This is a genomic window from Pseudomonas sp. IT-P253 (genome assembly GCF_949768125.1).
Classification (GTDB): Bacteria; Pseudomonadota; Gammaproteobacteria; order Pseudomonadales; family Pseudomonadaceae; genus Aquipseudomonas.
Genome location: NZ_CATKPT010000077.1, coordinates 1 through 55,557, shown reverse-complemented (window position 1 = coordinate 55,557; position 55,557 = coordinate 1). Strand labels below are relative to the sequence as shown.

Below are 55,557 nucleotides of genomic sequence, written 5' to 3'. Positions count from 1 at the left end.
CCGCACTGACGGCCAGTTCAAGTACAAAGACAACGATTGGGGTTTTGGCGCGAATGTGGGGGTGATCTACGCCCCGCAACCGGGCACCCGCATTGGCCTGGAATACACCAGCAAGGTCGATCTGAATTTCGAAGACAGGCTGAAGGTCACCGGCGACGGCCCGCTGTTACAACGCCTCAATGGCCTGAACACCCAGCTCGACATGACGGTGCCGCAAACCGCGACCCTGAGCCTGTTCCAGCAACTTGATCCCAAGTGGGCCTTGCTTGCTTCGGTGAACTGGCAGGACTGGTCAGAGTTCGGCGACGTCGCGGTGCAAGTCGACACCACGGCGGTCGGCGCCCAATCGACCACGATCCAGGCCCACTACAAAGACACCTGGCAACTGGCGCTGGGCGCGCAGTACCAAGCCACCCAGCAACTGTTGTGGAACTTCGGTGTGGCCTACGACAGCAGCGCCGTCTCGGACGCCAACCGTACTTTCACCATACCTATGAGCGATTCCTGGCGCCTTGCGACAGGAGCCACCTATGCTCTGAACAAGGACACCGACGTCAACGTCAGTTGGGTGCTGGTCTGGCTGGGTGATATGCCGGTCGACCAGACCAAATCCACGTCAGGCATTCGAACTTCCGGACAGTTCGACAATGCCTGGATTCAAGCCCTTACCGCAAACATGACTTGGCGTTTCTGATGCCCTGCTACCGAAAAAATGACTTTATCCATGGAGCACACACCACTATGAACCTGTCCCGCAAATTGTTCATTGGCGCCGCGATGGCCAGTCTGTTGCTAGGCGGTTGTACCTCGAAAGTGACTGAGCAAAATCAATACTCCGGCTACCTGTCCAGCTATAACAACCTGCAGGAAGTGACCACCCCCAGCGGCGGAACGGCGATGCGCTGGGTGAGCCCGTCGTGGAACCCGAATGCCTATGACACGGTGGCGTTCAATAAGCTGGAACTCTATCCTGCGCCCAAGCCCAATGAGCGGGTGAACCAGCAGACGTTGAGTGACATTCAGTCCTACATGACCAGCAAGGCCAAAAATATACTGGGTCAGAAATACCGGGTGGTGACGAACGCCAGCGCGGCCCCCGCGGGTTCAAAAACCTTGATCATGCGCGCAGCAATCACCGGTGTGAGTGCCTCCAACGAAGGCATGAAGTGGTATGAAGTGGTACCGATCGCGGCAGTGGTCGGGGCGACACAGGCAGCGACCGGTCACCGGGACCAGGACACTAACCTGTTCATCGAAGCCGAGTTCATCGACGTGAGAACCAATCAGACGGTGGCCAAAGTGGTGCGCAAGGTGTTCGGCACCCAGCTTTCGAACGAGAGCCAGAAGGTTACCGCCAAGGACTTTAAAGCGGCGATCGATAAACTGGGTACCGATATGCAGGCGTTCATCAAGTAACCCCCTGTAGGAGCGAGCCTGCTCGCGAAGGACGTTAACGATAACGCGTTCGTCTTGAATGATCGCGTTATCGTTAACGTCCTTCGCGAGCAGGCTCGCTCCTACATTCTGCCGATCCGCCGTCGCATGTCGGCGGTGATCGCCTGCCGGGTTTTCTTCAGGTCCGCCCACGGCCCACCACCGACTTCGGCCAGGCGCTCATGCACCGTGTGCACGTTCCACTGATTGCCGCCCTTGAGCTCTGCAACCTCTTCACGAAAGATCGGCACCGACACCGGCAGCCCCTCGCGGGTGCGCACAGCGTATGCGCAGATGGTGGTGGCGCCGAGACCGTTGCGCAGGTAATCGATGAAGATGCGCCCCACCCGGTTCTTCGGGCCCGACACCGCCGAAAAACGCTCCGGCAGCAACGTGGCCATGTGGCTGACGATGGCGTGGCTGAAGTCCTTCACCTCATCCCAACCGAGTTTGCGGGTCAGTGGCACCACCAGGTGAATGCCTTTGCCGCCGCTGGTTTTGAGAAATGCCTTGAGCCCCAGTTCATCGAGCACCGACAGCGTCAGTTGCGTCGCCTCGACCATGCTTTTCCAGGGCAGCGCCGGGTCCGGGTCGAGGTCCAGGACAAAGCGGTCGGGTTTGTCGAGGTTGTCCGAGGTGGCATTCCAGGTATGCAGCTCCACAGTGCTCATCTGCACCGCGCCGATCAAGGCTTCGGCGCTGTTGATGACCATCATCGGTTGACCGGTGAGTTTCTTGTCCAGGACGGTGATGCCGGGAATGGCCAGGTGCTCGGCATTCTTCTGGAAAAACAGTTCGCCGGCAATGCCGTCCGGCGCGCGAACCAGCGCCACCGGCCGGTCCTTGAGTTCGGGCAGGATCCATTGGGCGACACGGGCGTAATACTCGGCCAACTGCATTTTGGTGGTGCCACTGCTGGCGTCGATGACCCGGTCCGGATGGGTGATGCGCACCTTGCCCTTGGCCAGGCCCAGTTGGGAGGGTGCGGATTTTTCAACGGTTTTCTCTTTGGGCTTCACCACGCTCGGACGCTCCTCGGTGATGTCTTTAGCGGGTTTGTCATTGCGCAGGCCATGGAACACCGCATGGCGCACCGCCCCTTCCTTGGTCATTTCAGCGAATGCGATTTCCGCCAGCAATGCAGGTTTTAGCCAATGCACACCCTTGGCGTCAACGCCGCTCGGCGGGTTGACCACCGACGGTTTTTTCGCTTTCAAGGGTATCAATTGTTCATAGAGGCTTTTGAGGGTCGACTCGTTGAACCCGGTGCCGACCTTACCGGCGTAACGCAACTTGCCGCTGTCACGGTCATGCAGCCCGAGCAGTAAGGCCCCGAAGGCGCTACGCGAGCCTTTCGGATCGGTGTAGCCGACAATGACGAATTCCTGCCGATGCTTGCACTTGAGCTTGATCCAGTCGCTGCTGCGCCGCGACACATACGGCGAACCCAAGCGCTTGCCGATCAGCCCTTCCATCTGCATTTGGCAGGCGCTGTTGAGCAAGGCGTCAGGGTTTTCAGCGAACGCGTCGGAGAAGCGCAACAGCGGGTTTTTATTGGGTTTAAGCACCGTCGCCAGTGCCGCTCTTCGCTCCTCGACAGGCACTTCGCGCAAGTCCACGCCATTGAGGTAAGGCATGTCGAACAGGTAATACACAATGTTGGCGCTGCGGCCCGCGTCGAAAGCGTTTTGCAGGGCTTGAAAATCCGGTACGCCCTGCTCGTTGGCGACCACCATTTCGCCGTCGAGCCAGGCGGACTCCAGGTTCAGCGCTGCCAACGCCTCGGCTTGACCGGGCAACTTGTGGGTCCAGTCATGACCGTTGCGAGTGAAGAGTTTGACCTCGCCGTGATCGATCCGCGCCATGATCCGATAGCCGTCGAATTTGATCTCGTAACTCCATTCTCCCTGTGGAGCCCGTTCGACCAGTGTCGCCAGTTCCGGCTTGAGCTGATCAGGCAGTTTGGCCTTGTGCGCGCCGGTTAGTGGTGCCGATTGCGTCTTAGGCGCCACCTTGCGCGCCGGCTTCTTGATCGGTTTTGGTTTATCGGCTGCCTTTGGCTTTTGGGTCACGAGGGTCCGTTCACTGAGCACGCTGTCCGGCTCGGCGGTCACCACGTCGTAATCGCTTTCAGGTTTGGCCGCGCCGTCCTGATGTTTGATCAGAAACCATTGCTCCTGCTTCCCCGGCATGTGCGTGCGCACCAGGTTCCACAGCCCCCCGAGCTTCTCCCCTTGCAACTCGAATTTGAGTTTGCCCTTGGCGTAGGCCTGGGCCGGATCGCCCTGGGGAATCCACACGCCACGGTCCCAGACAATCACATCACCGGCGCCGTAATGCCCTTCGGGAATGCTGCCCTCGAACGTTGCGTAATCCAGCGGATGGTCTTCGACATGCACCGCCAGGCGCTTGACCTTGGGGTCCAGCGACGGCCCCTTGGGCACCGCCCAACTCTTCAGCGCGCCATCGAGTTCGAGGCGAAAATCGTAATGCAGGTGCGAGGCGTCATGCTTCTGGATGCAAAACTGCAAGGCGTGGTCTTTCGCGGTTTTCTTGCCCGAACGTTTGGCGGCTGGTTCAGAGGTCGCCGAGAAGTCGCGCATGCGGTTGTAATCATCCAGATTCTTGCTCATCGCTCACCCACCTGATGCCGATACAACGCGTCTCTACATCAGCAGAGCGATTCGCCCGGAAGAAAATTCAATCGGCGTTGAAATTGCCCGGACAGACGGGCTAGTACGCGGCATGTGGTGAGTGTTTGAGTGAATATACTCAACGTGTGAACGTATCCCCGGAGAGCAGTCATGCGAGCGGTTCATGTCATCGAGTCCGAAAAAAAGCCAGGGCCGGTCAATGTCGTTGGCGAGAGGATCACCATTCTCGCGGGCGGCGATCTGACCAAACCCTTTGAAGTGCATATACAGGAAGGCGTCCAGGGTGGTGGGCCACCGCCGCACTTTCATCCCTGGGACGAGGCTTTTTACGTTATCGACGGGCAAGTCGAAATCACGGTTGAGGGCAAATCAACCACGATCTCGAGTGGGGGTTACGTGCATATTCCCGGTGGCGCCATTCATGCCTACAAGAACATCAGCGCGACCGCGAAAATGATCGGTGTGGTGTCTGATCCGCGGGGTGGTCGGTTCTTTACGGCGATGGATCAGCTTAGGGTCCCAGAGGATATGCCACGAATACTTGAGATCGCTGAAGCCCACGGTGTCAGGTTCCTTGTACCAAAACCGCTGTAGGAGCGAGCAAGCTCGCGAAGGACGTTAACGATAACGCGCTCTTCCTGAATAAACACGTTGCTCTCAGTTCTTCACGAGCAAGCTCGCTCCTACAGATTTGTCAGCTCAGGTTCCCGCAGAAAATATTCTGGTTACCATCAGCCGGGCTTTCACGCACAACCAAGGCATAGCCACCGGTACGAAGCGTATCCATGGCTACAGGCGCACTTTTCCAGAAATACTGGAGCGATGCCGACGAATAGAACCGTGCATTCGGGCCGTCGTTCATGTCAAAGACTGGTTTCAGACCCAGATTCGTACAGCTTCCCTGATAGATATAGGCAGACAAACGGCCCGGTAATGCGCTGCCCATGGGTTCGCCATTGACGGCAAACCAGAAGACTGTCGCATTACCATCGGCGATCATGACGGGTCTGGCAATTTTACCGGTGTTGATGGGGGTAGCATGGAGGGGAACGTTGGTGACCTGGCTGTCAGGAACTGATGAACACCCAGAAATACACCCGACTGCCACCACCAACGCCAGCGAAGATACGATTTTCATCGTGAGACTCCCGCTTTTTAAGGACGCGTTGAAGTGATCCCCCTTGTCAATTCTAGCTGTCAGGGGAAAGCAGGCATTTCTCCGGATGGTCGGCCACTTTTTGGCCCGTCTTCGCCCTCCCGCGTGAGAACGACCTGTCAGGCAGCGCCACCCTTGGCCTGTTGCTCCAGATGCACTTGCAGCTCGGGATCGATTTTCAGCGCCGCCGCCAATTCATCCAGGTAACTGCGCTCGGCGTCCTGCTGATCGTCCACCAGCATTACGCTGGCCAGGTACATTTCCGCCGCTATCGCCGGATCCGTCGCCGACCGCGCCACATCGGCAGCGTCGGGTGGCCGGGCCACTTCTTCGTCCAGCCATTGCTGCAGTTGCGGGTCATCGGTGTGCCGGCCGATTTCGGTGCTGATCATCTGTTTTTCGGCATCATCGATTCGAATGCGCCACCACCGTTTGGCTGGCTTCTGGCGGGTGAATATTCTGCTTTTGACTTGAGAAATCTTTGGATTTGGATTGGATTGAGTACATATCCGTTGCTGCGGTAATGGCGGCTTAGGGTTCCGCCCTTACGGCGGGTCACTTTGAAAAGCGCAAAGTAACCAAACGCTCTTGCCCCTCCATTCGGTGCCTCGCTAAGGCTCGGCATGCCATAACGAAGGCATTGCTCCGGGGGCCCGCCGCCATCGACCATCCATGGTCGGGGGCGGCTACCGCGGCATCCTTGCCGCGGTGCCCCCTGCGCAACGCCTGCGTTCGGCCTCTGGGAAAGGGGCGGCAGATCTGAAGCAAAAGCAAAAGCAAGGCAACAGCTTCGCGAGCAAGCTCGCTCCCACATTGGATCGGCGTACCGCAGTTGTTTTTCACCCCCCCCACAATGGCGCGGCGTACCGCTTTTGCTCCTCACCACTCATCAGGCCGAGCGTTAGCTCGCCTTCAGCTTTTGATCTCGATGCACCGCCCCCTCACGCCGAGTGGAGGTTCTGCGTAGTGGGCAACCCGGCATGGATGGCCGATGGCGGCGGGCCCACGGAGCAGGACCGGAGCGAGGGCATGCCGAGCCTAGGCGAGGCACCGAACGAAAGGGGCAAAAGCATTTGGTTACTTTGCGCTTTTCAAAGTGACCCGCCGTAAGGGCGGAACCAATAGTCGCCATAACCCAAAAAACGGATATACACCCAATCAAAGCCCCATTACCCCCCATCCCTAAGTGAACAAAACCACAGACAAATCCGCGGTATTTTCTGGCCGCCCAGCTAAGATCGACAAACGGTGAACCTTATTCCCGGATTTCCGGTCGATACCTGCAACCCGACCCGGTTGGCCGCCGCCCTCGATCATAAGGGTGATAATTGGCTTGCTTCACTTTCTGGAGAACGCCCCCGTGATATCCACCCTACACATCGCCCGGCTCAAAGCCTGGGGCGCCCATGGCTTCACCGCCACTGGCGTGGTCACCGCCTTCCTCGCGACCCTCGCCTTGCTGGAAAACCAACCCACCAACTGCCTGCTGTGGCTGGGTGTCGCCCTGATCGTCGATGGGCTGGACGGCGCGCTGGCACGCAAAGTCAACGTGCAGTCGGTGCTACCGAGTTTCGACGGCTCGATACTCGACCTGGTCATCGATTACCTGACATATGTGTTTATCCCGGCGCTGTTCATCTATCGCTACGTTCCATTGCCGGATTACACGCTGCTGCTGACCGTCTCGCTGATTCTGGTCTCGTCACTGTTTTGCTTCTGCAACGTCAACATGAAAAGCAGGGACAACTACTTCCAGGGCTTCCCCGCCGCGTGGAACGTGGTCGCGCTGTGCCTGTACATCATTGCACCGTCGCCATGGGTCACCTTGCTCACTGTCATCGGCCTCGCGCTGCTGACCGTAACGCAGATGAAATTCCTTCACCCGTTTCGCGTGCGCAAGTTCATGCCGATCAACATCGCCGTCACGGCCATCTGGCTGTTGTGCAGTTTATCGCTGGTGATCAACCATCCCGTCATCAACCCGATGGTAATGGGGCTTTGGCTGCTGATGTCAGCGTACTTTCTGGGCATCTGCATCTGGCGTACGGCGATGGAGTGGTTTGAAAAGTCCCGGGGCTGATTTCAGCCATGCTGATGGGGCGGTTGCTATTGACCGCCCGCGCTCATCGCTAGTACCCGCCATAAGTCACCTTGGTGCCAAAAAACGCCCCTTGCAGCAACAAGGCGCAAGCCAGGACGTCGGTCACCAGGCAGCCCAGGATCAACACCGCAGAGGTGTCCGCCAGGCTGGCGACTGCCAACTTCACCGTCATCGCACACCAGACGAGGGTCGTGCGCACTCCATGACGGGCGGCCAGCCGCACATCGTTGCTGCCGGTTTCGGACAGGTGGATGTATTCCATCAGGCCCGTCATCAGGGCAAGCACGCCGGTCAGGACGCCGGCAAGACTGGCGCCCAGGGCAAGTCCCCACCAGGGGCCCGCAACGGACCATAGTGCCAGCCCGTCGAACAGTGGCACGCTGAGCCAGAACACCAGCGGAAAGTGCACCAGCATAGGGTGCAGCGGCAGGCCTAAAAAATGCCGGGGCCAACGCATGGTGCCACCCTCTTTCATTGCATGCCTCTTGGCAGGCTAGTCGAGCCCGACCCGGACAGCAAAGGCATAGTGGAACTGCCAGATTCAGGCACGCGTCTACACTGGTATGACGTATGAGCGGCAGAACCGCGATGGACTCGCATCCAGCCACCTCTGAAGCGTTCACCGGCCAGCGTATGCAGAACAAATCGCCCCCCCTGACATTCGACTACCGCGAGTTGTTCGAGCGTGCACCTTTTGGCTATGTGCTGCTCGACGCTTCGGGGCGCATTTGCAAGATCAACAGCACCGGTGCGGCAATGTTGGGCTGGAAGCCGGCGTGGCTCACGGGTGAATCACTGGCCCGCTGGGTGGTCGGCGCCGACAAACAATTGTTTCAGGCACACCTGAGCAAACTCGGTAGCGCGGGCGGCTGTATAAACCAGAAATTACGGGTCAAGAACCGGCAGGGCCGGATTGCCACACTGTGGCTGAAAAGTGACCGCGAGCCCAATATCTACGGACATATCGAGCACTTTCGAAGCGTCATGATCGACGTCTCTGGCGAACAGGCGTCGGCACTTAAACTGCGCAGCCTGCAATCGCAACTGACCCGGCTCGCACGCCAGAACACGGCTGGCGAATTGGTCTCCAGCCTGGCCCACGAACTGAACCAACCCCTGGGTACGGTCGTACTCTGCTGTGAAGCGGCGTCGCGGCTGTTAAACGCGGGAGCGACGCAGAGCCCGGACTTTGTCAAAGCCGTGACACAGGCCCAGGACGCGGCGAGGTTTGCCAGCGAGATCGTTCGCCACCTGCGGGGCTTTTTGCAGAACGATAGCGATGAGATGTTCTGCGATTGCGAATTTTCCACCCTGCTCCAGGACGTGACGATGCTGATAGAAGTCGCCGCCCGAGACAGCGATATCGAACTGCAGCTGGACATCGAACAGGGCCTGCCTTGCGTGCGGGTCGACGCCGTACAGATCGGCCAGGTACTGGTGAATCTGGCACACAACAGTATCGAAGCCATGCGCGAAATGAGCGGCTTGAACCATCGCTTGTGTATCAAGGCGCGGCAACTGCCTGCGGGGTCCGTTCAGGTCAGCGTAATCGACACCGGCCCAGGCCTGGACCGTCAGCAGGTTGACAGCATTTTCAAGCCCTTCTACACCACAAAAAACAAAGGCATGGGCCTGGGCTTGTCGATCAGCCGCACGATTATCGAAGCACACGGCGGAAAGCTCTGGGCCGAACCCACTCACATTACCGGTGCAATGGTGCATTTCACCCTGCCCACCGTCCAGGGTGATGACCATGACGACTGAGCAAGTCATCCATGTGGTCGATGATGACCTACCGTTCCTCACCGCCCTCGAACTGACATTGGGAACCACCGGCCTGGAAGTTCGAACGTACAGCAGCGCCGAAGCCTTCCTCGACGTCTTCGACTCACAACAGCCTGGCTGCCTGATCACCGACCTGCGAATGCCCGGCACGGACGGACTGGCCCTGCAAAAAATATTGAAAGAGTTACACGTGCGCCTGCCGATCATTTTCATCAGCGGTCATGGCAATGCCCGCACGGCGGTGACGGCGCTCAAAGGCGGCGCCGTGGATTTCCTGGAAAAGCCCTTCAGCGAAAAGGACCTGCTGGCGAGTGTCCAACTGGCGCTGGACAAGGACACAGACGACCGTCGCCTGACGCAAGAAAGAAACCTGGTGTTGCAACGATTCATGCACCTGTCACCCCGTGAGCAACAGGTCTTTGCGCTGGTGGTGTCGGATTTGCCCAACAAGAAAATCGCCCGGCAATTGATGATCAGCCCGCGCACCGTCGAACATCACCGCGAACACCTGATGCTTAAGATGCAGGCGCACTCGACTGCCGAACTGATCACCATGGCGGTGTTGTGCGGTATCCACGAACTGCATTTGTGAACGACGTTGCCTCGCTCAGGCATGCAGATGGTCGTGCTGCATGATCTCCACGCGATCCAGGGAGACTTCATGAAAACCATAGTCAAGACCGTGCAAGGAGACGAGAGCGGCCGGCTGAAAGCCAGGATTTCAGGCATCTGCGCCCTGCTGATCGTCTTTAACATCGCCGCATGGGTCTGGGCGTTCATCGCCTTGCGTGACTATCCGCTGCTCATGGGCACCAGCCTGCTTGCTTACACCCTGGGGCTTCGACATGCGGTCGATGCTGACCACATTGCGGCGATCGACAACGTGACACGCAAACTGATGCAGGTCGGCAAACAGCCGGTCACCGTCGGCCTGATGTTCTCCCTCGGCCATTCCACGATTGTCGTGCTCGCATCGATCGGCATTGCCGTGACCGCGATGGCAATGCAGGGACAAATGGCCGGTTTCAAAGCGTTCGGCGCGACGATCGGCACGCTGGTGTCGACGTTTTTCCTGTTTGCCATTGCGCTGATGAACCTGGTGATCCTGCATTCGGTCATTCGCGCTTTTCGCCGGGTTCGCCAGGGCGAGCCCTATGTCGAGGAAAACTTCGATCTGTTACTGGCCAACCGCGGCTTCTTCGCACGGATTTTTCGACCGGTGTTTCGCCTGATCACCGAGAGCTGGCACATGTACCCGCTCGGCTTGCTATTCGGCCTCGGTTTCGACACCGCGACAGAAATCGGATTGCTGGGAATTTCCGCCACCGGTGCGGCCCAGGGCATGCCGATCTGGTCGATTCTGGTGTTCCCGGTGCTGTTCACCGCCGGCATGACCCTGATCGACACCACCGACAGCATCCTGATGGTGGGTGCCTACGGTTGGGCGTTCGTCAAACCGGTGCGCAAGCTGTATTACAACATCACCATCACCGCGGTCTCGGTGCTGATCGCACTGCTGGTCGGCAGTATCGAAGGGCTGGGCTTGCTGGCCGAAAAGCTTGAGTTGAGCGGCGGCTTCTGGGACGTGGTGGGCAACCTCAATGATCACTTCGGGATGGTGGGTTACCTCATCATTGGCATTTTCATTCTCAGCTGGGCGGTTTCGGCTGCTATCTACAAGTGGAAAGGCTACGAGCACCTCGACATCCGGACTTGATCGCCCCATCAAACAGCACACTAGGTAGAACCCCCTAGGTAGTCGCACGCTTGGTCACTGTCCTGCGACCGGGTTACAACACCCAAATGTGTAATCCGGTCTGACGGCCGCCCCTGCTTTGCGTCCTCTGACCGACCCTGTAACGCACGGGTGCAGGCGATCAGGAGGCCAACCATGGCTGAGTCAGACAGCGTCCCCTATGGACGCAAGACGCAACGCAAGCCCGATCTCAAAGAAGTCCACATCATCTGGATCAACGATGGCATGAGCTGTGACGGCGATTCGATCTCGATCACCGCCGCCACCCTGCCAAGCATTGAAGACGTGGTGCTGGGCGCGATTCCGGGCCTGCCCAAAGTCCACCTGCACAACCCCGACCTGTGTTACGAGGTTGGCGAGGAGTTGATGCAGTACTGGCACCAGGCAGCACGCGGCGAGATTGATTTCGTGCTGGTGATGGAGGGCTCCATTCCCAACGAAAACCTCAGCGGTGAAGGTTACTGGGCCTACATGGGCAATGACCCGCAAACCGGCGAACCGATCACTATCCCCGAATGGCTTGACCGCCTGTCACCCAAGGCACTGGCGGTAGTGGCCTGCGGCACTTGCGCGACGTACGGCGGCATCCATGCGATGCAAGGCAACGTCACCGGCTGCATGGGCGTCAACGACTACCTGGGCTGGAACTGGAAATCCAAGGCCGGCCTGCCGGTGGTGAATGTGCCAGGTTGCCCGGTGCAACCGGATAATTTCATGGAAACCTTGCTGTACCTGCTGCGCCAACTGGCCGGCGTCGCGCCAATGATTCCGCTGGACGATGCCGGTCGCCCGACCTGGCTATTCGGCAAAACCGTGCACGAAGGTTGCGACCGCGCCGGGTACTACGAGCAAGGCAGCTTCGCCACGGAATATGGGCAGCCGCAGTGCATCGTCAAACTCGGCTGCTGGGGGCCGGTGGTGCAGTGCAACGTACCCAAGCGCGGCTGGATGGACGGTCTCGGCGGTTGCCCGAATGTCGGCGGCATCTGCATCGGCTGCACCATGCCGGGCTTCCCCGACAAGTTCATGCCGTTCATGGATGAGCCGCCGGGCGCGGTGTTCTCCTCCAACCTGGTCCGCCCTTACGGCAAGTTGGTCAAGTGGCTGCGCGGGTTCACCAACGACACCCTCAACAAAGAACCGAAATGGCGGCATAAGGGGCCAAAGCTGACCACCAATCCACCGCCCGAAATTCGTCGTTAGCTCCTTGGGCCAACCGTATCGAGCCAGGAGGAATTCCCCATGGCGATCACCGAAAATGACGTTGTCACGCAACCCACGGACGCGACCGCGAAAAAGCCCGCCACGCTGGTTTCGATGAATTGGGACCCGATTACCCGGATCGTCGGCAGCCTGGGCATCTACACCAAGATCGACTTCGAGAACCGCGAAGTCGCCGAGTGCTACAGCACCTCTTCGATCTTCCGCGGCTATTCGGTATTCATGAAAGGCAAGGACCCGCGCGACGCCCACTTCATCACCAGTCGAATCTGCGGCATCTGTGGCGACAACCACTGCGTGTGCTCGGTCTATGCCCAGAACATGGCCTACGGCATTCGCCCGCCAGCCATTGCCGAGTGGATCATCAACCTCGGTGAAGCGGCCGAATACATGTTCGACCACAACATCTTCCAGGACAATCTGCTGATGGTCGACTTCTGCGCCAGGATGGTCCAGGAGACCAATCCCGGCGTCTGGGAACAGGCACAACAAACGCCTGCGCCGAACGCTGACAAGCACGGCTACAAGACCATCGCCGACATCATGACCGCGCTCAACCCGTTCGAGGGCGAGTTCTATCGCGAGACGCTGATGGTCTCGCGCTACACCCGGGAAATGATCTGCCTGATGGAAGGTCGTCACGTTCACCCTTCGACCATTTATCCCGGCGGCGTCGGTACGGTGCCGACCGTGCAACTGTTCACCGACTACCTGACCCGGCTGATGAGGTACTGCGAGTTCATGAAGCGTTGCCTGCCGCTGCATGACGACATCTTCGACTTCTTCTACGAAGCCCTGCCCGGTTACGAGGAAGTCGGCCGGCGGCGCATCCTGCTCGGCTGCTGGGGTTCGTTCAATAACCCAGTGCATTGCGACTATCAGTACCAGCACATGACCGAATGGGGACGGGCGATGTTCGTCACCCCTGGCGTGGTGGTGGACGGCGAACTGGTCACCACTGACCTGGTGGAGATCAATTTGCAGATGCGCATCCTGCTCGGCAGTTCGTATTACGAAAGCTGGGAAAAACGCGAAAAACTGGTGGAGAAAGACCCACTGGGCAATGTGGTGGACATCAATCACCCGTGGAACCAGACCACCGTGCCGCGTCCACAGAAACGCGATTTCGACGACAAGTATTCCTGGGTCATGTCGCCACGCTGGCTGGACAAACGCACCGGCGAACACCTGGCGCTGGACACCGGCGGTGGCGCACTGGCGCGGCTGTGGGCCACGGCACTGGCCGGGTTGGTCGACATCGGCTACATCAAGGCCACCGGCCAAAGCATCAAGATGTACCTGCCACCGACTGCCCTCAAACCGGAAGTCGAGTTCGAATGGCATGTACCGAAATGGAGCAACGCCATCGAGCGTGACCGCGCCCGGACCTACTTCCAGGTCTACGCCGCGTGCTGCGCCCTGCACTTCGTTGAGAAAGCACTGAGTGAATTGCAGGCTGGCCACACCAAAACCTGGACCGAGTTCAAGGTGCCGGAAAACGCCATCGGCTGCGGTTTCCATGAAGCGGTGCGCGGGGTGCTGTCCCATCACCTGGTGATTCGCAACGGCAAGATCGCCAACTACCATCCGTACCCGCCAACCCCCTGGAACGCCAGTCCCCGGGATACCTTCGGCACCCCCGGCCCTTACGAGGACGCGGTGCAGAACACGCCGATCTTCGAGGAAAACGGCCCCGATAAATTCAAGGGCATCGACATCATGCGCGCCGTGCGCAGCTTCGATCCGTGCCTGCCTTGTGGCGTGCACATGTACCTGGGCAACGGCAAAACCCTCAAGGTCATCCATGCGCCCGGCAATGGCGGCCTCGGCCAGTCGACCGAAGCGGATGACGCGGAGTCGACACCGTGAGCGGCGCCCGGCAACAGGAACTCGACGAGCAAGTCGCGCGCCTGCAAGAACTGCTGGCCGCGCTGGACGGGCTTGAAGACCCGACCGCCAGAAGCGCGGCACAGGAACTGGTGCGGGTGGTGATCCGTCTGCACAGCCTGGGGTTGGCAGACCTGTTGGACATCATCCGCGAAACCGGCACGCAACCGGCAGACACGCTGTTGCCGCGGTTTACCGCCAACCCACGGGTGCGCGGGCTGTTGCTGCTGCACGACCTGCATCCCGAAGACCTGCCGACCCGTGCACGCAAAGCGATTGATCGGTTGCGCCCGCACCTCGGGGTCAAAGGTGTGCTCGTCGAGCTGATCGGCGTGAAGGCCAACGAAGTGCGGATCAGCGTCAGCGCCAGCGACCCGAACGGCGTCATGCCCACGGCCGCAGCACTGCGTCAGGAGATCGAGGAAGTGCTGATGGAAATGGTCCCCGATGCCGAAGAATTGCTGATCGAGGGGCTGGACACGTTGACCGCCCACGCCGGTTTTGTGCCGCTGGTCTGGGTGAGCCAGCCGGTGGTAGCCAACGAGTAACGACCAGAGTGAGGACCGGACATGACCGAGGCCATCGTAGCGAAACCGGATGACTGGGTGGCCTCGCTCAAGGGCTTTCTGGGCATCGAGCGTAAACCGGTGGAGCACTGCGAGTTGTGCTATGCCGAGATTGGCCATGCGCATGAACACCTGATCGAGCCCGATACCCGTCGCCTGCTCTGCGCCTGCCAGGCCTGCGCCCTGTTGTTCGATAGCCCCGAAGCCCGACGCTACCGGCGCGTGCCTCGTCATGTGACGCGGCTGCACGCCTTCGTACTCAGCGATGCACAATGGGACGGCTTGCTGATCCCGATCAACCTGGCGTTTTTCGTTCACAGCTCGCCTCAGCATCGGGTGTTGGCGCTGTATCCCGGCCCCGCCGGTGCCACCGAGTCGAAACTGGCGCTGCACACCTGGGATGAACTGGCCGCAGCCAACCCTGTGCTGCTCGAGCTGCAACCGGATGTCGAAGCCCTGCTGGTCAACCGAATGGACCACGCTCGCGAGTACTACCGCATCCCCGTAGACCGCTGCTATGAACTGGTCGGGTTGATTCGCACCCATTGGCACGGTCTCTCAGGTGGACAGGATGCGCAAGCCGCGCAGTTGCGCTTCTTCGAACAGTTACGTGGCGAAACGGGAGGCGACGTCGATGCCTGACCTCAGCATTTCGGTCAACGGCGCCATGCCGGACCCATACGCCGCCGCCCCGACCCTGCATCTGGCACTGGAACTGCACCAGCGCGGACGCCCCGTGCCGATCCAGAGCATCTCGCTGCAATGCCAGATTCGCATCGAGACCGCCAAACGTTATTACGCGCCGGCAGAACAGTCGCGCCTGAGCGATTTGTTCGGTGAGCCTTCACGCTGGAGTCAAACCTTGCGTAGCCTGCTCTGGACCCACTCAACCGTGGTGGTGCCGGCGTTTACCGGCGAACGCACTGAAGTGAATCTGCCCGTCCCTTGCAGCTTCGACTTCAACCTCGCCGCGACCAAATACTTTCACGGCCTCGATCAGGGCGTGGTGCCCCTGCTGCTGTTGTATTCCGGCAGCGTGTTCTATCGCGACGAGGAAGGCGCGCTGGCCATGGCCCTGATCTCCTGGAACGAAGAAACTCATTACGCGCTGCCGCTCCAGGTGTGGAAGGACATGATGCAACTCTACTACCCCAACCAACACTGGCTGCGCGTCAACGCGCAGGTGTTTGAAGCGTTGTACGAGTACAAACGCCGCTGTGGGCATCCCGGTTTTGATGAAGCGCTCGCCAGCCTGCTGGCCGAGGCGAAGAGGCTGGCGTGATGAACCTGCAAACGGTACAACCGGTGGTCGAAGCGGTGCTATACGAGGGTTACATCCTGTACCCCTACCGTTGCACTTCAGCGAAAAATCGCCAGCGCTGGACCTTCGGCGGGATCTATCCGAAGGTCTGGTTCGAGGCCACCGAAGGCGGCGAACCATGGCAGATGCAGACCCAGTGCCTGGTCCGGGGCAGCGCTGACACGCGACTCGAAGTGCGTGTGCGGTTCCTGCAGCCACTGGCCCGTGAGATCGGCGAGTTGCAAGTGCCATTGAGCGAATGGCCGCAAGCGCCGCAAGACCTGCCGTTCAACCCCGTACCGTCGCTGACCTTGGGCCAGCGACAGTTTCATTGCTGGCAGGAAGCCGTGGAGCGCGACCTGTCGGTGGTCGATTGTCGACTGGGCGACCTTCTGGGGACCGGCCGCAATGTGCCATTCGCCTTCGAAGGTCGGCGCGAACTTGAACCACTCAGCGACGACGGATTGATCCGCGGCGTGCTGCTGCGCAATCAATCGGCGATTCAGGGCCACATCGACCTGCAACTGCACCCCGTCAGCGCAGACGTCTGGCGACTGACCGTGCGCATCGAAAACCACACACCCATGGACCCGGCCAGCGTCACCGACCGCGAACAGGCAAGCCTCTACAGTTTCGCCTCCACCCACACCCTGCTCGGCGTCGAGCGCGGTGCTTTCGTCAGCCTGATGGACCCGCCCGAGGCACTCAAGGACGCAGCCGCCGGTTGCGACAACCAAGGCACTTACCCGGTATTGGTGGGCGAGCCCGGTGCGCGGAATCTGCTGCTGTCATCACCGATCATTCTGTACGACTACCCGGAAATCGCCGCGCAAAGTCCCGGTGAATTTTTCGACTCCACTGAAATCGACGAAATCCTCAGTCTGCGTATCCTCGCCATGACCGACGGCGAAAAACGCGAGATGGCCGAGCTCGACCCACGCTCGGCGGCTTTGCTCGCTCGCACCGAAGCACTCGATGGCGACAGCTTCATGCGCCTGCATGGGGTCATGCGCGATCCGGTGCAAAGCGGCCCGCGCCTGGTGTACGACCACAACGGCGGCGCCGCGCTACGGGTGGGCGATCGCGTGCGACTGCAACCCCGAGCAGGCGGCGATGCCATGGACCTGATGCTGGCCGGCAAAACCGCAGTGATTGAAGCCATCGAGCGTGATTTCGAAGACCGCGTGCACGTCGCCGTGACCCTTGATGACGACCCGGGTCGCGAGTGGGGTTTGCAACGGATGCCGGGGCATCGGTTCTTTTTTTCACCCGAAGAAGTCCAGTCGCTGGAGGACGTGAAGTGATGAAAATCCTCGTCGCCGGCATCGGTAATATCTTCATGGGCGACGACGGCTTTGGTTGCGAAGTCGCCACGCGGTTGGTCCAGCGGCAAGTGCCGGACGGGGTCGACGTGGCGGATTTCGGCATCCGTGGCCTGGACCTCGGTTATGCGCTGATGGAGGGCTACGAAGTAGTCATCCTGATCGACACCGTGGATCGTGGCGAGGCACCAGGCACGATTTATCTGATTGAACCGCAGATCGGTGACGCAACCACACCAGGCCGCGGCGAACAACTGATGTCCCCCCACGGCATGGACCCGGCCAGCGTCCTGCGCTTCATCGCCGCGCTGGATCAACAACACCCGCGGGTCCTGATGGTGTGCTGTCAGCCGGCCTCGCTGGGTGGCGAGCATGGACACATGGGTTTGAGCGACGCGGTGACCCGTGCGGTCGACAAAGCGGTCGTCGAAGTGCTCGGCCTTCTGAACGAACTATCGGCTGACGAAACAAGGAGCCTGACCGCTCCGGGAGGATCGAAATGAGTGGCTGGACGATTTTCTGGCTTCTGATTCTGGCGCTGATTGTCGCGCTGGTGGTGGTGAATTTCCACGACATCAAACGCTATCTGAAAATTCGCAACATGTGATCTCCAACGCAGGCATCAGCCTGGGAGACGGTAATGCGCACATCCAAACGGCTTGATCAGATTGTGCAAAACACCCGGGGCACGTCTCTGAGTGGCGAAGCGATCCGTGTCCGCGGACTGGTCCAAGGCGTCGGTTTCAGACCCACGGTGTGGCGGCTGGCGCGCGATTGCGCGCTGGTGGGCGACGTTTGCAACGATGCCGAAGGGGTGCTGATCCGCATCTGGGGTGAGCGCGCTGCACGGGAGCGGTTTTTACAGCGTTTGCGCGATGAAGCACCGCCGCTGGCACGGATCGATTCACTGGAATCAACGGCACTGCGCGGTGGGTCACCGGTAACCGATTTTCGCATCGTCAAAAGCGCCGGCGGCCAGGTGCATACCGGCATTGTCGCCGACGCCACGACCTGCGCAACGTGCCTGAGCGAAGTGTTCGATCCCGCCAATCGCCGTTACCGCTACGCCTTTACCAACTGCACCCATTGCGGCCCGCGCATGTCGATTGTCCGCGCCATTCCCTATGATCGCGGCAACACCAGCATGGGCGCGTTTGCCCAATGCCCCGACTGCCTGCGCGAATATGAGAATCCAGCGGACCGACGTTTCCATGCTCAACCCAATGCCTGCCCGGTCTGCGGGCCGAAGCTCTGGCTTGAAGCGGCAAACGGTTCGGCAGTCGATTGCCGCGGTGATCCGATCGAGGCCACTCAACGCTTGCTCAAGGCCGGGCATATCGTCGCCATCAAAGGCATCGGCGGCGTGCACCTGGCCTGCAACGCGTCGAATGCCGACGCGGTGCAGCAGCTGCGCCAACGCAAGCGCCGCGAGCACAAACCCTTCGCGTTGATGGCTCGGGATGAGTCGATGATCCGCCGTTACTGCAACCTGACCCTGGCCGACACCTCAATGCTGCATAGCCCGGCGGCACCGATTGTGCTGCTCGATATCCAAGGCCCGCAGCAACTGGCCGAAAGCGTTGCTCCCCGGCAGCGCTGCTACGGCTTCATGCTGCCTTATTCCCCCCTGCATCATTTGCTGATGGCGGGCCTGGACGCACCGATCGTGCTCACCAGCGGCAACCGCAGCGACGAACCCCAGTGCATCGACAACGATGAGGCCCGTAAACAGCTGGCAGGTATCGCTGACGCACTGTTGCTGCATGATCGGGACATCGTCAATCGGCTGGACGACTCGGTGGTCCGGCAAGTGGCCGACGCCCCTTCCCTGCTGCGCCGCGCCCGTGGTTATGCGCCGACACCGCTGCGCCTGCCCGCCGGGTTTCAAAATGCCCCGGCGATTCTGGCCCTGGGCGGCGAGCTGAAAAACACCTTCTGCCTGATCAAGGACGGTCAGGCGATCCTGTCCCAGCACTTGGGCAATCTGGCCCATCCCGGCACGAATGCGGCGTACGGTCAAACCCTGACGCTGTACAGACAGTTGTTTGACCATCATCCAGAGGTGCTGGTCATCGACTGCCATCCTGACTATCTGCCGAGCCGTTTCGGTCGGGATTGGGCCGCTGCTGCAAGCCTGGAGCTGATCGAAGTGCAGCATCATCACGCCCACATCGCCGCGTGCATGGCCGACAACGGCATAGCGCTGAACGCGCCGCCGGTGCTCGGCGTTGCCCTGGACGGTACCGGTTACGGCGCTGACGGCAGCCTGTGGGGCGGTGAGTTCCTGCTCGCCGATTATCGCGGCTATCGACGCCTGGCCAGCCTGTCGACCGTTGCCATGCCCGGTGGCGAGGCCGCCATCGAGCAACCCTGGCGCATGACCTATGCCCACCTGCGACGGATGGCGGCGTGGTACACATTGACCGACGAGTTCGGCGATCTGTCGTACTTCCGGACGCTGGCAAACAAACCACTGGCAACCTTGAACGGCATGCTCGAATCCGGCTTCAACAGCCCCAGAACCAGTTCCTGCGGAAGATTGTTCGATGCCGTCTCGGCGCTGATCGGAGTGTGCCAGACCGTCAGCTACGAAGGCCAGGCGGCCATCGAGCTGGAAGCCATCGTCGATCGCAACGCCCTCGACCAGGGCTATCCGTTCGCAATCGTGTTAGCCGGCGGACTGCCGCGTCTGGAACCACAGTCAATGTGGCGATCCCTGCTGGAGGACTTGCGCGCCAGTGTACCGCCCGGCGTGATCGCGGCGCGCTTCCATATCGGCCTGGCGCACGCCGTGGCACAGATGATCGAGCACCTGCGCCAGCAACATGGCGATCTGTGGGGCAGCCGTATTGCCCTCTCGGGCGGCGTGTTCCAGAACACGATACTCGCCACCGAACTGATCCGATGCCTGGAAGCCCAGGGTCTGCAAGTGCTGCGCCACGGCCAAGTGCCCGCGAACGATGGCGGCTTAAGCCTGGGTCAGGCCGTTGTCGCCGCAGCGCAATCGCTCCACCCACAAGAGGAGCGACCACCATGTGCGTAGGCATTCCCGGGCAAATCGTCGAGATCGTTGACGCGGCGACTGATACGGCCACGGTGGAAATCGGCGGCATCCACCGTGCGATCAACATCTCGTGCGTGGTCGGTGACGGCCGTACCCATGCTGATTGCGTCGGTGAATGGGTGTTGGTCCACGTCGGTTTTGCCATGAGCCGGATCGACGAACACGAGGCATTGAAGACCCTCGAACTGCTGCAGGCGCTCGGTGAAATGACCGAGGAAATGCAATGGATGCAGGACTCACGATAGCGAGGCACGGCCATGTCTGAAGGTGATAGTCCACTGCGTGGGTTGTACCCGTTCTTGCACGGTGACAAGCAAGAGAGTGGCGCCGTCGATAAGGCGCTGTTGGAATCCGTTCGACAAAAAGCCGCCCACAGTGTCGAGGTCAAGCTGCGCTTCTTTGCCGAGAACGCCGAAGCCATCGTCGCGATGGCGCGGGCCATTGCAGAGGTGTACCGGCGAGGCGGACGCATGTTGTCGATGGGCAACGGCGGTTCTTCCTGCGACGCCGCGCATTTCGCAGTGGAGTTCCTGCACCCCATCACTGCGGGCCGCCCAGCCTTGACGGCGACGAACCTGGCGGCAGACCAGGCGATGATGACCGCCGTCGGCAACGATGTCGGCTTCGATCATATCTTCGTCCGTCAGGTCATTGCCCTGGGTCGACCGGGGGATGGACTGGTGGGTTTTTCCACCAGCGGCAACTCCGGCAATCTACTCAAGGCCTATGCCAAGGCGCATGAAATGGGCCTGACCACGATGGGTCTGGCCGGCAGCGACGGTGGCGCAATGGCCCGCTCGGCGGACGTCGATCATTGCCTGGTGGTGCCCACGGACAGCATCCACCGGATTCAGGAAGTGCACGTCGCCACCTATCACATCCTTTGGGACCTGGTGCATACCCTGCTCGCCGACGACCGCGGTGGCCTGGAGACGCGAGCATGAAATTCGTCGACGAATTCCGCGATCCAGTCAAAGCCCGGGTGCTGGTGAAGCAGATCGAGAAGCTGGTGCAGCGAATTGCGCTGTGCCGGCAACGGCCGTTGCAGCTCATGGAAGTCTGCGGCGGGCACACCCACTCGATCTTCAAATATGGCATCGAGCAGATGCTGCCCGACACCATCGAACTGGTGCACGGCCCAGGCTGCCCGGTGTGCGTGTTGCCCATGGGCCGGGTGGATGACTGCGTAGCCCTGGCGCAGCACCCGAACATCATTTTTGCCACCTTCGGCGACGCCATGCGCGTGCCCGGTTCACGCAAAAGCCTGCTGCAAGCCAAGGCCGAAGGGGCTGACGTGCGGTTGGTCTACTCGCCAATGGACGCACTGAAACTCGCGCGCGACAACCCGACGCGGGAGGTGGTGTTCTTCGCCCTCGGTTTCGAAACCACCATGCCGTCCACGGCCCTGACCATCCTGCGCGCCGAAGCAGAGGACCTGCGCAACTTCTCAGTGTTCTGCAACCACATCACCATCATCCCGACGATCAAGGCGATTCTCGATTCGCCGGAACTGACCCTCGACGGTTTCCTCGGCCCCGGCCACGTGAGCATGGTGATCGGCAGCGAGCCCTATGAGTTCATCGCCCGTCACTACAGGAAACCGGTGGTGATTTCCGGTTTCGAACCGCTGGATATCCTCCAGTCACTGTGGATGGTGGTCAAACAACTGGCCGAGGGCCGATGCGAGGTGGAAAACCAGTACCAGCGCGTGGTCCCCGAGGCCGGCAACAATGCCGCCCTGGCGGCGGTGCAAAAGGTCTTTCAGTTGCGTGAGTTCTTCGAGTGGCGTGGCCTGGGGTCGATCGATCATTCAGGGGTCAAGTTGCGCGACGCCTATGCGCGCTTCGACGCCGAATGCAAATACCCGATTCCGAACCTGAAGATCGCCGACCCTAAATCCTGCCAGTGCGGCGAAGTGCTCAAGGGTGTGATCAAGCCGTGGCAATGCAAAGTATTCGGCACCGCCTGCACCCCGGAAATGCCGCTGGGCTCGTTGATGGTTTCCAGCGAAGGTGCCTGCGCTGCGGTGTACAACTATGGGCGCATCGACCTGGTGGATATCCTGAAAAAACGCGAAGCTGCTGACGCACAACGGGAGCATCAGACATGACCGTTCCCGGCCCTGCCAGTCTCGTCATCGATGAACCGATACCGCGTATCCGTCAGCGCAGCGGCAAGGTGCGCGGCGACACCATCACCCTGGCGCACGGCAGCGGTGGCAAAGCCATGCGCGACCTGATCGACGATGTGTTCGTCGGCGCCTTCAACAATCCGTCGCTGGCACCGCTGGAAGACCAGGCCCGTTTCACCTTGAGTGAGCTCGTCGGGCACGGAGATCGATTGGCGTTTACCACGGATTCGTATGTGGTCGACCCGCTGTTCTTTGCTGGCGGCAATATCGGTGACCTGGCGGTCAACGGCACGGTCAACGACCTCGCCGTGTCGGGCGCACGTGCGCTGTATCTATCCTGTGCGGTGATCCTCGAAGAGGGCTTTGCGGTGGCCGACTTGCGGCGCATCGTCGACTCCATGCAACAGGCCGCCAGGGTGGCCGGGGTGCAGATCGTCACCGGCGACACCAAGGTAGTCGAGCGCGGCGCCGTGGACAAACTGTTCATCAACACCAGCGGCATCGGAGTGATTCCGGCGGGCGTCAACATCGCGGCCACCCGTGCCCGGCCCGGCGACAAGGTGCTGGTCAATGGCTACATCGGCGACCATGGCGTGGCGATCCTCGCCGCCCGCGATGACCTGGCGCTGGACGTGCCGATCCAGAGCGACTGCCAGCCGCTGCATGGTTTGATCGCGACGCTGCTCAAGGCTTGCCCTGATGTGCATTGCCTGCGCGACGCGACCCGTGGCGGGATCGCCACGGTACTGAACGAATTCGCCCAGGCCGCCAACGTCTGCGTCAACCTCGATGAGCCGACCATTCCGGTGCGCGAAGCGGTCAAGGGCGTGTCGGAAATTCTCGGTCTCGATCCGCTGTACTTTGCCAACGAAGGCAAGCTGGTGGCGGTGATCCCGGCCGAATACGCCGAGCTCGCACTGACGGCAATGCGCGCGCATCCGGCAGGTGCCGATGCGGCCATCATCGGGGAGATCAGTGAGAGCCCGGTGGGTTGCGTGATCATGCACACCGCGTTCGGCGGCGAACGCATCGTCGACATGCTGATCGGCGAGCAACTGCCGAGGATCTGCTGATGCACGAGTTATCCGTCACCCAGAGCATCGTCGAAGCCTGTGCCGAACACGCCGGCGCTGCGCGGGTTTTACGCGTCACGCTGGAGGTTGGTACGTTGTCCTGCGTGATGCCGGACGCCTTGCGCTTTTGCTACGACGTGGTCACTGAAGGCACCTCACTGCAGGGGTCGAGCCTGGAGATTATTCGGGTTCCAGGCTTAAGCCGCTGCCGTGACTGTGGCGCCGAGGTGCGCATGGACGACAGGCTTTCCACGTGTCGTTGCGGCTCGGCCAACCTGGAGCGCCCACAAGGGGGTGACCAGTTACGGATCAAGTCGATGGAAATCGAGGAGGCCGCCTGATGTGTACTACCTGTGGTTGCTCCAACGGTGCCAGGGCTCGGATCACCGACCTGGCGACCAGCAAACTGCAACGGGTTGGCGAACATGAGCCACACGGCGACTTTGTGCGCCTGCATGCCCACGTTCATGAACCTGAACCGGTCCAGACGCACGCCCATGTGCACGGCACCACGGTGCAACTGGAGCAGGACATTCTGGCGAAGAACAACCGGCTGGCCGAGCAGAATCGTGAATGGCTCAAGGCTCACAACATTCTGGCGCTGAACCTGATGAGTTCCCCTGGCGCCGGGAAAACCACGTTGCTGGAACGCACCTTGCGTGACCTCTCCAGTAGCCTGGCGATCAGCGTGGTCGAAGGCGATCAGGAAACCCTGTTCGACGCCGAACGCATCCGCGCCACCGGCTGCCCGGCGGTGCAGATCAACACCGGAACCGGCTGCCATCTGGAAGCCGAAATGCTGGCCGGTGCGTTGAAGCAACTGGCACCCGCGCCCAACTCGCTGGTCATGGTGGAAAACGTCGGCAACCTGGTCTGCCCTGCCCTGTTCGATCTCGGCGAGCGCGCCAAAGTGGTCATCCTCTCGGTCACCGAAGGCGCCGACAAGCCCCTCAAATACCCGCACATGTTCAAGGCCTCGAGCTTGATGATCATCAGCAAGACCGACTTGTTGCCCTACGTGGATTTCGACGTGAGCGCCTGCATTGCCTTCGCACGCCGGATAAATCCTGATATAGAAGTGCTGCAGCTGTCCGCCACCCAGGGTGAGGGATTGGCTGACTGGTACGCCTGGTTACGCGGACAGGTTTCAAGTGAGCGTTGAGGGGAATACATCGACCATGCCCATCCATATCGTGCGACTCGGATCGCCCCGTGCAGCCAATGAAGGCCTGCGCCTGGGCACGGTTCGGCGTCCACCGCGTGGCGTACCGAAGTCCGAATTCGCCAGTCGTGATTTTTATGATGTATGGCAGCCACTGCTTTCGCCGAGCGCGGAACTGGTGGCCGAAGCCAAAGCCGCCACCGATGACAAAGCCTGGGATGCCTTCAAGCGCAAATTCAAGGCAGAAATGAACCATCCAGCGCCGAGTCAACTGCTCGATCTATTAGCCGGTCTTTCCCATCAAACCTCACTGGCGGTGGGTTGTTATTGCGAGGATGAAGCGCACTGCCATCGCTCGGTGTTGCGCGAGCTGCTGACAGCACGCGGCGCCAAAGTTGTCTAAATAGCGCGAACATCCCCCCTGTAGGAGCGAGCTTGCTCGCGATGGAGTGTCAGGCAACGCTGATTCGCCTGACACTCCATCGCGAGCAAGCTCGCTCCTACAATTAACGCCTTGTGATCACCACTTCAAGGTATTCACTCGGCACCACCAGCGACTTGGCGCCCGCACGGTTCATGCGGTTCAACAGTTCGGTCAGGTCAGTGTCAAGGGCCTCGGCCCCCTCGGGTGGCAGCGCTGCAAAGGCTTTGTGGGCCGGACCGTACCAGTTGCGGAACACATCGATGAAATGCGCAGCCGAGCGATAACGGAAGTTGAACGTCCGGCGTGTCACCTGGAGCAGAAAATCACGCTCATCGAAGTGCGTGTGCAACCAGGCTTCGCTGCCCCACTGGGACGGTGATTGAGCGCCTGCAGGGGGCGGCAAGTGGCGGCCGAGGGTCTTGAACATCTGGCCGACGAAGCCTTCAGGCGTCCAGTTGGCCAGGCCGATCCGGCCTCCAGGGCGACAGACTCGCGCCAACTCCGAAGCGGCTTTGTCCTGGTCGGGCGCAAACATCACGCCAAAGGTCGACAGCACGGCATCGAAGCTGGCATCCGCAAAGGGCAACGCCTCGGCGTCGGCCACTTGAAACGTCACTTCCAGGTGTTCGGCCCTGGCCCGGTCTTCGCCGCGCTCCAGCAGCGCTGCCACGTAGTCGGTGGAGGTGACGTGGCAGCCACGACGTGCGGCGGCGAGCGTTGCATTGCCGTTGCCGGCGGCGACATCCAGCACGTTCTCATCGCACAGCAGGTCGCAGGCTTCGGCGAGTTCTTCGCCGACAATCTGTAAGGTGGTGCCGATCACGGCGTAATCGCCGCTGGCCCACGCGGCCATTTGACGCTGTTTCAGGGCAGTAAGATCAATGGGTGTACTCATGAATTCCGCTCCGTTGCGGGTTGGAAAACAGCCCCGGCTTATTCCGCCGTGGTCGGATCGATGACGGCCGAAACCTGGGAAATGCGGTTGGCCGGGAAACCGCTCTGTTTGGCGTGCTCCCTGATCAACTCTTCGTTCGGCGCGATGTACACGCAATAGAGTTTGTCACCGGTGACATAGCTCTGCTGCCACTGCACTTCTGGCAACTCGCGCAACACTTTGCAGGACTTTTGCGAAGCCGCTTTCAAATCCCTTTCTGACAGTGTTCCAGCGCCCGGGATCTCGCGTTCAATGATGAACTTTGGCATGGCAACCTCCCATTCTTGTTATTGATGACAGGGTCGGGTGACCCGGTATGCCAACTATCGCGCCGGGCAACGTCGGCGTCCTGCCCGATCGTCGGCCAAGCCTGTCCGATCGTCCGGAGATTTCGCGTCGCGCGATGACAGGCTCACAATCAGCTTCACAATCAACAGCAGCGCCCCGCCAAATCGGGAAATCATCATGGACGCCCTGTCTCAAACCCTGCGCGTCGTCCGCCTGGTCGGCGCGATTTTCATCAACGCCAGGTTCACCGCCCCCTGGTGCTATCAGTCGCCCAGCGCCGACTCGGCGGCGCCATTCCTGGAGCCCGACGCCGAACGGGTGGTGATCTTTCACCTGATCACCGAAGGCGAGTGCTACGTCGAACTCGGTGACGATCCCCCCCTTTTGCTGACCGCCGGCGATGTCGTGGTGTTCCCTCAGGGGGACGCCCATCGCATGGGCTCCGAGCCTGGCCTGGCACCGGCGACCGGTGCACGGCTGGACGTGGTGCTGGCGCGTCGTCCACGGCAGTTGAGTTATGGCGGTGGCGGTGCCGTCACGCGGTTGGTGTGCGGCTATCTGGCGTGCGATACGCGATTGGCGGGCATGATGTTGACGGGATTGCCCGCGGTGGTCAGGGTCAACGTGCGCGGCTCGAATGCCGGCATCTGGCTGGAGTCTTCGGTCCGTTACGCGTTGGCTGAGGCCCGGTCGCCACGGCCCGGCGGTGAAGGTGTGTTGGCGAAGCTGGCCGAGGTGTTGTTCATCGAAGTGCTGCGCTTGTATATGAACGAACAGGGCGAAGGCCGTACCGGTTGGCTGGCGGGCGTGGGCGACCGGATCGTCGGCGCCGCACTGAACGCCTTGCACAAGAAACCCTGTCACGCCTGGACACTGGATGAGCTGGCGCGTACCGCCGGGACTTCAAGGTCGGTGTTGGCGGAGCGGTTTCAGCAACTGGTGGGGAGTTCGCCGATGCAGTATTTGACGCAATGGCGCATGTTGCTGGCAGCCAACCTGTTACGCAGCAGCAACAGCTCATTGATGCGCATTGCCGAAGAAGTCGGCTACCAGACCGATACAGCGTTCAGCCGGGCCTTTCGACGAGAGTTCGGAGCACCGCCGGCGGCGTGGCGGCGCAGTCAGGTAACGTCTCGGCCCCACGCGTGAATGCAACACCAACCCGGTGTAGCAGCTGCCGAGCCTGCGAGGCTGCGTTCGGCTGCGAAGCAGTCGTAAACTGGCTTGCGTGGTGTTCCTGATACACCGCGAGTTCTGATTTTACGACTGCTGCGCAGCCGAACGCCGGCTGCGCCAGCTGCTACAAAAATGGGTGGGGGCGCTGCTGGAGGGTTTTCAAGTCAGGAAAAAATGGTTACGCGGCTGCAGGGGCTTCGGCGTCGGCCTTGGCCTCGTCCAACAACTGCTGAATCATCTTCTCCTGTGTGTCGTAGCTGCCTTCACCGAAGTGGGTGTAACGCACCTGGCCCCTGGCGTCGATCAGGTAGTGAGCGGGCCAGTATTGGTTGTCGAAGTTGCGCCAGATCGCGTAGTTGTTGTCGATCGCCACCGGGTAGGTGATGCCGAGCTTTTTCACCTGATCCTTGACGTTGTCGATGATGCGTTCGAAACCGTATTCAGGGGTGTGGACGCCAATCACCACCAAGCCCTCCTTCTGGTATTTCTTCGCCCAGTCCTTCACGTACGGCAAGGTGTGTTGGCAGTTGATGCAGTCGAAGGTCCAGAAGTCCACCAGGACCACTTTGCCTTTCAGGGCGTCGTGGGTCAGGGCGGGCGAGTTGAGCCATTCGACCGCGCCGGCCAGCGACGGCATGGCGCCTTTGGCGTTGTCCATCGACGAGTCGGCCTTGACCTTGCTGACCAGGTAATCGACGACTTGTGGGACGGTTTCCAGCAGGCTTTTCTCGACGCTGCTCACGCCTTCGGACGACGTGCCGGTCAGCAGTGTCTTGTCCACGCCGGTGGAAATCACCACGGCAGCGGCCAGCACGGCAACACCGGCACCACGACGCAGCCAGCCAGTGAACGGAATCGATGATTTCAAGCGATTGACCAGGCCGCGACCGGCGAAGATCAGGCTGCCAAGGGACACAGCGCTACCCAGGCCGTACGCCACCAGCAACAGGCTGGTCTGGGCGTTCGCGCCTTGAAGCATCGCACCGGTGAGGATCAAGCCGAGGATCGGCCCGGCGCACGGCGCCCAGAGCAGACCGGTGGCGACGCCAATCATGATCGAGCTCAAGGGGCCGGACATCTTGCGGGTGTCGGGGTCCAGGCGATTACCAAGCGCCACGAACGGACGGGCCAGCCAGTCACCGACCCGGGCAGAGATCAGCGACAGGGCAAACAGCACCATCACGATCAGGGCGATGTGGCGACCGGTGTTGTTGGCTTGCACCACCCACTCGCTGCTGACCACGGCCAGGCTGGAGATCAGGGCGAAGGTCAGGACCATGCCGCCGAGGGTGAGCACGATCGAGGACCGCGTGCGGTCAACACCTGCGAACAGGAACGGCACGACCGGGAGGATGCAGGGGCTGAGGACGGTCAGGATGCCGCCCAGGAAAGCGATGAGGAACATGAAGTTCACCTTGAAATACGAGGGTGGCAATCCACGCACGCCCTTTGTAGGAGCGAGCTTGAACTCGCGATGGGCTCGAGAGCGGCGCGTTTATTCAGCAAACAAGCGTTATCGTTGCTCGCTCCTATAGTGGATTTGTGGTGTTTAGGAGGGCGGCAAACAGGCAGGCTTTAGTGTTCATGGTGATGTCCTCAAGGCTTCAATGGGTAGGTCGTTCAATTGAGCCGAGGCCGTCCGGGTTGCCTCGTTGGAACCTATTAGAAGCCCGTGAGGTATCCCGACTGTGTCGAAAACAGGCGCGTGTAAATCGATACGTATCAAACTCGTCCCCCGATACACAGCGATACAAACCGCCTGAAAGTTCATGTTTTTGCGTCCCCGTGTATCCGTCGACACACTAGATACACTGCAATACAAAGGGCTTTGGGCGAGCGGGCCAAGGCTCGATAGACTGCTCGACACTCCCCACTCACAGAGGCAAGGGCCCATGGAACACGTCGATCACATTCTCATCGTGGACGATGACCGCGAGATCCGGGAACTGGTAGGCAACTACCTCAAGAAGAACGGCCTGCGCACCACCGTCGTCGCAGACGGACGGCAAATGCGCGCCTTCCTTGAATCCACGCCCGTGGACCTGATCGTGCTCGACATCATGATGCCCGGCGACGATGGCCTGCTGCTTTGCCGCGAGCTGCGCGCTGGCAAACACAAAGCCACGCCCGTGCTGATGCTCACTGCCCGCAATGACGAGACCGACCGCATCATTGGCCTGGAAATGGGCGCCGACGATTACCTGGTCAAGCCGTTCGCCGCTCGCGAGCTGCTGGCGCGAATCAATGCGGTGCTGCGCCGTACGAGGATGCTGCCGCCGAACCTTGTGGTGACTGAAAGCAGTCGCCTGCTGGCGTTCGGGCGCTGGCGCCTGGACACCTCGGCCCGGCACTTGCTCGACTCGGACGGCACGATGGTCGCGCTCAGTGGCGCTGAATATCGATTGCTGCGTGTGTTTCTCGATCACCCGCAACGCGTGCTCAGTCGCGACCAGTTGCTGAACCTGACCCAGGGCCGCGACGCCGACCTGTTCGACCGCTCCATCGATTTGCTGGTGAGCCGCCTGCGTCAGCGCTTGCTGGACGATGCCCGTGAGCCGGCCTGCATCAAAACCGTGCGCAGTGAAGGCTATGTGTTTTCCTTGCCGGTGGAAGTGCTCGGTGCGCCGTCATGAACGTCTCGATGCGTTGGCCTCGCACCCTCGCCTCCCGGCTCTCGCTGATTTTCCTGATCGGGCTGATCCTGGCCCAGGCGCTGTCCTTCGGTGCGCAGTATTACGAGCGTTACGAAAGCGCGAAAAACACCATGCTGGGCAATCTGGAAACCGACGTTTCGACCTCCATCGCCATCCTCGATCGCTTGCCAGCCGAAGAGCGCAAGAGCTGGCTGCAACAACTGAAACGACACAACTACCGCTATCTGCTCGATGAAGGCTCGCCAGGCGTGCCCATGAGCGATACGCCCATCGCGGTGACCTCGATCAAAGACGCCATCGGCAAGGATTACCCGATGACGGTGACCGACATCCCCGGTGAGCAAAAACACTTTCAGGTTCATCTCAAACTGGCGGACGGCAGCCCGGTGACCATCGACGTCCGCCCCGCCATGGTGCCGTTGTCGCCATGGCTGCCCTTCGTGCTGCTGGGGCAGCTGGGGCTGATGATCTTCTGCTCCTGGCTCGCCGTGAGAATTGCCATCCGCCCCCTCAGCCGCCTCGCCGAAGCCGTCGAGACCCTGGACCCCAATGCCCATCCCGTGCACCTGGACGAAAAAGGCCCGACCGAAGTTGCCCATGCCGCCAAAGCTTTCAATTCAATGCAGGCGCGCATTGCGGCGTATCTGAAAGAACGCATGCAACTGCTGGCGGCGATTTCCCATGACCTGCAAACCCCGATCACCCGCATGAAACTGCGTGCCGAGTTCATGGACGACTCCAGCGAGAAAGACAAACTGTGGAACGACCTTGGCGAAATGGAACACCTGGTACGCGAAGGCGTGGCGTATGCCCGCAGCATTCACGGCGCCACCGAGGAAAGTCGACGCACCGACCTGGACTCGTTCCTCGACAGCCTGGTGTTTGACTATCAGGACATGGGCAAGGACGTTCGCCTGGACGGCAAAAGCGCGGCGGTGATCGACACCCGGCCTCACGCGTTACGCCGGGTATTGGTCAACCTGACCGACAACGCATTGAAGTTCGCCGGGGCTGCCGAATTGTCGGTGGAAACGAAAAACGGCAGCCTGTCGGTGAAAGTCATGGACCGTGGGCCCGGGATTGCCCAGGAGCAACTCGCCCATGTGATGGAACCGTTCTACCGCGTGGAGAATTCGCGTAACCGCAGCACCGGCGGGACCGGGTTGGGGCTGGCGATTGCGCAACAGCTGGCGCTGGCGATCGGGGGGTCGTTGACGTTGAGTAATCGTGAAGGGGGCGGGTTGTGTGCCGAACTGAAATTGCCGAGGCACGATCTGTAGCAGCTGGCGAAGCCTGCGTTCGGCGGCGCAGCCGTCGTAAAACCTGAACGCGCGGTTTACCTGATACACCGCGTGGTCTGATTTCACGACGGCTGCGCCGCCGAACGCAGGCTTCGCCAGCTGCTACAGGGTGCTTAAATCACAAACCGTGACACCAGCGCATTCAAATCCACCGCCAGACGCGACAGTTCATGCGTGGCGGCGCTGGTCTGGTTGGCACCGGCGGCGGACTGGGAAGCGAGGTCGCGGATGTTCACCAGGTTGCGGTCGACTTCACGGGAAACCTGGGCCTGTTCTTCCGATGCGCTGGCGATCACCAGGTTACGTTCATTGATCAAATGGATCGACTGGGTGATCTGCTCCAGCGCCACACCGGCAGCGCGAGCCATTTCCAGCGTGCTCTGGGTGCGCTGATTGCTTTGCTGCATCGACGAAACCGCTTCGCCTGTGCCGTTCTGGATGCCGGCGACCATCTTCTCGATTTCCTGGGTCGATTGCGCAGTGCGATGCGCCAGCGCCCGGACCTCATCCGCCACCACGGCAAAACCACGTCCGGCCTCACCGGCACGAGCGGCTTCGATCGCGGCGTTCAGTGCCAACAGGTTGGTTTGCTCGGCGATGGCGCGAATCACGTCCAATACCTTGCCGATGTCGCGCCCCTGGGCGGCCAGGCCTTCAATCATCACCGAGGTGTTTTGTACGTCGTGGGTCATGGTCTGGATCGCGTCGACCGTTTCCACCACGCGGTCACGACCTTCACGGGCCGCCTGGGTCGATTGGTTCGAGGCTTCGGACGTCGACACTGCATTGCGCGCGACTTCTTCCACGGCAGCGGTCATTTCGTTGACGGCGGTGGCGGCCTGTTCAATTTCGTTGTTCTGCTGTTGCAGGCCACGGGACGCTTCTGCTGTGACCGTGCTGAGTTCTTCGGCGGCAGCCCCCAGTTGAGTGGCGGAACCGGCGATCTGCTCGATGGTTCGGCGCAGGTTGGCCTGCATGGTGGACAAGGCACCGAGCAAACGGGCCGGTTCATCCTTGCCATCGATTTCGATGGCTTTGGTCAGGTTGCCACCCGCAATGGTTTCAGCGGCCTGGAGCGCACGGTTCAGCGGCGTGACGATGCTGCGGGTCAACAGCCACGCCAGTAGCACCGTCATCATGGCCGCCAGCACCGCGACTGCGATAATGCCGGTAATCGCGTTGCTGTAGTGCTCGCCCGCATCGGCCGAGGCGGTTTTGGCATAGCCGGTGTTCAGTGCCACCAGTTTATTGAGCTGCTCACCCATCTGGTCGGTGCCGTCCTTGATCTGTGTATTGATCACGGTGCGCATCTCATCGAGCTTGTTCTGTCGGGACAGCTCCAGCATCTGGTTCTGGGCTTGCAAGTAGCCGTCCAGCGTGGCCGTGAACGTCTTGTACAGCGCGGCTTCTTCCGGTGGGGCGGGCAAGGCTGCGTAACTGGCCTGGGCGTTACGGAGTTTGTCGACGAGCACGCCGATACGCGCCTGGGCGTCCTGCAGCGCGGCCGGCTCACGGTTGACCAACACCCGGAACGAAAGAATGCGCATCCGCAGGACGTTTTCCGTCATGTTGCCCAGAAACCCGACGCTGGGCAGTTGGTTGCTTTCAATGTCGATGGAGGCCTGGCGGATGACCGTCATGCGGTTCACGGCAAACACCCCGAGCACGATGACCAGCAAGGCGATAAAGACGAAACCCAGGAAAGCTCGAGGCGCGATGTTCAGATTACGCAGTGACATAGGATGATTCTCGGGTGATTGAAGCGTCGAGCATCCTTGCCGTGGTCGCTGTGTGGCCGGCATTGACGCGCACCATTCAGCTTGGCGCCACGGGGGTAACGGGTTTGTGCGCGCCTGTTATCTGTATCGGCTGGTGTTGGAAATTTTTACGGGGACTGGTAAAAAAATGACGGGCGGTACGAGTGCTTTAGAGGTATTTCTTCCGGACTTGAACACCAACCACCTGTGGGAGCGAGCCTGCTCGCGAAGAGGCCGGCACATCCAACATTAAGTTTGGCTGACACTCCGCCTTCGCGAGCAGGCTCGCTCCCACCCCTAGGGTTGTGGTGTTTGGGTGATTGCACTGGGTCAGGCACCTATGCCAACCACCCCTTCCCCCTGCATCTGCCGCAACAACGCTGCCCCGCTGTCCATAAACGCTTGCGATCCCGCCTCACCCGCCTCGACGGCCAATCCTTCCAACTGCTCACGCCCGCTCAGTTGAGGCAATTCCCCGATTCGCTGCAACAACCGCCACGCCAACGGGCTCAGCTCGGAAAACTTCACACTCCAATCCTCAGCTCGACGAACCAGTAGCAAGGTCGGCTGAGCCGGTATCGCCTCTGGCTGGTAATCCGGCCCAACCCACTGTACCGGCCAGGCATAAACCAACGGCCAGGCCAGGGGCGATACCTGCAAGGGACGATCCAGCAGCAACGCGGCATCGCTGGGGGCCAACGGTTCGGCTTCCGATTGTTGCAGTACCATCTCAATCCATTCGTAATGCACGAGCTCCACCATGAACGGAGGCCATGGCCCATTGCTCAGCGCTTGCGGTTCAGCGGCGAGAAACTCGACAAACTCCCTGGCGATCTCACCGAATTTCGGCGTGCGCGCCCGGTAGTCCCGCAGGAAAATACGCACCAGAGAACGCCAGCGCTCATCGCCGAGAATCTTGATCAGCACCGGGAAGGTGCCGCTGAGCAACGACAACAGGTTCGCAAAAATCAGGTCGCGATAAACCTGCCCCCGCGCCACGTCCATCCCCGCGGGTGGCACGCAGTGATCCGGGTCGCGCAGGTACCGACCCAGTGTGTGCTGCTGGCGAAACAGACCTGATTTATCCATGGCTCGCCCCCTCGATCTGCAAGCGGCGAATGGTCTGCAACTCGGCCACCAGTTCAGAAAATGCCGGGAAGTTGAAATCCCGCTCCAGTAGCGTCGGTCGTGCGCCGAATCGGGCATAGGCCTCGGCCAGCAACGACCAGACCACCGGTTTGACCGAGGCCCCATGGGTATCGATTTTCAACGTATCGGACTCATCGAAATGCCCGGCCACGTGCATCGCCACCACCCGGCCCGGGTCGATGCCCGCCAGAAAAACCTGTGGATCGAAACCGTGGTTGATGGCGTTCACGTACACATTGTTGACGTCCAGCAGCAGGTCGCAATCGGCTTCGCGCAGCACCGCGTTGGTGAACGTCTGCTCGTCCATGTCCTGCTGGGGCGCGGCGTAGTACGACACGTTTTCCACCGCCAGACGCCGACCGAGAATGTCCTGGGACTGACGTATTCGTGCGGACACGTGGTGCACCGCCTCGTCGGTAAATGGCAACGGCAACAGGTCGTAAAGATGGCCATCATCGCTGCAATAGCTCAGGTGTTCGCTGTACAGCGGAACATTGTAGTGATCGAGGAAAATTCGGACTTCCTGCAAAAACCCGACGTCCAACGGCCCCGGCCCGCCCAATGACAGGGACAACCCGTGGCAGGACAACGGAAAACGCTCGGCCAGGGCACGTAACGCGTGACCATGGGCACCGCCGATGCCGATCCAGTTCTCCGGCGCGACTTCCAGAAAGTCGAAATCGCCCGCGGGGGCGGCTTGAAGGTCTTTGATTAAACCGCGACGCAGGCCGAGCCCGACGGTCGCTGTCGTTGAGAGGATGGGGGTCGGCATGGTGTCGATCTCAAGGGTTGCCAGAACGGACTCACAGTTAACCGAAGTGGTGTATCGGGTCTGTGTTCGGCAGGGGGATTAGATACAGTGAGATACAACACAAATCGCTCTTGTAGGAGCGAGCTTGCTCGCGATGGTGTGTCAGTCGACAACCATGTAGCTGATACACCATCGCGAGCGAGCTCGCTCCTACAGTAGTTGGTTTTGGTCAAGAAATGGGGGGCTTTCGTCGCTCCGGGCTGCGCAGCGCGGCCCGCGAACTAAACTTACTGCACCCAGGACGAGCTTATCGTCCTGTTCATTCCCACGACCACCGCCCAGTGGCGAATACCCAGGCAACTTTGCCTCTGGACCATGATCCTGTTAAAGGAGCACACGTGATGGACGAGGCCAGACTCAACGACTTCATGGGCAAACTGGTAAATGACATGGGCGGCGCGGCGATGCTCGCCAATGTCATCCTCGGCGACGAACTCGGCCTGTATCGGGCCATGGCCGACAGCCAGCCAATAACCCCTGAAGCACTCGCCGACAAAACCGGCTGCAACGCCCGACTGCTGCGCGAATGGCTCAGCGCCCATGCCGCTTCCGGTTACATGGAACACCGCGACGGCCAGTTCCGCCTGCCCGAAGAGCAAGCCCTGGCATTGGCGATCGAAGACTCACCGGTCTATGTGGCGGGCGGTGTCGCAGTGGTCGCCTCTTTTTTCCATGACAAAGACAAACTGGTCAACGCCATGCGCGGCAACGGTGCCCTGGCCTGGGGCGATCACCACCCGTGCATGTTCAGCGGCACGGAACGGTTCTTCCGCCCAGGTTACAAAGCGCACCTGGTTGCCGAGTGGCTGCCGGCCCTGGAGGGCGTGGTCGCCAAACTCGAAGCCGGCGCCAAGGTGGCAGACATCGGCTGCGGGCATGGCGCATCAACCGTGATCATGGCCCAGGCATTCCCGGACTCGCGGTTCGTGGGTTTCGATTACCACGCGCCATCGGTCACTGTCGCCACCCAACGCGCCGAAGAAGGTGGCGTGGCCGGGCGCGCGCGATTCTTCCAGGGCACGGCAAAAAGCTACCCTGGCGACGACTATGACCTGGTCTGCTATTTCGACTGCCTGCACGACATGGGCGACCCGGTGGGTGCGGCGCGGCACGCCTATGACTCACTGAAACCAGACGGCACGGTGCTGCTGGTGGAACCCTTCGCCAATGACTCGCTCGACGACAATACCACCCCGGTTGGCCGGTTGTTCTATGCCGCCTCGACGTTTATCTGCACCCCGAACTCGCTGTCCCAGGAAGTCGGTCTCGGGCTCGGCGCCCAGGCCGGCGAGGCGCGGTTGCGCAAAGTGTTCACCGAGGCGGGATTCAAGACGTTCCGTCGGGCGACAGAAACCCCGTTCAACCTGATACTGGAGGCGCGTAAATAACCACTGTTCTCTTCTGATTGCTGATTGCTAACTGTAGGAGCGAGCTCGCTCGCGATGAATTCGAAGGCGGCGCATTTTTCCAGGCAGTACGCGTCATCGTTTACGCCCATCGCGAGCAAGCTCGCTCCTACAGGGACCGAGTTGTGATCAGTCATAGCCCTGCGGAGTGTTGAACATGCTCGACAGCCCCATCCCTGAACAGCTCGAGCGGCTCCTGCAGATAATGGCCGACCAGCCGTTTGCAGTCCTGACCGGTGCCGGCATCAGTACGCCGTCGGGCATCCCGGATTACCGCAACAACCAAGGCGTGCGGCGCGGCCGGCAGCCAATGATGTATCAGGAGTTCCTCTCGGCCCCGCAATCCCGGCGCCGCTATTGGGCGCGGGCGATGCTCGGCTGGCCGCGAGTGCGCCAGGCCCGGCCAAACGTGGCCCACGAAGCCTTGGCCAGTTTGCAAAATAAGCAGCAGCTCAGCGCGCTGATCACCCAGAACGTCGACACCTTGCACGACCAGGCGGGAAGCCATGACGTGATCGAGCTGCACGGCAGCTTGCATCGGGTGTTGTGTCTGGATTGCGGAGAGCGCAGTGAACGGGACCCGATTCAGCGCTTGATGGAGGCGCAAAACCCCTATCTGGCCGGGGTGGACGCGGTGCAGGCGCCGGATGGCGATACCTTGCTGGATCCGGCATTTGAGGCGCGGTTTCAGGTGCCCCATTGTCCGCGTTGCGCAGGCGAGCGGATGAAACCGGATGTGGTGTTTTTTGGTGAAAACGTGGCTCAGGCCACCGCGGCGAAAGCGATGGCGGCGGTCGATCAGGCGGCGGGGTTGTTAGTAGTGGGGTCGTCGTTGATGGCGTATTCGGCGTTTCGGTTGTGTCGAGCGGTGGCGGATCAGGGGAAGCCGTTGATCGCGATTAATCTGGGCAAGACGCGGGCGGATGACCTGCTGGATTTGAAAATAGAAGAGTCTTGCGAACAAATCTTGCCCTTACTGGCGCAGCGCCTTTCATCCTGATCGACCCGGCACTCTGTGGGAGCGAGCTTGCTCGCGATGGTGTGTCAGTCGACATCAATGCAGCTGAACCACCTTCGCGAGCAAGCTCGCTCCTACAGGGGACCGCGCTTAGCGGGGAGACAGGCGCTCGCCCAGGTTTTCCGCTTTAAGTATATCGAACAACGCCTGAGCCGCCGCCGACAGCTCAATCCCTGGCTTGGTCAACACCCCGATCGCCCGCTCCACCACGGGGTCGCGTAGCGTAATACACCGTGCGCCCAATTCGCGCATCTGCTCGGCACACAACGCCGGCACCGCACTCACCCCCAAACCGCTGGCCACCATCCGTCCTACTGTCGCCAGTTGATGGCTCTCAAACTCCACCGGCAATTTCATGCCCTGTGCGTGCAAGTGTTCTTCCAGCATCACCCGTACCGTCGACGGTCGCTGCAAGGTAATGAACGGTTCCTTGAGCAACGTTTGCCAATCAATGTCGCCCAATTCCGCCAGCGGCGAATCAATGGGCACCACGGCCACAAACCGGTCCATGTACAACGGCGTGAATTGCAGCGAAGAACTCTGCGTCGGCTCAAACGCCACCCCCAGCTCCACCTGTCGGTCACGCACCATCTCCAGCACCTGCTCGTTGATCACGTCATTGACCGTGACATTGACCTTGGGATAACGAGCGCGGAACGTCTTGAGGATCGATGGCAGCAGGTTGCCGGCAAACGACGGCATCGCCGCCAGGGTCACGCGCCCGCGCTGAAGGGTGAAGCGTTGGCGCAATTCATCCTCGGCATTGTCCCAGTCAGCAATCAACCGACGGGCCAGCGGCACCAGCGATTCACCTTCGGCAGTCAGCGCCACATTGCGCGTATTGCGGGTGAACAACCGCCCGCCCAGGCCTTCTTCCAGCGCCTTGATGGTGAGGCTCAACGCCGATTGCGACAGGTGCAAGCGCTCGCAGGCCACGGCAAAACTCAAACTTTGGGCCACGGCCAGAAAGGCGCGGATCTGCTTGACTGTCATGGACGGTGACTCCAACGTAATACGCAATCAATGTGGAGCGGCCTTCGGCAGCTCCTACAAGTTAGTGAGTTTTATCTATCAATCAACCTTAAAAATCAACTTAACAAATCAATACGCCGGCGAGACACTTCATCCCATACGGCTAGCCAGCCGCCCACAAAGAATAAAAGAGGTGCATATGGCAGGTTTCGACAAGCGCGTGAGTTCCTATGAGGAAGCTCTGGCCGGTCTCGAGGACGGCATGACCGTGATCGCAGGCGGCTTCGGTCTGTGCGGGATTCCGGAAAACCTTATCGCCGAAATCAAGCGCAAAGGCACACGCGACCTCACCGTGGTCTCCAACAACTGCGGTGTCGACGGTTTCGGCCTCGGCATATTGCTGGAAGACCGGCAGATCAGCAAAGTGGTGGCCTCCTACGTCGGTGAGAACAAAATGTTCGAGGAGCAGCTGCTCAGCGGTGCTATCGAAGTCGTCCTGACCCCACAAGGCACCCTCGCTGAAAAAATGCGCGCAGGCGGTGCCGGCATCCCGGCGTTCTTCACCGCTACCGGTGTCGGCACCCCAGTGGCCGAAGGCAAGGAAGTACGTGAATTCCACGGTCGCAAGTACTTGATGGAAGAGTCCATCACCGGTGACTTCGCCATCGTCAAAGGCTGGAAAGCCGACCATTTCGGCAACGTCATCTATCGCCACACCGCCCAGAACTTCAATCCGCTGGCTGCCACCGCCGGCAAGATCACCGTGGTCGAAGTGGAAGAAATCGTCGAACCCGGCGAGCTGGAACCGTCGCAGATCCACACCCCTGGCATCTACGTCGACCGGGTCATTTGCGGCACGTTCGAAAAGCGCATCGAACAGCGCACCGTGCGTAAGTGATCCCCTGCCCCCGGACCGAATGAAGGAATAAAAACAATGGCACTTTCCCGCGAACAAATGGCTCAACGCGTCGCCCGCGAAATGCAGGACGGCTTTTACGTGAACCTGGGCATCGGCATCCCGACCCTGGTCGCCAACTACATTCCTGAAGGCATGGAAGTCATGCTGCAGTCGGAAAACGGCCTGCTGGGCATGGGCCCCTTTCCTACTGAAGAAACCATCGATGCCGACATGATCAACGCCGGCAAGCAAACGGTCACCGCGCGTATCGGCGCTTCGATCTTTTCCTCGGCCGAGTCCTTCGCGATGATTCGCGGTGGTCATGTCGACCTGACCGTGCTGGGTGCCTTTGAGGTCGACGTGCAAGGCAACATTGCCTCGTGGATGATCCCCGGCAAGCTGGTCAAGGGCATGGGCGGCGCCATGGACCTGGTGGCCGGCGCAGACAACATCATCGTCATCATGACCCACGCGTCCAAGGACGGTGAGTCCAAGCTCCTGTCCAAATGCAGCCTGCCGCTGACCGGCGCCGGGTGCATCAAACGTGTACTGACCGACCTGGCTTACCTTGAAATCAAAGACGGCGCGTTCATTCTGAAAGAGCGTGCGCCGGGTGTCAGCGTCGAAGAAATCGTCGCCAAGACCGCCGGTAAACTGATCGTGCCTGATCACGTTCCGCAAATGCAGTTCGCTGCTCAGTGAGGAATCATTCCATGCAAGAAGTCGTCATTGTCGCCGCTACCCGCACCGCCATCGGCAGTTTCCAGGGTGCCCTGGCAAGCGTTTCTGCCGTTGACCTCGGTGCTGCGGTGATTCGTCAGTTGCTGGCGCAAACCGGCCTGAACCCGGCCGAAGTCGATGAAGTGATCATGGGCCAGGTGTTGACCGCTGGCGCTGGGCAGAACCCTGCCCGCCAGTCCGCCATCAAGGCTGGCCTGCCCTTCACCGTGCCCGCCATGACGCTGAACAAAGTCTGCGGTTCGGGCCTCAAGGCCCTGCATTTGGCAACCCAGGCCATTCGCTGTGGCGATGCCGAGGTGATTATTGCCGGCGGTCAGGAAAACATGAGCCTGTCCAACTACGTCATGCCCGGCGCTCGCACCGGTCTGCGCATGGGTAACGCACAAATCGTCGACACCATGATCAGCGACGGTCTGTGGGATGCGTTCAACGATTACCACATGGGCATCACTGCCGAGAACCTGGCAGACAAGTACAACCTGACCCGCGAACAACAGGATGCCTTCGCCGCGACCTCGCAACAGAAAGCCACGGCCGCCATCGAAGCCGGACGGTTTGCCGATGAGATCACGCCGATCCTGATTCCCCAGCGCAAGGGCGATCCGCTGTCCTTCGCCACGGATGAACAGCCACGCGCAGGCACTACGGCCGAAGCGCTGGGCAAACTGAAACCGGCCTTCAAAAAGGACGGTTCGGTGACCGCCGGTAACGCGTCGTCCCTGAACGACGGTGCCGCCGCCGTGATCCTGATGAGCGCCGACAAAGCCAAGGCCCTGGGCCTGCCAGTACTCGCGAAAATTACCGCTTACGCCAACGCGGGCGTCGACCCGGCGATCATGGGCATCGGTCCGGTGTCGGCCACTCGCCGTTGCCTGGACAAGGCCGGCTGGTCCATCGATCAACTGGACCTGATCGAAGCCAACGAAGCGTTCGCCGCGCAATCCCTGGCGGTGGCCAAGGACCTGGAATGGGACTTGAACAAGGTCAACGTCAATGGCGGCGCCATTGCCCTCGGTCACCCGATCGGTGCATCGGGTTGCCGGGTGCTGGTGACCTTGCTGCATGAAATGATCAAGCGCGACGCCAAGAAAGGCCTCGCCACCTTGTGCATCGGTGGCGGTCAGGGCGTCGCGTTGGCGATCGAGCGGGCGTAAAGCGTTCAACAGACTGCGCGGGGACCCACGAAGATCCGCCGCAGTCTGGCAAAACACCCGGTGTGACGCCTGTTACACCGGGTTCTTTTTACCTCGCCCACAAGGATGCAGATCAACTGTAGGAGCGAGCTCGCGATGTACTAGAGAGCAGCGCGGGGTGTCAGGATTACGCCGTCATCGTTAACGACCATCGTCGGAACGCCGCCCGGAGCAAGCTCGCTCCTACAATCGAACACCTTTCTTTGTGGACGTCCGGAGATCAAGCGCTAAGCTGCTTGAGGTCATCGGGCCAGGATCGTCGCCCGCTCATTGCGCTGAAGGAACAGACATGACTCAGCTCCGAAACGCCACTGCCGCCACGGCCGTCGGCGTGATTGCGATAGTGCTCTGGTCCTCCCTGGCCTTGCTGACCACTCTCACCGAGGGCATTCCGCCCTTTGAACTGCTGACGTTGGGATTCGGCGTAGCCTTCGTCGCGAGCCTGTTGATTCTGGGTCGTCGCGGGATTGCCGGCTTCAGTAGCTGGCGTCAACCCTGGGCCGTATGGGCGACGGGCTTCGTCGGAATTTTCGTTTATCACGCGTTGTACTTTTTCGCGCTCAAGGCCGCCCCGGCGGCAGAAGCCAGCCTGATCAACTACCTTTGGCCACTGTTACTGGTGCTGCTCTCGGCGTTATCGGCAGGAGAAAGCCTGCACAAGCGGCAAATGCTCGGCGCGCTGCTGGGCCTGGCTGGAACGGCGTTCATCATGCTCCAGCGAGTGCCCGATGCCGGCACCACGATGCCCATCGCCGGTTACCTCGCCGCATTCGGTTGTGCGCTTATCTGGGCGGTTTACTCGGTGTTCAATCGCCGGTTCAGTGAAGTACCCAGCAACATCATCGGCGGCATCTGCGGCTTGGTTGCCCTGGCGGGACTGGCGTGTCATCTGGCATTCGAAACCACGGTACGACCCGATGGCAACCAATGGGCCGCGATTATTGTCCTTGGACTGGGACCGGTCGGGCTGGCGTTTTTTGCCTGGGACCACGCCACCAAGCGCGGAAGTCTGGCGACACTGGGGGCGCTTTCCTACCTGGCCCCGCTGATTTCAACAGTGCTGTTGATCACCGTGGGGCGCAGCCATGCCAGCCCGATGCTGATCGTCCCCGCCCTGCTGATTATCGCCGGCGCCGTCATTGCCACCTCACAGCCCACCGCCAAAACTGCCACAACACCTTCGATTATTTCGAACGACTAGAGCGAAAAGCTTGTACGTCAATCAAATGGGGTTCGCCCACCAATCGCCGACAGTTACGCCAGGCTGGATGCTTCACAACCGCCATGGGATGATCGCCCCCATAGCGCGACCATCCCTGGAGAATTTGAATGTCAGTGTTAAGCAAAAAAGCCGTAGTTCTGTTGCTTGTGGCCGCGTCCAGTCTGGCAATTTTTAATGCGCAGGCTGCAAAAAAGGCCACCACCGGTGATTCGGCACAGAAAGTCTCGATGCTCGGCGGCAAGTTCACCTTCACCCTGCCCAAGGGCTTCATCGCCAGCCCGCTGCCAGCCAGCGCCACGGGCGCGAGCGGCACCCTGTACAGCAACGAGACCACCAAGACGGTGGTGATCGCCGCTGAGAACAACCTCCCCGATGGCGTCAAGGTCAAGGACAACGACGGTACGTTTCTCGACGACACCGTAGCCGACTTCGATAATTCACAGCGTAAATCCCTGCCGGATTACAACAAGTTGAGCGAAAAAAGCCTGACTCAAAAAAATACCGGGCTGGGCATCCGACAGGTTGACGGTACCGCCAAACAAGGGGGTGGCATGACCCTCAACTCGACGCTGATAGCGGCGTCCGGCACTCGCATGGCCGTCGTTCAGGTTATCTCCCGCCCCGCTGACATGGCCGCCCACGAAACGTTGATCAACCAGATCGTCAGCGGCAAGTAAGGCTCAGGGATTGAGGCGCTGCAGCCAGGCGTTCAAATCCTCCATCTCGGCGTCGCTGATGTTGTGACCTACACCCGGGTAGGCATGAAACTCAGGCTTGAGTGACAGGCCTTGCAATACGCGGTCCGCGTCAGTGCCGTCGGTGTAGGGAAGGCGTTTGTCCGCGGTGCCATGACCGATGAAAATCGCCAGCGCCTGGCGTTTTTCATCCGGTTTGAGTCCGGACTCGAGCACCGGCAGAATCCGTCCGCTCAGCGCGGCAATCCCGCCCATCGCCTCGGGGTGACGCAGGCCGACCTCGTAGGACATGATCGCGCCCTGACTGAAACCCACCAGGAAAACCTTGTTCGCCTCGGTGTGATATTTCTTTACCGCCTGTGCGACAAAATCCAGCAGCAACTGGCCGCTGGTCTTCAGATCGTCCGTCTCACCGTTGTAGGCACCTTCGCCCTTCTTGCGAAACCATTGGTAACTGCCCTCTTCCATCTCCATGGGTGCGCGCACCGACAGGAAGGTGTATTGCGCGGGCAATTCATCCTTGATGCCAAACAGGTCCTGCTCGTTACTGCCTGTACCGTGAAGGAAAATCACCAGGGGCTGATTGCGCGACTCAGGGTTGGCCTGCTCCAGGTACTTGAGCGGCAGATCGGTTTGCAGCGGGATTTGAGCGTGGACGGTGGCGGACACCAACAGCGTCAGCAGAGCGAGAAACTTCAACATAAACCTTCCTTCACAGTGCGCAGGATTCGGGGGAGAGCCTAACACTGTGAAGGCGGATGTCGAAAATGGCCTGGGTATCATCGCCGCCTTCGCGAGCAGGCTCCCACAGGGAAATGCATTTCAAATGTGGGAGCCTGCTCGCGAAGGTGGACTGACATTCAACATTGATGTCGACTGACACTACGCCTTCGTCGGAACGCCGCCCGGAGCAGGCTCGCTCCCACAGGATTCTCTACTGAATGAAATTGCATAAAAAAAAATGGCCACCGCGTCAACGGTAGCCATTTTGTTGAACGGCTCGATTATTCGCCGTAAACGTCGAACTTGAAGTACTTGTCCTGCACTTGCTTGTACTTGCCGTTGGCGCGGATTTCATTGATAGCGGTATTGAACTGCTCAGCCAGGGCGGTATCGCCCTTGCGCACGGCGATGCCGGCGCCGCCACCGAAGTATTTCGGATCGTTGTACTCTGGTCCTACGAACGTGAAACCTTTACCGGCGTCGGTTTTCAGGAAACCGTCGTCCAGGTTGACCGAATCGGCCAGCAGCGCGTCAACGCGGCCGGACACCATGTCCAGGTTCGCTTCCTGCTGGGAACCGTAACGCACCAGGATAATGCCGGCCGGTGCCAGCACTTCAGTGGCGAAGCGGTCGTGGGTACTGGCGCGCAGCACACCGACTTTCTTGCCCTTGAGTTCGGTCAGCGGATCTTTGACGTTAGACCCTTCCTTCATCACGAAGCGTGCCGGGGTGTGGTAGTACTTGATCGTGAAATCGACGTTCTTTTTACGGTCGTCGGTGATGGTCATGGACGACAGAATGGCGTCGATTTTCTTGACCTTCAGGGCCGGGATCAGGCCGTCGAACTCTTGCTCGACCCAAGTGCACTTCACTTTCATCTGTTCACACAGTGCGTCGCCGATGTCCACGTCGAAACCAGTGAGTTTGCCATCAGGGGTTTTCATCGAGAATGGCGGGTACCCGGCTTCGATACCGATGCGGATCGGCTTGGCGTCTTCGGCCACAGCGGTCAGGGACAACATCGACAGTGCCAGGGCACCGAACATCACTAGCTTTTTCATTTATAACTCCCGTGTGCGGAGACTTTTATTGGCAGCTTTCGGTTGATCAAGACCGAAGTGGCCGGCAGTCTAGAGCGGCCTCAGGAGGGTAAATTGTGTTCAAGCGACAAATATTTATAAAAAGGTAGCCGACATGAAGAGCGCGATGCGAACGTTAAACCTGATCCAGCACCACCCCGCCGAGGGCCCCGGCGCCATTGCCGAATGGGCTGCGTTGCGAGGATTGACGCTGGAGGTATTTCGCGCCGACCTCGGCCAGTTGCCAGCCGTGAGTGCCGCGCCAGTGGTTTTGCTGGGCGGGCCTTACGAGTCCAACGCCGGGCCGGCGTGGCTGGAAACCGAGCGCCAGTGGCTGGCAGGCAGTCTGGCGGAAGGTGCGGCAGTCTTTGCGATTTGCCTGGGCGCACAGTTACTGGCGCTGAGTCTGGGCGGGAATGTGCGACGGATGGCACTCACCGAAACCGGCTGGACCTCGGTTACGTTCGCCGATGGGCGAAAGTTGAAGGTGCTGGAATGGCACGAAGACGCCATCGATCTCCCGCCTGACGCCCTACTGCTGGCCAGCAGTGATCGATGTGCGCAGCAGATGTATTGCGTCGGGCCGACGCGGGTGGGCTTGCAGTTTCATCCGGAGTGGAATGCTCAATCGGTGGCGACGCTCAATGCGCATTTTGGAGAGGAGTCGCCGTTGCCACGAGAACCGCAGGACAGCGCCGATTATGCCGCCGTTTTTGACTGGTTGCAGACGACGCTGGATGCGTGGTGGGCAGCGGTCTGAACAGCAAGGTCAAAAGATCGCAGCCTGCGGCAGCGCCTGCAATGGCCCGTGAAAACTCAATCCTGTAGGAGTGTCGAGTAAAACGAGGCTGCGATCTTTTCAGCTACCTCAGCATTCGCAGCCGATCGCGGCGCCCACCGCTCTGGCCTCAGCGCTCAGCTCAAACCCTTCATCCAGCCACCCGGTCACTCCGCCAATCATCTCTTTGACCGGATAACCCAGCGCCGCCAGTTTCACGGCGGCCTTATTGGCGCCGTTACAGTGTGGCCCGGCGCAATAAACCACAAACAGGGTGGATTTGGGATAAGCCGCCAAACCTTCGGCCGTCAGCAGTCGACCTGGAATGTTGATCGCGCCCGGCACGTGGCCACGCTCAAACGCCAGCGGACCGCGCACGTCGACGAGGACAAAATCCACATCACCGGACTGTTGGCTGCTGTAGACGTCGGAACAGTCGGTTTCGAAAGTCAGACGGTTGCTGAAATGCATGAGGGCGATGGTCGATGGGGCGGCGGGAATGGCGCTGACCAGGCTGGTCATGGGCTCTACTCCTAAGTCTCAGTGGGTGTGGGAAGACTTTATCCGCCTGGCGCTTGACGCTACAGTGGCGCACAAGACACTCACCGGGAACTTTCCGCCAAATGCAGCCCACCCCTGGATTGGTCGCGATTCTGGCCTACGACGGCCTCTGTACCTTCGAATTCGGCATCGCCGTGGAGATCTTCGGGTTGACCCGCCCGGAGTTCGACTTCCCGTGGTACGAGCATCGAATCGTCGCGGTGGACCAAGGCCCGATGCGTGCCATGGGCGGCATTCAGGTGTTGGCCGATGGCGGCATGGAACTACTCGACGACGCTCGGACCATCATCATTCCCGGCTGGCGCGACCGCAGCGCGCCGGTGCCCGACGCGTTGCTCAAGGCCCTGCGCCACGCCCACGCCCGCGGTGCGCGCCTGCTGTCGATCTGCTCCGGGGTGTTTGTGCTGGCGGCCACCGGTTTGCTCGACGGTCACGGCGCCACCACACACTGGCGCTATACCGCTGAACTGGCCGCGCGCTTCCCGAACATTCTGGTGAACCCCGACGTGCTTTACGTCGATTCGGGTCAACTGATCACTTCGGCCGGCAGCGCGGCCGGCATCGATGCCTGCCTGCACCTGGTGGCGCGGGACTTCGGCACCCAGGTCGCCAATTCGGTGGCGCGGCGTCTGGTGATGTCGCCGCAACGCACGGGCGGCCAGGCACAGTTCATTCCGACACCGGTCAGTCCTACACCGCGCAGCGATCTTTCCCGCGTGATGCAGTGGGCACGCGAGCGCTTGCATGAACCGCTGGAGGTTCGCGACCTCGCCAGCGAAGCCGCGATGAGTGAGCGGACATTCCTGCGTCGTTTCACAGAAGCCAGCGGCCAGTCCCCCAAGACGTGGTTGCAACATGAGCGCCTGGGCCGGGCTCGTGAATTGCTGGAAAGCACAAACCAGAATACGGACCAGATTGCCCAGCACTGTGGGTATCGCTCGGTCGAGAGTTTTCGGGTGGCGTTTCGCAACGTGGTCGGCGTGCCACCGTCGGTGTATCGGGAACGGTTTGGGCGGGAGGTCAAAGCGATAACTTGAGGTGTGATTTCTGGCCCCTTCGCGAGCAGGCTCGCTCCCACACGGATCTCCAGTGTTCACATAATCCCTGTGGGAGCGAGCCTGCTCGCGAAGGCGTCAACCCAGACACCGAGCTTCTCAAGGCTTGCGCAACAGGTAGGTATCCATGATCCAGCCATTGGCCAGCCTGGCCGTCTTACGCACCCGCTCGATCTCATCCGCCACGTCCCTGAGTTTGCCGCTGATCAGGATTTCATCCGGCGTCCCCAGGTAGGCGCCCCAGTAAATCTGTGTCTCCTGATCCGCCACTTGATGGTAGGAATCTTCTGCATCGAGCATCACCACCAGGCTGTCCGCATCGCTCACCTGCCCCGCCGCCAACCGTCGGCCGGTGGTAATCTCAATCGACTTCCCGATGTGATTCAACGGCACCTTATGCTGCGCCGCCAATGCCTGAACGCTGGTAATGCCGGGGATCACCTCGAATTCGAATTCACAGCGACCTGACGCCAAAATCGCCTGCAAGATCCGCAGAGTGCTGTCGTACAACGCCGGATCGCCCCACACCAGGAAACCGCCGCACTGGGTGTCGGTCATTTCTTCATTAATCAGCCGTTCGAAGGTCCGCTGCTTGGCAAGGTTGAGCGCCTCGACACTGGACGTGTAGTCCACATCGCCGCGCTCGCGCTCCGGGCTGTGGGCTTGCACAAAACGGTAATCGCTCCCGGTGATGTAGCGCTGACAGATCTCGCGGCGCAGGTCGATAAGCGTGTCTTTGCTCTGGCCTTTGTCCATGAGAAAAAACACGTCGACGCGGTTCAGCGCCTTCACGGCCTGCATCGTGATGTAGTCGGGGTTGCCGGCGCCGATGCCAATGACCAGAAGTTTTTTCATCAATGCATTCCTTCAAAGTCCGTGCCCGGCAGGCGTAGCCGCCAGCGGCCGTTGAACCGCAATTCGATGGCCGATAGCGGCTCAACGTCAATCAGATTAAACGCCGCGCTTTGCAGCACCTGTGTCAGTGCGGCGCGAATGACAAACGGATGGGTGATGGCAACGAAGTGCCCCGGTGTGGCCTCCAGGGTTGTCAGCCACGCGGCCACTCGCTGCCCGAGTTGCGTCACCGACTCACCACCATGAGGCGCCGAATGCGGATCATCGAGCCACGCCTGCAACGCCTCGGGTTCGGACTTTTGCAGGTCGTCGATTCGCGTGCCTTTCCAGCGTCCGAAATCGCAATCCCTCAGCGCTGAGACAAGCTCCACATCGCTGCTGAACAACTCGGCTGTTTGCCGCGTGCGCAGTTCAGGACCGCTGAGCAGGCGCGGCCGCTTCTTGAACTGAGCGGCGCGTGCGCCCCTCGCTGATTGCCAATCCATCTCCACGGGCTCATCCGTAGGAAAACACGCCAATTTCTGTGCGACGGTTCGAGCGTGGCACAGCAAAGTCAAACGGGTCGCCTGCACGAACTTTCACTCTGTCGATGGGAATGGAAAACGGCGTCACGCCGCCAATGCTCGCACAATTGTGCCGTAAGAAACGCTAATGGGGGCGTTTCGTTTCAGGCAGTGGTAGTGGGTTCAAGGTCGTTTTTCGTCTTTTTCCGACACGACTATAGGTGATGGCCTACAAGAGCTATCGACATCCCTGTAACCCCGGTCACACAGGCTTTTCGTCCTACTTTTTGACTCTGAAAAAACCCACAAAAATAAACTAGACAGTGAGCCGGCGTTAACTAAATACTGCTTTCACGGACTACCCAATCAAAACACCCCCCATCCAGCAGGAGCCCGGATGCCCACTCTCAGCGAACCCCCTCCTCCCGTTGCTCAATTTCGCTCCCCGTTCGGTACCCCGATAAACCCGGCTCCAGAGCGGCAGTCCCCACCCCGTCCGACAGCTGACAAGAAAAAGAGCGGTATCTGACAAAGTTTCAGGCATCCGCCGATTTACCGCATGGAAACCGACAGTGATAGTCAGGTCCGGTGCTAACCGCCGAACCTTTTGATACAGGAGTGCGCATCCATGCTGGTCTTACGTCCAGTCGAGATTACCGACCTGCCTCAGTTGCAGCGACTTGCCCGGGAAAGCCTGGTGGGGGTCACGTCCTTGCCGGACGACAGCGATCGCTTGAAAGAGAGGATTCTCGACTCCAGCGCTTCATTCGAACAAGACGTTCAGGGTCACGGCCCGGAGAATTATTTCTTCGTGCTTGAAGATCTGTCGACCGAACGCTTGGTCGGCTGCTCGGAAATTCTCGCCACAACCGGTTTCAGAGAACCGTTCTACAGCTTGCGCAACCGGCCGTTCAACAGTGCCTCGCGGGAATTGAACATCGAGCATGGCGTGCCGGCACTGTCGTTATGTCATGACCTCAGCGGCCACACGTTGCTGCGCGGTTTCCACATTGATGCGGCACTGGCGCGAACACCGTTTTCCGAGCTGCTGTCACGGGGCCGACTGATGTTCATTGCCGCTCACTCGCGACGCTTTGCCGAAGCGGTGATCACCGAGATTGTCGGCTTCAGCAGCGATGACGATCGATCGCCGTTCTGGGATGCCGTCGGCAAGCATTTCTTTGACCTGCCCTATGCCGAAGCGGAGCGGCTCTGCGGCCTGGAAAGCCGCACGTTCCTCGCCGAACTGATGCCGCAATACCCGATCTACGTGCCGATGTTGCCCAAGGCCGCACAGGACTGCATCGGCCGGGTTCATCCCGATGGCCAGGATGCCTTCGATATCCTCGAGCGCGAAGGGTTCGAAACCAACAGCTACATCGACCTGTTCGACGGGGGGCCGACGCTCTACGCGCGTCTGTGCAGCATTCGCTCCATCGCCCAAAGTCAGACCGGCACGGCGATGCCGGTTACGTCCATCGATGCCCGAGGCAGGTACCTGGTGAGCAACGATTCGCTACAGGACTATCGAGCTATCGTCGCTGAACTGGACTACAACGTCGGGCAACCCGTGGCCTTGAGTCGCGAAATGTGCGCTGCGCTGAGGGTCGCCGATGGCAGCCCTGTCCGGCTGATCGCCCTGTGAACGTCACCTGGCCACGTATCCAGCGACAGCAACCGAGCCCGTGCAAAGAAGGAGCTGCATCATGATTGTCCGTCCGGTTCACGTCACCGACTTGCCCGCCTTGCTCGCGCTGGTGCGACAGGCCGGCCCCGGGCTCACCACCCTGCCGGCCAACGAAGACCGCCTGGCCCATCGAGTGCGCTGGGCGCAACGGACCTTCGCCGATCAGGTTGAGCGTGCCGATGCCGATTACCTGTTCGTGCTCGAAGACGACGATCAGCAAGTCGTGGGAGTCAGTGCCATGGCGGGGGCCGTGGGCCTGCGTGAGCCCTGGTACAACTACCGGGTCGGTCTCACGGTCAATTCTTCACCGGACCTGGGTATCCAGCGCCAGATCCCGACCTTGTTCCTGAACAATGAAATGACCGGGCAATCGGAACTCTGCTCGCTGTTCCTGCGACCCGATCAGCGCCAGGGCAATAGCGGTCGATTGTTATCCTTGGCGCGCTTGTTGTTTGTGGCCGAGTTCCCGCATCTGTTTGGCGACAAACTCATTGCCGAGTTACGCGGCAGCGCTGACGAACAAGGTTGTTCACCGTTCTGGGACAGCCTGGGCCGACACTTTTTCAAGATGGATTTCAGCCATGCCGATCACTTGTCCGGCTTGGGCAACAAATCGTTCATCGCCGAACTGATGCCGCGCCAACCACTCTACACTTGCCTGCTCACCGAGCAGGCCCAGGCCGTTATCGGCAAGCCACATCCGAACACCGAGCCGGCCCTGAAAATCCTTACCGCCGAAGGTTTTGCCCACCAGGGTTACATCGACATCTTCGACGCCGGCCCGGTCATCGAAGCCCCGGTGTCGAAAGTACGTACCGTGCGCGACAGCCAAACGCTGGTGCTGGCCATCGGCACACCGGACGACCAGGCTCCGGCTTGGCTGATCCACAATCGTCGCCTGGAAAACAGCCGCATCACCGCGGCCCCGGCGCGACTGGCAGGCAACAGCCTGATCGTCGACCGCATCACCGCCAAGCGCCTGCAATTGCAACCCGGCAACTCGGTACGTGCCGTGCCGCTGTTCAGTCAACGGTGGCAGGCCGTGGCGGCGTGATCGACAGGGGGTCCGCGCCGCTGCAAATTCGTCATCATCTTCCCGCCGTCTGCGTGATAGCCTTTTATTCATTCGGCGTTGACACTTTTGCTCAAGCCTTTCCATTCCAATTGCAGTGGTGGAACTCGTATGCCCAGGCTTTCCCATCAAGATTTGCGCCGTAATTTTCGCGAATTGTTCGCTTCCAACACCTGCTATCACACCGCATCGGTCTTCGACCCGATGTCGGCCCGTATTGCCGCCGACCTGGGGTTTGAAGTCGGCATCCTGGGCGGCTCGGTCGCGTCGCTGCAAGTATTGGGCGCCCCTGACTTTGCCTTGATCACCCTCAGCGAATTCGCCGAGCAGGCCACCCGCATCGGTCGTGTCGCCCAATTGCCGGTCATCGCCGACGCCGACCACGGCTATGGCAACGCACTCAATGTCATGCGCACCATCGTCGAACTCGAACGCGCCGGCGTCGCCGCCCTGACCATCGAAGACACCTTGCTGCCGGCACAATTCGGCCGCAAATCCACCGATCTTATCGGGGTGGCGGAAGGTGTCGGCAAAATTCGTGCGGCACTGGAAGCCCGGTGCGACTCGGAAATGGCGATTATTGCCCGCACCAACGCCGGCATCCTGCCGATTCAGGAAATCATCAGCCGCACCGAGCATTATCAAAACGCTGGCGCGGACGGGATTTGCATGGTCGGCGTGCAGGATTTCGACCAACTGGAAAAAATCGCCGAGCACCTGAGCGTGCCGCTGATGCTGGTGACCTACGGCAATCCGGCGCTACGCGACGACAAACGCCTGGCCGAACTGGGTGTACGCGTCACCATCGACGGCCATGGCGCGTACTTCGCCGCCATCAAGGCGACTTACGACAGCCTGCGCGAACAACGGCAGATCTTTATCCAGGCGTCGGATTTAAGCGCCACCGAACTGACCCATACTTACACGCAGCCGGAGGAATACATCCGCTGGGCGAAAGAGTTTATGAGCGTCAAGGAGTGATGGTTCAGTGCGTTTGACGGTGTGAACCGGTACGACGCCTTCGCGAGCAGGCTCCCACAGTGGATCTTTGGTGTGCACAAATAATGTGTCCACTGAAGAACCACTGTGGGAGCGAGCCTGCTCGCGAAGGCGTCCGTCGCTACTCCGCTAAATAACAGCCTTAACCCCCTCAAAGCACATCCAGAAAGTTTGTGCGCCACATAATGATCGTTCCCACGATCTGTGTTCACACCGAATCAAGCACCTCATTCTGAGACCCGCAGCAGATGACGCGGTTACGGCCAGTGGTCTTGGCTGCATACAGCGCCTGGTCGGCGTCGTTGAGCCAGAGGGTCGCGTCGGTGTGGGCCAGGCTGAAGGCTGCCAGGCCGATGCTCAGGCTGACTGTCAACGCCGGGCTCTGCTCGTAGCCCAGGGTGGCGAAGCGAGCGCGCAGGGCATCCATGGCCGCAGCAGCACTCGCCAGAGGCAGGTCGGGGAGGATCACGCAAAACTCATCGCCGCCGTAACGCCCGGCGATATCGGTCGCTCGCAGGTTCTGTTTGAGCACCTTGCTCAACTGACGCAATACGATGTCACCGGCAACATGGCCGTAGGTGTCGTTGATAGCTTTGAAATGGTCAATGTCAATCAGCGCAATCGCACCGCCCTGCTGCTGGCGCTGGCAACGCTGGAATTCGACTTCCAGCTGATCCTTCCAGGCGCCGTGATTAAGCAGGCCGGTGAGACTGTCGGTACGACTAAGGGCCAGCAATTCACGCTTTTGGCGACCGAGGGCGTGGGCCTGACGGAAACAGAGCCAGCCCAGCGCCAGCGGATACAGGCACATCAAGGGTAAACAGGCGTACAACTGCAACTGACTGGTTTCAGGGATGAAGGCCAGCCTGAACATCAGAAACCCGACGCCGACGCCCATAATCTGCGCGACGCTGCCCGCCAGCAGAAAACGCAAACCGCCAATGGCCACGTTGTTCATCGCCATCATCGAAATAGTGGTCGCGCTGGGTAGCGGATTGAATTGCATGGCGGCGACCCAGAAGCCACCCAAAAAGGCGTCCACCAGCAAATTGCGGTGCTCTGCGTGATACGGAGCCTTGGAACGACGTGCCCATTGATAAGCCAGATGCGGCCAGAGCAGCCCATTGAACAGCATTCCCCCCCAGACCCAGGGCGCCGGATTCAGCGGGTACATTGCCACGCACACACACAACAACCCTAGCGACAAACCGAGGATTCGTGAAGTGTAGAGCCTCTTGGCCAATGAAAGTCCTTTCACTCCCGCTTTTCCCATAAGGGCCTCTGTGCCACTGAACGGAACCTGATAACACCGGGTTGCCTGTGTGCTCGAAGTCTATCAGGGCAAGATTAAATAGCCATCATCGGTTAATAGCCTGAAATCCTGCTCTCTGTAGGAGCGACGCTTGCTCGCGAATAACGATCACGCGGACAGCCCGATGTACTGCAGTGTCCTTCTTCGCGAGCAAGCATCGCTCCTACAGAAGGAAGAGCAACAACTCAGAGACTTCTGGGCCGAGTATCCACGGGCATATCTGGGCACAAGCCTGCCGGACTTTCCCAACCTGTTCATCGTCACCGGCCCCAATACCGGCATCGGCCACACGTCGGCGCTGTTTATCATCGAGTCCCAGATGAACTACATCCTCGACTGCATTCGCACGTTGAAAGAACACCGATTGCGCAGTATCGAAGTGCGCTCCGAGGCAGAACGTACCTACACTGAAATGATCCACCGAGAAATGGAACGCACGGTGTGGAAGTCCGGAGGTTGCCACAGTTGGTATCAAAGCAAGAGCGGTCATGTGATCGCCATGTTTCCGGGGTTCAGTTTCAGTTATCACCGGTTGACCCGGACACTGAAGCCCGGCGACCACATTTTGTCCTGATCTCGTAAAAGGAAGCGCCTGATGCTTGTATTGGTTGTCGTAATCGCGGTTTTCGTGGCCTGGAGCTGGTTGAGTTACCCGGCTATCGGGTACTGGCTCTATGACGTGAACATGGCCGCGGAAGCCAAGTTGTTTGGGTTGCACAAAATCGTCGTGCCGATCGCCGAAATGACCGTCTCGACCTGGCAAGGCGGGCCCTACGAAGCGTCCAGCAGCGTGCTGATGCTCCACGGTTTCAGCGCCGACAAGAACATCTGGCTGCGCTTTGCCCGGCACTTTGTCGGCCACTATCGAGTGATCATCCCTGACATCGCCGGCCATGGCGAAACCGGCTTCAAGACGGGCGGCGGCTATGACATTCCTTTGCAGGCCAAGCGGATAATCCAGTTGCTCGACGTCTGCGGTGTCGAGAAAGTCCATGTCATCGGCAACTCCATGGGCGGCTACATCGCGGCGTGGCTGGCGGCCACTTACCCGGACCGGATTGCTTCGGTAGCGTTGCTCGACCCGGCCGGCGTCACCGCCCCCGAGATCAGTGACATGGAACGGCATTTGGCCAACGGCCATAACCCGTTCCTGATCCACTCACGGGAGGAATTCCGGCGTTTCTACGCCATGACCATGGCCGAGCCGCCATGGGTGCCGGGGGTGGTGCTGGACGCCATCGCCCTGCGCTATCAACAGCAGCGCGAAGAGCTGGAAGAGATTTTCAAGGATTTTCGCGCCAGTCCGCCGATGGAGCCGAAACTTCCCGACATCAGGGCCCCGGTGCTGTTGCTGTGGGGGCGCAAGGATCGCTTGATCGATGTCAGCAGCGTGGCGATCTGGAGCAAGGGCATCGCCGATCTTCGTGTGGAAGTCTGGGACCACATTGGCCACATGCCGATGGTGGAGCTGCCGACCAGTACGGCGCGCTTGTATCGAGAATTTTTGGCATCGCAACGTTCCCAACTCCCGGTGTAGCAGCTCGTAGCAGCTCGTAGCAGCTGCCGAGCTTGCGAGGCTGCGTTCGGCTGCGCAGCAGTCGTAAAATCAGGCACCGCGATGCTTCAGAGGAACCGTGCATACCCGGTTTACGACTGCTTCGCAGCCGAACGCAGCCTCGCAA

The 55,557-nt window shown here is 60.3% G+C and carries 55 protein-coding genes and 2 pseudogenes (1 of these 57 only partly in view); 40 read left to right on the top strand and 17 right to left on the bottom strand.

Annotated elements, in window-relative coordinates:
* Together ACM6IR_RS25415 and ACM6IR_RS25410 are read left to right on the top strand one after the other, a co-directional pair.
* Positions 1-694: the 3' portion of an OmpP1/FadL family transporter gene (locus ACM6IR_RS25415; protein ID WP_414910235.1), read on the top strand. The gene continues 575 nt to the left of window position 1, outside the view; the window shows 694 of its 1,269 coding nt (coding positions 576-1,269); its start codon lies beyond the left edge, outside the window; its stop codon occupies positions 692-694.
* 47 nt (positions 695-741) lie between these two features.
* Positions 742-1,416, top strand: coding sequence for a DUF3313 domain-containing protein (locus ACM6IR_RS25410; protein WP_414910234.1), 675 nt, complete (start codon positions 742-744; stop codon positions 1,414-1,416).
* Positions 1,417-1,517: 101 nt separating this feature from the next.
* Here ACM6IR_RS25410 and ligD read toward each other — a convergent pair whose 3' ends face one another.
* Entirely contained in the window at positions 1,518-4,067 is a 2,550-nt protein-coding gene (gene ligD, locus ACM6IR_RS25405) for a DNA ligase D (RefSeq protein ID WP_414910233.1), read from the bottom strand.
* Positions 4,068-4,238: 171 nt separating this feature from the next.
* On the opposite strand from ligD, the gene ACM6IR_RS25400 reads away from it, so the two are divergent.
* Positions 4,239-4,682, top strand: a complete 444-nt coding sequence (locus tag ACM6IR_RS25400) for a cupin domain-containing protein (protein WP_414910232.1) — start codon at positions 4,239-4,241, stop codon at positions 4,680-4,682.
* A gap of 100 nt (positions 4,683-4,782) precedes the next feature.
* Here the strand turns inward: ACM6IR_RS25400 and ACM6IR_RS25395 are convergent, their stop codons facing one another.
* A complete protein-coding gene (locus ACM6IR_RS25395) occupies positions 4,783-5,226 on the bottom strand; it encodes a hypothetical protein (RefSeq protein ID WP_414910231.1) in 444 nt (147 codons plus the stop codon).
* A 137-nt stretch (positions 5,227-5,363) separates the two neighbouring features.
* Positions 5,364-5,660, bottom strand: a pseudogene (locus ACM6IR_RS25390) (DUF533 domain-containing protein); the annotation flags it as partial.
* Positions 5,661-6,604: 944 nt separating this feature from the next.
* Here ACM6IR_RS25390 and pcsA point away from each other — a divergent pair.
* Entirely contained in the window at positions 6,605-7,324 is a 720-nt protein-coding gene (gene pcsA / locus ACM6IR_RS25385; protein WP_414910230.1) for a phosphatidylcholine synthase, read from the top strand.
* A gap of 49 nt (positions 7,325-7,373) precedes the next feature.
* Here the strand turns inward: pcsA and ACM6IR_RS25380 are convergent, their stop codons facing one another.
* Positions 7,374-7,820, bottom strand: a complete 447-nt coding sequence (locus ACM6IR_RS25380) for a DUF2231 domain-containing protein (protein WP_414910229.1) — start codon at positions 7,818-7,820, stop codon at positions 7,374-7,376.
* Between the two features lie 95 nt (positions 7,821-7,915).
* Between ACM6IR_RS25380 and ACM6IR_RS25375 the strand changes: the two genes are divergently transcribed.
* From ACM6IR_RS25375 to ACM6IR_RS25285, 19 genes are all read left to right on the top strand, one after another.
* Entirely contained in the window at positions 7,916-9,109 is a 1,194-nt protein-coding gene (locus tag ACM6IR_RS25375; protein WP_414910228.1) for an ATP-binding protein, read from the top strand.
* The gene (locus ACM6IR_RS25370) at positions 9,099-9,722 is read left to right on the top strand and encodes a response regulator transcription factor (RefSeq protein WP_414910227.1); all 624 of its coding nucleotides are present in this window, start codon (positions 9,099-9,101) and stop codon (positions 9,720-9,722) included. Before ACM6IR_RS25375 ends, ACM6IR_RS25370 begins: the two co-directional genes overlap by 11 nt.
* Before the next feature lie 69 nt (positions 9,723-9,791).
* Positions 9,792-10,847 (top strand): HoxN/HupN/NixA family nickel/cobalt transporter, encoded by a 1,056-nt coding sequence (locus ACM6IR_RS25365; protein WP_414910226.1) that lies wholly within the window; start codon positions 9,792-9,794, stop codon positions 10,845-10,847.
* A 174-nt stretch (positions 10,848-11,021) separates the two neighbouring features.
* The gene (locus ACM6IR_RS25360) at positions 11,022-12,089 is read left to right on the top strand and encodes a hypothetical protein (RefSeq protein ID WP_414910225.1); all 1,068 of its coding nucleotides are present in this window, start codon (positions 11,022-11,024) and stop codon (positions 12,087-12,089) included.
* Positions 12,090-12,128: 39 nt separating this feature from the next.
* A complete protein-coding gene (locus ACM6IR_RS25355) occupies positions 12,129-13,976 on the top strand; it encodes a nickel-dependent hydrogenase large subunit (RefSeq protein WP_414910224.1) in 1,848 nt (615 codons plus the stop codon).
* Positions 13,973-14,542, top strand: a complete 570-nt coding sequence (locus ACM6IR_RS25350; RefSeq protein WP_414910223.1) for a hypothetical protein — start codon at positions 13,973-13,975, stop codon at positions 14,540-14,542. The genes ACM6IR_RS25355 and ACM6IR_RS25350 overlap by 4 nt, the downstream gene beginning before the upstream one ends.
* Positions 14,543-14,563: 21 nt before the next feature.
* Positions 14,564-15,202, top strand: a complete 639-nt coding sequence (locus tag ACM6IR_RS25345; RefSeq protein ID WP_414910222.1) for a DUF5947 family protein — start codon at positions 14,564-14,566, stop codon at positions 15,200-15,202.
* Positions 15,195-15,842, top strand: a complete 648-nt coding sequence (locus ACM6IR_RS25340; RefSeq protein ID WP_414910221.1) for a DUF6084 family protein — start codon at positions 15,195-15,197, stop codon at positions 15,840-15,842. The genes ACM6IR_RS25345 and ACM6IR_RS25340 overlap by 8 nt, the downstream gene beginning before the upstream one ends.
* A complete protein-coding gene (locus ACM6IR_RS25335) occupies positions 15,842-17,164 on the top strand; it encodes a hypothetical protein (protein ID WP_414910220.1) in 1,323 nt (440 codons plus the stop codon). The genes ACM6IR_RS25340 and ACM6IR_RS25335 overlap by 1 nt, the downstream gene beginning before the upstream one ends.
* The gene (locus ACM6IR_RS25330; RefSeq protein ID WP_414910219.1) at positions 17,164-17,685 is read left to right on the top strand and encodes a hydrogenase maturation protease; all 522 of its coding nucleotides are present in this window, start codon (positions 17,164-17,166) and stop codon (positions 17,683-17,685) included. Before ACM6IR_RS25335 ends, ACM6IR_RS25330 begins: the two co-directional genes overlap by 1 nt.
* Positions 17,682-17,789 carry a DUF6893 family small protein gene (locus tag ACM6IR_RS25325; RefSeq protein ID WP_414910218.1) on the top strand — a complete coding sequence of 36 codons (108 nt, stop codon included), beginning with the start codon at positions 17,682-17,684 and terminating at the stop codon, positions 17,787-17,789. The genes ACM6IR_RS25330 and ACM6IR_RS25325 overlap by 4 nt, the downstream gene beginning before the upstream one ends.
* Positions 17,790-17,822: 33 nt before the next feature.
* Positions 17,823-20,225, top strand: coding sequence for a carbamoyltransferase HypF (hypF, locus tag ACM6IR_RS25320; protein WP_414910217.1), 2,403 nt, complete (start codon positions 17,823-17,825; stop codon positions 20,223-20,225).
* On the top strand, positions 20,216-20,491 hold the full coding sequence (locus tag ACM6IR_RS25315; RefSeq protein WP_414910216.1) for a HypC/HybG/HupF family hydrogenase formation chaperone: 276 nt from the start codon (positions 20,216-20,218) through the stop codon (positions 20,489-20,491). Before hypF ends, ACM6IR_RS25315 begins: the two co-directional genes overlap by 10 nt.
* Before the next feature lie 12 nt (positions 20,492-20,503).
* Positions 20,504-21,190 (top strand): SIS domain-containing protein, encoded by a 687-nt coding sequence (locus tag ACM6IR_RS25310; RefSeq protein ID WP_414910215.1) that lies wholly within the window; start codon positions 20,504-20,506, stop codon positions 21,188-21,190.
* The gene (gene hypD / locus ACM6IR_RS25305; RefSeq protein WP_414910214.1) at positions 21,187-22,356 is read left to right on the top strand and encodes a hydrogenase formation protein HypD; all 1,170 of its coding nucleotides are present in this window, start codon (positions 21,187-21,189) and stop codon (positions 22,354-22,356) included. The genes ACM6IR_RS25310 and hypD overlap by 4 nt, the downstream gene beginning before the upstream one ends.
* Positions 22,353-23,450: a hydrogenase expression/formation protein HypE gene (gene hypE, locus ACM6IR_RS25300; protein WP_414910213.1), complete on the top strand. Its 1,098-nt coding sequence runs from the start codon at positions 22,353-22,355 to the stop codon at positions 23,448-23,450. Before hypD ends, hypE begins: the two co-directional genes overlap by 4 nt.
* Entirely contained in the window at positions 23,450-23,791 is a 342-nt protein-coding gene (gene hypA, locus ACM6IR_RS25295) for a hydrogenase maturation nickel metallochaperone HypA (RefSeq protein WP_414910212.1), read from the top strand. Before hypE ends, hypA begins: the two co-directional genes overlap by 1 nt.
* Positions 23,791-24,612, top strand: coding sequence for a hydrogenase nickel incorporation protein HypB (hypB, locus tag ACM6IR_RS25290; protein ID WP_414910211.1), 822 nt, complete (start codon positions 23,791-23,793; stop codon positions 24,610-24,612). Before hypA ends, hypB begins: the two co-directional genes overlap by 1 nt.
* 16 nt (positions 24,613-24,628) lie before the next feature.
* A complete protein-coding gene (locus ACM6IR_RS25285; protein ID WP_414910210.1) occupies positions 24,629-25,015 on the top strand; it encodes a DUF488 domain-containing protein in 387 nt (128 codons plus the stop codon).
* A 103-nt stretch (positions 25,016-25,118) separates the two neighbouring features.
* Here ACM6IR_RS25285 and ACM6IR_RS25280 read toward each other — a convergent pair whose 3' ends face one another.
* Both ACM6IR_RS25280 and ACM6IR_RS25275 read right to left on the bottom strand, forming a co-directional pair.
* On the bottom strand, positions 25,119-25,931 hold the full coding sequence (locus tag ACM6IR_RS25280; RefSeq protein ID WP_414910209.1) for a class I SAM-dependent methyltransferase: 813 nt from the start codon (positions 25,929-25,931) through the stop codon (positions 25,119-25,121).
* Between the two features lie 38 nt (positions 25,932-25,969).
* Entirely contained in the window at positions 25,970-26,239 is a 270-nt protein-coding gene (locus ACM6IR_RS25275; RefSeq protein ID WP_414910208.1) for a DUF4242 domain-containing protein, read from the bottom strand.
* 196 nt (positions 26,240-26,435) lie between these two features.
* Between ACM6IR_RS25275 and ACM6IR_RS25270 the strand changes: the two genes are divergently transcribed.
* Complete coding sequence (locus tag ACM6IR_RS25270) at positions 26,436-27,407, top strand: AraC family transcriptional regulator (protein WP_414910207.1); 972 nt, start codon at positions 26,436-26,438, stop codon at positions 27,405-27,407.
* 205 nt (positions 27,408-27,612) lie between these two features.
* On the opposite strand, the gene ACM6IR_RS25265 is transcribed toward ACM6IR_RS25270, so the two are convergent.
* A complete protein-coding gene (locus tag ACM6IR_RS25265; RefSeq protein ID WP_414910206.1) occupies positions 27,613-28,839 on the bottom strand; it encodes a cytochrome c biogenesis protein DipZ in 1,227 nt (408 codons plus the stop codon).
* 487 nt (positions 28,840-29,326) lie between these two features.
* Here ACM6IR_RS25265 and ACM6IR_RS25260 point away from each other — a divergent pair, with 487 nt between their 5' ends.
* Together ACM6IR_RS25260 and ACM6IR_RS25255 are read left to right on the top strand one after the other, a co-directional pair.
* Entirely contained in the window at positions 29,327-30,067 is a 741-nt protein-coding gene (locus ACM6IR_RS25260; protein WP_414910205.1) for a response regulator, read from the top strand.
* Positions 30,064-31,368 carry an ATP-binding protein gene (locus ACM6IR_RS25255; RefSeq protein ID WP_414910204.1) on the top strand — a complete coding sequence of 435 codons (1,305 nt, stop codon included), beginning with the start codon at positions 30,064-30,066 and terminating at the stop codon, positions 31,366-31,368. Before ACM6IR_RS25260 ends, ACM6IR_RS25255 begins: the two co-directional genes overlap by 4 nt.
* A 134-nt stretch (positions 31,369-31,502) precedes the next feature.
* Here the strand turns inward: ACM6IR_RS25255 and ACM6IR_RS25250 are convergent, their stop codons facing one another.
* The 3 genes from ACM6IR_RS25250 to ACM6IR_RS25240 form a co-directional block, all read right to left on the bottom strand.
* Positions 31,503-33,128 (bottom strand): methyl-accepting chemotaxis protein, encoded by a 1,626-nt coding sequence (locus tag ACM6IR_RS25250; protein WP_414910203.1) that lies wholly within the window; start codon positions 33,126-33,128, stop codon positions 31,503-31,505.
* 348 nt (positions 33,129-33,476) lie between these two features.
* Complete coding sequence (locus tag ACM6IR_RS25245) at positions 33,477-34,235, bottom strand: DUF2063 domain-containing protein (protein ID WP_414910202.1); 759 nt, start codon at positions 34,233-34,235, stop codon at positions 33,477-33,479.
* Entirely contained in the window at positions 34,228-35,067 is an 840-nt protein-coding gene (locus tag ACM6IR_RS25240) for a DUF692 domain-containing protein (protein ID WP_414910201.1), read from the bottom strand. The genes ACM6IR_RS25245 and ACM6IR_RS25240 overlap by 8 nt, the downstream gene beginning before the upstream one ends.
* A 380-nt stretch (positions 35,068-35,447) precedes the next feature.
* Here ACM6IR_RS25240 and ACM6IR_RS25235 point away from each other — a divergent pair, with 380 nt between their 5' ends.
* Together ACM6IR_RS25235 and ACM6IR_RS25230 are read left to right on the top strand one after the other, a co-directional pair.
* Positions 35,448-36,494: a class I SAM-dependent methyltransferase gene (locus ACM6IR_RS25235; RefSeq protein WP_414910200.1), complete on the top strand. Its 1,047-nt coding sequence runs from the start codon at positions 35,448-35,450 to the stop codon at positions 36,492-36,494.
* 175 nt (positions 36,495-36,669) lie between these two features.
* Positions 36,670-37,512, top strand: a complete 843-nt coding sequence (locus tag ACM6IR_RS25230; RefSeq protein WP_414910199.1) for an NAD-dependent protein deacetylase — start codon at positions 36,670-36,672, stop codon at positions 37,510-37,512.
* A gap of 108 nt (positions 37,513-37,620) precedes the next feature.
* Here the strand turns inward: ACM6IR_RS25230 and ACM6IR_RS25225 are convergent, their stop codons facing one another.
* Positions 37,621-38,523: a LysR family transcriptional regulator gene (locus ACM6IR_RS25225; protein ID WP_414910198.1), complete on the bottom strand. Its 903-nt coding sequence runs from the start codon at positions 38,521-38,523 to the stop codon at positions 37,621-37,623.
* Between the two features lie 178 nt (positions 38,524-38,701).
* Here ACM6IR_RS25225 and ACM6IR_RS25220 point away from each other — a divergent pair, with 178 nt between their 5' ends.
* The 5 genes from ACM6IR_RS25220 to ACM6IR_RS25200 all read left to right on the top strand — a co-directional run bounded on the left by ACM6IR_RS25220 (position 38,702) and on the right by ACM6IR_RS25200 (position 43,233).
* On the top strand, positions 38,702-39,400 hold the full coding sequence (locus ACM6IR_RS25220) for a CoA transferase subunit A (RefSeq protein ID WP_414910197.1): 699 nt from the start codon (positions 38,702-38,704) through the stop codon (positions 39,398-39,400).
* 36 nt (positions 39,401-39,436) lie between these two features.
* Positions 39,437-40,102 carry a CoA transferase subunit B gene (locus ACM6IR_RS25215; protein WP_149630451.1) on the top strand — a complete coding sequence of 222 codons (666 nt, stop codon included), beginning with the start codon at positions 39,437-39,439 and terminating at the stop codon, positions 40,100-40,102.
* Positions 40,103-40,113: 11 nt separating this feature from the next.
* Positions 40,114-41,295: an acetyl-CoA C-acetyltransferase gene (locus tag ACM6IR_RS25210; protein WP_414910196.1), complete on the top strand. Its 1,182-nt coding sequence runs from the start codon at positions 40,114-40,116 to the stop codon at positions 41,293-41,295.
* A gap of 328 nt (positions 41,296-41,623) precedes the next feature.
* Positions 41,624-42,535, top strand: coding sequence for a DMT family transporter (locus tag ACM6IR_RS25205; protein WP_414910195.1), 912 nt, complete (start codon positions 41,624-41,626; stop codon positions 42,533-42,535).
* Between the two features lie 128 nt (positions 42,536-42,663).
* Positions 42,664-43,233 (top strand): hypothetical protein, encoded by a 570-nt coding sequence (locus ACM6IR_RS25200; RefSeq protein WP_414910194.1) that lies wholly within the window; start codon positions 42,664-42,666, stop codon positions 43,231-43,233.
* 3 nt (positions 43,234-43,236) lie between these two features.
* Here the strand turns inward: ACM6IR_RS25200 and ACM6IR_RS25195 are convergent, their stop codons facing one another.
* Positions 43,237-43,953 (bottom strand): alpha/beta hydrolase, encoded by a 717-nt coding sequence (locus ACM6IR_RS25195; RefSeq protein ID WP_414910193.1) that lies wholly within the window; start codon positions 43,951-43,953, stop codon positions 43,237-43,239.
* A gap of 302 nt (positions 43,954-44,255) precedes the next feature.
* A complete protein-coding gene (locus ACM6IR_RS25190; protein WP_414910192.1) occupies positions 44,256-45,035 on the bottom strand; it encodes an ABC transporter substrate-binding protein in 780 nt (259 codons plus the stop codon).
* A gap of 145 nt (positions 45,036-45,180) precedes the next feature.
* Here ACM6IR_RS25190 and ACM6IR_RS25185 point away from each other — a divergent pair, with 145 nt between their 5' ends.
* Positions 45,181-45,813: a type 1 glutamine amidotransferase gene (locus tag ACM6IR_RS25185; protein ID WP_414910191.1), complete on the top strand. Its 633-nt coding sequence runs from the start codon at positions 45,181-45,183 to the stop codon at positions 45,811-45,813.
* A gap of 108 nt (positions 45,814-45,921) precedes the next feature.
* On the opposite strand, the gene ACM6IR_RS25180 is transcribed toward ACM6IR_RS25185, so the two are convergent.
* Positions 45,922-46,353, bottom strand: a complete 432-nt coding sequence (locus ACM6IR_RS25180; protein WP_414910190.1) for a rhodanese-like domain-containing protein — start codon at positions 46,351-46,353, stop codon at positions 45,922-45,924.
* 101 nt (positions 46,354-46,454) lie between these two features.
* Between ACM6IR_RS25180 and ftrA the strand changes: the two genes are divergently transcribed.
* A complete protein-coding gene (gene ftrA, locus ACM6IR_RS25175; protein WP_414910189.1) occupies positions 46,455-47,429 on the top strand; it encodes a transcriptional regulator FtrA in 975 nt (324 codons plus the stop codon).
* A 117-nt stretch (positions 47,430-47,546) separates the two neighbouring features.
* Here the strand turns inward: ftrA and cobF are convergent, their stop codons facing one another.
* Together cobF and ACM6IR_RS25165 are read right to left on the bottom strand one after the other, a co-directional pair.
* Positions 47,547-48,302 carry a precorrin-6A synthase (deacetylating) gene (gene cobF, locus ACM6IR_RS25170; RefSeq protein WP_414910188.1) on the bottom strand — a complete coding sequence of 252 codons (756 nt, stop codon included), beginning with the start codon at positions 48,300-48,302 and terminating at the stop codon, positions 47,547-47,549.
* Positions 48,302-48,874 carry a histidine phosphatase family protein gene (locus tag ACM6IR_RS25165; RefSeq protein ID WP_414910187.1) on the bottom strand — a complete coding sequence of 191 codons (573 nt, stop codon included), beginning with the start codon at positions 48,872-48,874 and terminating at the stop codon, positions 48,302-48,304. Before ACM6IR_RS25165 ends, cobF begins: the two co-directional genes overlap by 1 nt.
* 559 nt (positions 48,875-49,433) lie before the next feature.
* Between ACM6IR_RS25165 and ACM6IR_RS25160 the strand changes: the two genes are divergently transcribed.
* From ACM6IR_RS25160 to ACM6IR_RS25150, 3 genes are all read left to right on the top strand, one after another.
* Positions 49,434-50,450: an arginine N-succinyltransferase gene (locus tag ACM6IR_RS25160; protein WP_414910186.1), complete on the top strand. Its 1,017-nt coding sequence runs from the start codon at positions 49,434-49,436 to the stop codon at positions 50,448-50,450.
* A 61-nt stretch (positions 50,451-50,511) separates the two neighbouring features.
* The gene (gene astA, locus ACM6IR_RS25155) at positions 50,512-51,546 is read left to right on the top strand and encodes an arginine N-succinyltransferase (RefSeq protein ID WP_414910185.1); all 1,035 of its coding nucleotides are present in this window, start codon (positions 50,512-50,514) and stop codon (positions 51,544-51,546) included.
* Positions 51,547-51,675: 129 nt separating this feature from the next.
* On the top strand, positions 51,676-52,545 hold the full coding sequence (locus ACM6IR_RS25150) for an isocitrate lyase/PEP mutase family protein (protein ID WP_414910184.1): 870 nt from the start codon (positions 51,676-51,678) through the stop codon (positions 52,543-52,545).
* Between the two features lie 226 nt (positions 52,546-52,771).
* Here ACM6IR_RS25150 and ACM6IR_RS25145 read toward each other — a convergent pair whose 3' ends face one another.
* Positions 52,772-53,836, bottom strand: coding sequence for a diguanylate cyclase (locus ACM6IR_RS25145; protein ID WP_414910183.1), 1,065 nt, complete (start codon positions 53,834-53,836; stop codon positions 52,772-52,774).
* 229 nt (positions 53,837-54,065) lie between these two features.
* Here ACM6IR_RS25145 and ACM6IR_RS25140 point away from each other — a divergent pair.
* Positions 54,066-54,449 (top strand): annotated as a pseudogene (locus tag ACM6IR_RS25140) (NAD(P)/FAD-dependent oxidoreductase); the annotation flags it as partial.
* Positions 54,450-54,470: 21 nt separating this feature from the next.
* Positions 54,471-55,412 (top strand): alpha/beta fold hydrolase, encoded by a 942-nt coding sequence (locus ACM6IR_RS25135; RefSeq protein ID WP_414910182.1) that lies wholly within the window; start codon positions 54,471-54,473, stop codon positions 55,410-55,412.
* Positions 55,413-55,557: the final 145 nt, after the last annotated feature.

Excerpts from the sequence above, each read along its gene's own strand:
- ACM6IR_RS25410 (WP_414910234.1), top strand. The coding sequence starts at position 742 with ATGAACCTGTCCCGCAAATTGTTCATTGGCGCCGCGATGGCCAGTCTG.
- ligD (WP_414910233.1), bottom strand. The coding sequence starts at position 4,067 with ATGAGCAAGAATCTGGATGATTACAACCGCATGCGCGACTTCTCGGCG.
- ACM6IR_RS25400 (WP_414910232.1), top strand. The coding sequence starts at position 4,239 with ATGCGAGCGGTTCATGTCATCGAGTCCGAAAAAAAGCCAGGGCCGGTC.
- ACM6IR_RS25395 (WP_414910231.1), bottom strand. The coding sequence starts at position 5,226 with ATGAAAATCGTATCTTCGCTGGCGTTGGTGGTGGCAGTCGGGTGTATT.
- ACM6IR_RS25380 (WP_414910229.1), bottom strand. The coding sequence starts at position 7,820 with ATGAAAGAGGGTGGCACCATGCGTTGGCCCCGGCATTTTTTAGGCCTG.
- ACM6IR_RS25375 (WP_414910228.1), top strand. The coding sequence starts at position 7,916 with ATGAGCGGCAGAACCGCGATGGACTCGCATCCAGCCACCTCTGAAGCG.
- ACM6IR_RS25370 (WP_414910227.1), top strand. The coding sequence starts at position 9,099 with ATGACGACTGAGCAAGTCATCCATGTGGTCGATGATGACCTACCGTTC.
- ACM6IR_RS25365 (WP_414910226.1), top strand. The coding sequence starts at position 9,792 with ATGAAAACCATAGTCAAGACCGTGCAAGGAGACGAGAGCGGCCGGCTG.
- ACM6IR_RS25360 (WP_414910225.1), top strand. The coding sequence starts at position 11,022 with ATGGCTGAGTCAGACAGCGTCCCCTATGGACGCAAGACGCAACGCAAG.
- ACM6IR_RS25355 (WP_414910224.1), top strand. The coding sequence starts at position 12,129 with ATGGCGATCACCGAAAATGACGTTGTCACGCAACCCACGGACGCGACC.
- ACM6IR_RS25345 (WP_414910222.1), top strand. The coding sequence starts at position 14,564 with ATGACCGAGGCCATCGTAGCGAAACCGGATGACTGGGTGGCCTCGCTC.
- ACM6IR_RS25340 (WP_414910221.1), top strand. The coding sequence starts at position 15,195 with ATGCCTGACCTCAGCATTTCGGTCAACGGCGCCATGCCGGACCCATAC.
- ACM6IR_RS25335 (WP_414910220.1), top strand. The coding sequence starts at position 15,842 with ATGAACCTGCAAACGGTACAACCGGTGGTCGAAGCGGTGCTATACGAG.
- ACM6IR_RS25330 (WP_414910219.1), top strand. The coding sequence starts at position 17,164 with ATGAAAATCCTCGTCGCCGGCATCGGTAATATCTTCATGGGCGACGAC.
- ACM6IR_RS25325 (WP_414910218.1), top strand. The coding sequence starts at position 17,682 with ATGAGTGGCTGGACGATTTTCTGGCTTCTGATTCTGGCGCTGATTGTC.
- hypF (WP_414910217.1), top strand. The coding sequence starts at position 17,823 with ATGCGCACATCCAAACGGCTTGATCAGATTGTGCAAAACACCCGGGGC.
- ACM6IR_RS25315 (WP_414910216.1), top strand. The coding sequence starts at position 20,216 with ATGTGCGTAGGCATTCCCGGGCAAATCGTCGAGATCGTTGACGCGGCG.
- ACM6IR_RS25310 (WP_414910215.1), top strand. The coding sequence starts at position 20,504 with ATGTCTGAAGGTGATAGTCCACTGCGTGGGTTGTACCCGTTCTTGCAC.
- hypD (WP_414910214.1), top strand. The coding sequence starts at position 21,187 with ATGAAATTCGTCGACGAATTCCGCGATCCAGTCAAAGCCCGGGTGCTG.
- hypE (WP_414910213.1), top strand. The coding sequence starts at position 22,353 with ATGACCGTTCCCGGCCCTGCCAGTCTCGTCATCGATGAACCGATACCG.
- hypA (WP_414910212.1), top strand. The coding sequence starts at position 23,450 with ATGCACGAGTTATCCGTCACCCAGAGCATCGTCGAAGCCTGTGCCGAA.
- hypB (WP_414910211.1), top strand. The coding sequence starts at position 23,791 with ATGTGTACTACCTGTGGTTGCTCCAACGGTGCCAGGGCTCGGATCACC.
- ACM6IR_RS25285 (WP_414910210.1), top strand. The coding sequence starts at position 24,629 with ATGCCCATCCATATCGTGCGACTCGGATCGCCCCGTGCAGCCAATGAA.
- ACM6IR_RS25280 (WP_414910209.1), bottom strand. The coding sequence starts at position 25,931 with ATGAGTACACCCATTGATCTTACTGCCCTGAAACAGCGTCAAATGGCC.
- ACM6IR_RS25275 (WP_414910208.1), bottom strand. The coding sequence starts at position 26,239 with ATGCCAAAGTTCATCATTGAACGCGAGATCCCGGGCGCTGGAACACTG.
- ACM6IR_RS25270 (WP_414910207.1), top strand. The coding sequence starts at position 26,436 with ATGGACGCCCTGTCTCAAACCCTGCGCGTCGTCCGCCTGGTCGGCGCG.
- ACM6IR_RS25265 (WP_414910206.1), bottom strand. The coding sequence starts at position 28,839 with ATGTTCCTCATCGCTTTCCTGGGCGGCATCCTGACCGTCCTCAGCCCC.
- ACM6IR_RS25260 (WP_414910205.1), top strand. The coding sequence starts at position 29,327 with ATGGAACACGTCGATCACATTCTCATCGTGGACGATGACCGCGAGATC.
- ACM6IR_RS25255 (WP_414910204.1), top strand. The coding sequence starts at position 30,064 with ATGAACGTCTCGATGCGTTGGCCTCGCACCCTCGCCTCCCGGCTCTCG.
- ACM6IR_RS25250 (WP_414910203.1), bottom strand. The coding sequence starts at position 33,128 with ATGTCACTGCGTAATCTGAACATCGCGCCTCGAGCTTTCCTGGGTTTC.
- ACM6IR_RS25245 (WP_414910202.1), bottom strand. The coding sequence starts at position 34,235 with ATGGATAAATCAGGTCTGTTTCGCCAGCAGCACACACTGGGTCGGTAC.
- ACM6IR_RS25240 (WP_414910201.1), bottom strand. The coding sequence starts at position 35,067 with ATGCCGACCCCCATCCTCTCAACGACAGCGACCGTCGGGCTCGGCCTG.
- ACM6IR_RS25235 (WP_414910200.1), top strand. The coding sequence starts at position 35,448 with ATGGACGAGGCCAGACTCAACGACTTCATGGGCAAACTGGTAAATGAC.
- ACM6IR_RS25230 (WP_414910199.1), top strand. The coding sequence starts at position 36,670 with ATGCTCGACAGCCCCATCCCTGAACAGCTCGAGCGGCTCCTGCAGATA.
- ACM6IR_RS25225 (WP_414910198.1), bottom strand. The coding sequence starts at position 38,523 with ATGACAGTCAAGCAGATCCGCGCCTTTCTGGCCGTGGCCCAAAGTTTG.
- ACM6IR_RS25220 (WP_414910197.1), top strand. The coding sequence starts at position 38,702 with ATGGCAGGTTTCGACAAGCGCGTGAGTTCCTATGAGGAAGCTCTGGCC.
- ACM6IR_RS25215 (WP_149630451.1), top strand. The coding sequence starts at position 39,437 with ATGGCACTTTCCCGCGAACAAATGGCTCAACGCGTCGCCCGCGAAATG.
- ACM6IR_RS25210 (WP_414910196.1), top strand. The coding sequence starts at position 40,114 with ATGCAAGAAGTCGTCATTGTCGCCGCTACCCGCACCGCCATCGGCAGT.
- ACM6IR_RS25205 (WP_414910195.1), top strand. The coding sequence starts at position 41,624 with ATGACTCAGCTCCGAAACGCCACTGCCGCCACGGCCGTCGGCGTGATT.
- ACM6IR_RS25200 (WP_414910194.1), top strand. The coding sequence starts at position 42,664 with ATGTCAGTGTTAAGCAAAAAAGCCGTAGTTCTGTTGCTTGTGGCCGCG.
- ACM6IR_RS25195 (WP_414910193.1), bottom strand. The coding sequence starts at position 43,953 with ATGTTGAAGTTTCTCGCTCTGCTGACGCTGTTGGTGTCCGCCACCGTC.
- ACM6IR_RS25190 (WP_414910192.1), bottom strand. The coding sequence starts at position 45,035 with ATGAAAAAGCTAGTGATGTTCGGTGCCCTGGCACTGTCGATGTTGTCC.
- ACM6IR_RS25185 (WP_414910191.1), top strand. The coding sequence starts at position 45,181 with ATGCGAACGTTAAACCTGATCCAGCACCACCCCGCCGAGGGCCCCGGC.
- ACM6IR_RS25180 (WP_414910190.1), bottom strand. The coding sequence starts at position 46,353 with ATGACCAGCCTGGTCAGCGCCATTCCCGCCGCCCCATCGACCATCGCC.
- ftrA (WP_414910189.1), top strand. The coding sequence starts at position 46,455 with ATGCAGCCCACCCCTGGATTGGTCGCGATTCTGGCCTACGACGGCCTC.
- cobF (WP_414910188.1), bottom strand. The coding sequence starts at position 48,302 with ATGAAAAAACTTCTGGTCATTGGCATCGGCGCCGGCAACCCCGACTAC.
- ACM6IR_RS25160 (WP_414910186.1), top strand. The coding sequence starts at position 49,434 with ATGCTGGTCTTACGTCCAGTCGAGATTACCGACCTGCCTCAGTTGCAG.
- astA (WP_414910185.1), top strand. The coding sequence starts at position 50,512 with ATGATTGTCCGTCCGGTTCACGTCACCGACTTGCCCGCCTTGCTCGCG.
- ACM6IR_RS25150 (WP_414910184.1), top strand. The coding sequence starts at position 51,676 with ATGCCCAGGCTTTCCCATCAAGATTTGCGCCGTAATTTTCGCGAATTG.
- ACM6IR_RS25145 (WP_414910183.1), bottom strand. The coding sequence starts at position 53,836 with ATGGGAAAAGCGGGAGTGAAAGGACTTTCATTGGCCAAGAGGCTCTAC.
- ACM6IR_RS25135 (WP_414910182.1), top strand. The coding sequence starts at position 54,471 with ATGCTTGTATTGGTTGTCGTAATCGCGGTTTTCGTGGCCTGGAGCTGG.